A 57,671-nucleotide genomic window follows, 5' to 3' on the forward strand; every position below is an offset into this window, starting at 1 on the left:
GCTCAGACTTTCTAACGATCTGTAACTTCATCACTCATAGCAAATAAGCGCTCCAACCTCTCGATAGGAAAGCAGTGAAGGAACAAGGATTCTATATCCCAACTGCTCCTCCATCTACCGTACCTCCTAAGCTCTCTAGTAGAGCCTTATAAAGTAACCAAGTGGACTAGCTTTGACTCCGACAACTAACCTAACTCGCACATGTAGGCAGAAAAGTGTTACACACGACTCCCTAAACCCCAGCAAGTCCGATCAAAATGCAAAAGTACATGTTGATGAAGCAAAAAACGCCTTAAACAGCCTTCAAAATGTAAAAGTGCAGGTGAAAAGGACTAAAATCGCCGAAATGGGCTCTAGAAGGCGGATCAAACTGCACTTTTGCATGTTGATGGCCATTTCGACCGAATTTAAGCCAAACAAACTGCACTTTTACATTTTGTTCGCCCGATGAGCGTGAAAACGCTAGAGTAAGCTAGGCAACTCTCGAAAAAGAACTAGTTTGTTAGAGGCAGGAGAGGAGCGAAACGAGCCCAGGATGACTTTTTGAAGCTTCATTAATTGGTGGAGCCGGGTTAGCGGCGGAGAAATTGAAGCAAGAACGGCAGCATGGGCCGTTTCGCGCAGCGGAGGCTGGTTTTCGCACAGCGGAGGCTTGTTTTTCACCATCGAGTAATGGAATTGGTGCATGTGCTATTGTGACGACATAGCGCACTATGCCATAATCAGCTTACAAGAATGCTGAAGGAGGCTGTTTGGCGTGCCAATCGAAATTCGAGAGCTTGAAGCAGGTTATTTTGATGAGGGTATGGAGCTATCACAGTTTGCGTTCCAGTTTACGATGACGCCTGAGGAGAAAGAAAAGGCTCGCGAGCGCTACAAACATGAACCAGCAGTTCGGTGGGGCGCATTCGTCGACGGCAAGTATGCCGCACACTTGACGCTGCTTACCCTGCACACATATGTGAGCGGCAAACGCTTTGCAGTGGGCGGCGTAGCAGGAGTGGCCACATGGCCGGAGCACCGCAGACAAGGGCTGGTCGCAGAGCTGCTGCGTACTTCGCTTCTCCATATGAAAGAGCAAGGTCAAACGCTGTCGTATCTGGCGCCCTTTGCCATTGGCTTTTACCGGAAATTTGGCTGGGAGCTGTATACGGATAACAAGCGTTACAAAATAGAAGCGGCGCTGATGCCTAAACGTGAGGACTATGCTGGCCGAATCGAAAGGCTTAGCGATAATATTCTGCTGCTTAACGAGCTCTATAATACCTACGCCCGCCGATACAACGGAATGCTGGAGCGTACAGAAGCCTGGTGGACGGATCGCGTCAAACGCCGCAAGCAGGGTCAGACAGCCGTCTATTACGGAGGGGATCATACCCTGCAAGGCTACGTCCTCTATGATGTGAAACAGAAGGAATTGAAGATCCATGAAATTGTAGCTCTGACGGAGGAGGCTGCACGTGCGCTCTGGTCCTACTTGGGGCAGCATGACTCTATGATCGAACGTGCGGAGGCAGTTGTTCCTGTTGATGATCAACTCGCCTTTTTGCTGCCTAATCCGAGAATCAAGCAGGAGATTGAGCCGTATTTCATGGCCAGAATCGTAGACGCTGAAGCCTTTCTATCACAATATGCATTTACGGAGGCGCAAGAAAGCGAGCCTTCCTCGATATTAATCGAGCTTACGGATGAGCATGCACCATGGAATACAGGCGTCTATAGACTAGACCTTCAGACAGACGGAACGGCTAAGGCTGCCAAAATTCCGCAGGCTGAAACATCGATATCCGGCGAAAAAGAGCCGCTTCGAATCCGCACTGACATTGGAAGCTTGACGGCCATGCTGCACAGCTACATGCGGCCTAGCGAACTGAACCAGCATGGTAGAGTTGTTGGTGATGCGTTATCCATTCGTTTTCTGGAAGCGAGAATTCCGGTTAAAACGCCGTTTTTACTCGATTTTTTCTAATATCAGGATGGGGCTCCAATTCAGCTGTAGCGCTAAGCAAACTGCCTTCGTACAGCCTTGACAGCCCCTACCCCCTCTGCTAATATTGCAATAATATACGTAGAGGCAAGATATACAAAGGGAGGAACATACTCGTGTGGGAAACGAAATTCGCCAAAGAAGGCTTAACATTCGATGACGTACTGCTCATTCCAAGGAAGTCAGAAGTGCTGCCACGGGAATCAGATATTTCAACTCAGCTTAGCGGGAGCATTAAACTGAACATTCCACTTATCAGTGCAGGAATGGACACCGTAACCGAAGCAGCTTTGGCGATTGCAATCGCTCGTGAGGGCGGAATCGGCATTATTCATAAGAACATGTCTATTGCACAACAAGCAGAAGAAGTCGATCGCGTAAAACGTTCAGAAAGCGGCGTTATTACGAACCCGTTCTCGCTCACGCCAGAGCATCATGTCTATGATGCCGAAGAGCTGATGGGCAAATATCGTATCTCCGGTGTTCCGATTGTGGATGCTGCAGGGAAATTAGTCGGCATTTTGACAAACCGCGACTTGCGTTTTGTTCATGACTATTCCATTAAGATCAACGAAGTGATGACACGCAAGGATCTGGTAACGGCTCCTGTAGGTACGACACTTCAAGAAGCAGAAGTGCTGCTTCAAAAGCATAAAATCGAAAAACTTCCACTCGTAGACGAGTCCAACACGCTTAAAGGACTTATTACGATTAAAGATATCGAGAAAGCAATTCAATTTCCTAATGCGGCAAAAGACAAGCAAGGACGTCTGCTTTGCGGCGCTGCAGTAGGCATTGGCAAAGATACGACTGACCGCGCTGAAGCGCTTGTGCAAGCAGGCATCGACGTACTTGTCGTAGACTCCGCTCACGGCCATCATATTAACATTCTTGATGCAGTTCGCAAGCTGCGCGCGAAGTTCCCGGAACTGACGATTATTGCCGGTAACGTAGCAACTGGCGAAGCAACTCGTGATCTGATCGAAGCTGGCGCTTCCGTCGTTAAAGTCGGTATCGGTCCAGGCTCGATCTGTACAACTCGTGTTATCGCAGGTATCGGCGTTCCGCAAATTACAGCGATCTACGATTGCGCTTCGGTTGCACGTGAGTATAACGTTCCTGTCATCGCTGACGGCGGAATCAAATACTCCGGCGACATTACGAAAGCTATCGCAGCCGGCGCAAGTGCCATCATGATCGGCAGCCTGTTCGCAGGTACAGCTGAAAGCCCGGGCGAGACGGAAATTTTCCAAGGCCGCAGCTTTAAAGTGTACCGCGGTATGGGCTCGCTTGGCGCGATGAAAGAAGGCAGCAAAGACCGCTACTTCCAAGAGAACGAGAGCAAGCTTGTTCCGGAAGGCATCGAAGGCCGCGTTCCTTTCAAAGGTCCTCTCGCGGATACGGTTCACCAGCTTCTCGGCGGACTGCGTTCCGGCATGGGCTATTGCGGTACATCCAACCTCGAGCAACTGAAGAATGAGACACAATTCATTCGCATCACGGGCTCTGGGCTTCGCGAAAGCCACCCGCATGACGTGCAAATTACGAAAGAAGCTCCTAACTATTCGCTGTAATGGCCTGACAAACAGGAGTAACGGCAGATGATAGATGATATGGCTAAGCCATATTGCCTATTATCTGCTTTTTTCATGTCTAATTGGCAGCTTTCGCCAGCGCTATACTTCCAATATTCTCATCCTATTCAGGTTTCTCTCACCCTCTCGCATGTGATACAATTAACAACGACAAACTTGAGGAGAAAAGGGGAGAGGAATGTTGAAGGCAAAGATTAGCCCGCCCAAAATGAGGTCGGTTGCAGTCGCGTTTATGGCGGTCTGGTTAGCGGTGTTCTCAGTAGGAGGAGCTGTTAGTGCAGCAGGTACGCCTGGCGGCGAATGGGTAGACAATTCACTAGGTTTGGAAGTGAGCTCCGCTATTCTAATCGATGCGGATTCCGGACAAGCCATCTATGAAGTAAATGCAGACGCGCCCCGTCCTCCGGCAAGTATGACGAAGCTGATGACGGAGTACATCGTACTTGAGGAAATTACGCAGAAACATTTATCTTGGGACGACATCGTTACTGTAAGTGAGGAAGCAGCCAGCACGCCGCCCGACGGATCTCAAATCTATCTGGCGCAAGGCGACCAGCATACAGTAAAGGAACTATATATAGCAATGGCTATCCAATCGGCTAACGATGCTACGATTGCTCTTGCATCTCAAATCTCGGGCAGCGAGCAAGGTTTTGTCGATAAAATGAATGAAACGGCAAAAGAACTCGGATTAACGACAGCAAATTACACTAGTGCGACCGGCTTGTCGGATACGACGATCATTTCGGCTCGTGACATGGCAAAGCTGGCGCAGACGATTTTGAAAAAGCACCCTGAGTTTCTGGAATACTCCAGCCTGCAGGAGCACAAGTTCCGCCCGCGGGACAAAAAACCGATGTACAACCTAAACTGGATGCTCGGGACGAACAAGAACAACACCAACTTGAAAGCTTTCGCTTATGACGGCGTAGACGGCATGAAGACGGGTTATATTTCTGCAGCCGGCTATACGTTCACAGGTACAGTTAAACGCGGTGACACGCGTTATATCAGCGTCGTTATGAACACGAAATCGAAGGCTGCCCGTTTCAACGAAACGGCGAAGCTGTATAATTACGCGTTCAACACGTTCGAGAAGAAGTCGGTCGTTGCAGCGAAATCCGTGGTAGAATCGGTCAAAACGGTCAAGATTAAGAAAGGCGCAAGCAAGACTGTGCCGGTCGTAACCGAATCCGATATTAGCTTCACGGTGAAAAAAGGCACGCAGCCGAAGATTGAGCTGTCAGGCAGCCAGATTATGAGCGAGAACGAGCTTGTAGCACCAATTAAAGCGGGACAAAAGGTCGGTACCGTTACGTATAAGTATACGGATGATCAAGGCAAAGCTTTGGAGAAAACAATCAATTTGATCGCATCGGAAGATGTGAAAAAAGCCGGCTGGTTCAAATTAATGTTCCGCGGTATCGGCAGCTTCTTCTCCGGTCTGTTTAACGGGATCGTAAATCTGTTCTAATTCAAGGCAGGCAGGGAAATCTAGGGTTGTCGATTGCTGAGCCTTCCTGTAAAATTAATGGTTAGAATAAGTGGCGATACTTATACATTTTAATAAGCGCAAGCCTGCGAGCCGAGGCTGACGGGGCTGCGCCACATTTTGAGGAGGATTCATCAGCATGGAAACAGGAACTTCGCGCGTAAAACGCGGTATGGCAGAAATGCAAAAAGGCGGCGTTATCATGGACGTTATGAACGCCGAGCAAGCGAAAATTGCGGAAGCAGCAGGCGCAACAGCCGTTATGGCTCTTGAGCGCGTACCTTCCGACATCCGTGCAGCAGGCGGCGTAGCCCGTATGGCTGACCCTACGGTAACGGAAGAAGTAATGAAAGTCGTCTCCATTCCGGTTATGGCGAAGGCCCGTATCGGACATATTGTTGAAGCAAGAGTGCTTGAGGCAATGGGCGTTGACTATATCGACGAGAGCGAAGTTCTGACTCCTGCCGACGAAGTTTTCCATATCAGCAAGAACGAATTCACAGTACCGTTCGTATGTGGTGCTAAAGACCTTGGCGAAGCGCTTCGCCGTATTCAAGAAGGCGCGGCTATGCTTCGTACGAAGGGTGAGCCGGGAACAGGCAACATCGTTGAGGCTGTTCGCCACCTTCGCTTGATCAACGGTCAAATCCGCAAAGTACAAGCTTTGTCGAAGGACGAGCTTTACAACGAAGCGAAAGTTCTGGGCGTTCCTTACGAGCTGCTGCTGAACGTACACGAGAGCGGCAAGCTGCCAGTTGTTAACTTTGCAGCAGGCGGCGTAGCGACGCCATCTGATGCAGCATTGATGATGGAACTGGGCGCTGACGGTGTATTCGTTGGCTCGGGTATCTTCAAATCCGACAACCCGGAGAAATTCGCTCGCGCAATCGTAGAAGCAACTACGCATTACCAAGACTACAAGCTGATCGCGGAAGTGTCCAAAAACCTGGGCGCACCGATGAAAGGCATTGAAATCTCGAAGCTGGAAGCTTCGCAGCGTATGCAGGACCGCGGCATTTAATAGACGCGGCGATTAGAAAGGCGTGTAAGCATATGAAAATAGGGGTACTGGCGCTGCAAGGCGCGGTAGCAGAGCATATGCGAAGTTTGGAGGCGGCGGGCGCGGAAGCGGTCGCCGTTAAACGAATGGAGCAGCTCGACGAGTTAGACGGACTTGTCATTCCTGGCGGCGAAAGCACGACGATTGGCAAGCTGATTCGAAAATATAATTTCTTGGATGCTATTCAGTCGTTCTCCAAGCAAGGCAAGCCGTTGTTCGGTACTTGCGCAGGCTTGATTCTTCTCGCCGACCGCATCGAAGGACAAGAGGACGCGCATTTGCGGTTGATGGATATGATCGTTGCGCGTAACGCTTTTGGCCGTCAACGTGAAAGCTTCGAGACCGACCTGGATGTTAAAGGCATCGAGGAACCGGTAAGAGCGGTATTCATCCGCGCCCCTCTTATTAAAGAAGTTGGCAAAAACGTAGACGTACTGTCTACGTACAAGGGCGAGATCGTGACGGCTAGACAAGGGCATCTGCTGGCGTCTTCCTACCATCCGGAGCTTACGGACGATTTCCGCCTTCATGCTTATTTTGTCGACATGGTGAAAGAAGCGGCAGCGAGCCGCTAAGAGAGAGGGGGTCAAAGTTCATGTTGGATGTCAAATGGTTGCGCAACGAATATGAACAGGTGGAGCAGGCGCTGAAAAACCGCGGCGCTTCGCTGGACCTGATCACTGGATTTAACGAAATTGATGTGAAACGCCGCGATTTGCTGGTGGAGACGGATAATTTGAAAAACCGCCGCAATACGGTTTCTCAAGAAGTCGCCAAGCTGAAAAAGTCGGGCGGAGACGCGGACGCGCTAATCGTAGAAATGCGCGAGGTAGGCGACCGCATTAAAGAGCTGGATGATGCGATTCGCGAGCTGGAGGCTCAAATCGAGCATATCATGCTGGCGATTCCGAACTTGCCGCATAGCAGTGTGCCGGTAGGCGCTTCGGAAGAAGACAATGTAGAAATTCGCCGTCACGGCGAGCAGACGACATTCGACTTCGAGCCTAAAGCGCACTGGGACTTGGCGCAAGAGCTGGGCATTCTTGATTTCGAGCGTGCAGGCAAAGTAACAGGCTCGCGCTTTACGTTCTATCGTGGACTTGGAGCACGCCTGGAGCGCGCGCTCATCAGCTTCATGATGGATCTGCATAGCGATCAGCATGGCTATGAAGAGGTTCTGCCTCCATACCTCGTCAACCGCGATAGCTTAATCGGCACGGGCCAGCTTCCGAAGTTCGAGGAAGACTTGTTCAAAATCGCGGAATCCGACTTTTTCCTCATTCCTACGGCTGAGGTTCCGGTAACGAACCTTCACCGGGAAGAGATTTTGTCGGCGGACGAGCTGCCGAAGCATTTTGTAGCGTACAGCTCATGCTTCCGCTCGGAAGCAGGCGCTGCAGGCCGGGATACGCGCGGCTTGATCCGCCAGCATCAGTTCAACAAAGTGGAACTGATCAAGCTGGCGAAGCCTGAGGACTCCTATGAGGAGCTGGAGAAAATGACCGCGAATGCGGAAAAAGTACTTCAGCTGCTGGGACTGCCTTACCGCGTTCTGGCGCTCTGCACAGGCGATATGGGCTTCACAGCTGCAAAGACGTATGATCTTGAAGTATGGCTGCCTAGCGCAGGCACATACCGCGAGATATCGTCGTGTTCGAACGTAGAGGACTTCCAGGCACGCCGTGCGGCCATTCGTTTCCGCCGCGAGCCGAAGAGTAAGCCAGAGTTCGTGCACACGCTGAATGGCTCGGGACTGGCGGTAGGACGTACGTTTGCCGCTATTCTGGAGAACTACCAGCAAGCCGATGGAACGATTATCGTACCCGAAGTGCTTCGTCCATATATGGGCGGCCTGACTTCGATTCAACCACGCGGCTAAAAACAAATTTTGTTCACAGGCTAAATAAGAGTTGCTTCTCGAATTTAGCCTGTGGTACAATATGTTCTGTTACGGTTTCATTACGGAGAGGTACCGAAGCGGTCATAACGGGGCGGTCTTGAAAACCGTTAGGGTGCAAGCCCACAAGGGTTCGAATCCCTTCCTCTCCGCCATTTCATTTAATCATCCAAGCGTCTGGGGATAGTCCCGGATGCTTTTTTTATTTTTCCTCACAGGTTGGGGATAAAATATTTAAAAATGTGGATAAACTTAATAAAATGTGAGTAACTATGTGGATAACTTTGCGAAACGTATCGCATAAATCATTTCGGATTGCCGCATCTTAAATACGGGAGGTGCTAACAATGGCGAAACAAGATGAGCTTCGTATCGATCAGCAGCAATTGGTGGATGCGTGGCAGCGTACATTGCCCGAACGGGTGCAGCAATCAGATCGATGTGAGGTAAAAGCCGACGAGTCGGATTCATCCGCTCTGCGTGTAACGATTGAAATTGCAGGCCGGCAAGCGTATTCCCTTGATTTTAAGGTGCAATATGTGGATAGCCGCGAAGTTCGCGTCGAGCTAGTGGATGTGGAGAAGGATCATGTGTCGGTAGATGAACGTACCGAGACAATTCAACAGCTCATTCAGGACTATACGCGGCATGTGCATGAATGTGCGCAGGCGCTGCAGCAATTAACGCACGCATAAAGGAGCTGAACCAGGATGACGAAGGCAAAGGGTTCTGTGGATAAAAATTTATCTAACGTGGTGGACGATCTGGCTCAAACGCCGGTAAATAGCCATCATGCGCAGCAATTGCAGCAGGATGTCAATGACCGCCGCAACCAGGATGCGATTAATCACGACCAGCCAACGGATTTAAAGCATCAGCGCAATTAATTAATATCCTTCATTATTAGGAGGTAGTGCAGATGGGCAAGCCGAAAAGCGTTCCTGTTCCAGATTCCAATGGCAATGGCGGCGGAGGCGGAGAGAAGCATCGCGGGCATCAGCAACAGCCATTGTCAGGCTCCAAGAAAACGAAGCAGCGTAACCATGTCGATCATAACAACCCTCAAGGGTAATCGACGATTTCTATAAATAAGGTATCCTTCAATCCCGTTTCAGTTCGCTGAAGCGGGATTGTTCGATTTATATTGTAACTACAAAATCAAAATCAATTGTTATAGAATGGAGGTATTGGACAAGCGACAAGGAGGACATTACGAATATGAAAAATTGGCAACGGATGGCTGTGTTATGCCTAACAGCCGTTCTATTCCTAGTTGCAGGCTGCAGCTCGAATGGTTCACCGAAGCAAACGCTGCAGGATGCGATCAAAAAGACGGGAGAAGCTGATAGTTATACACAAGCGATAACGATCGGCATCGATGAGCTGCAATTGCCTGCCAGCACAGCCGATAAACCAAATATGGCTGTTGTATCGGGAATTGCGGGCATGTTGAAGGGTGCAACCTTGAAGATCAATACGGTGTATCAGAAAGATCCGCTGCGGACCGATATGGAACTGAATATCGTTCTGGCTGGCTTAACTATTAAAGTACCTATACTTATCAGCAACGAAAAAATGTATGTTCAAATTCCGGCCATTCCATTGCTTAAGCTTCCAAATACGATTTTGGGCAAATATATTGAAATTGATATGGAAGCCTTGGCTGCACAGCAGCAAAATGCAGCGGCCCTTGATTTGGGGGCGCAAATGAAGCTGATGGATGAGCTGAATGGACTGCTTTTGAAACATTTCGACGAGAAAAACTATTTTAGTAAAGTGAAAGCGGACGAAGCAGGACTCCCTGAAGGTGTGAAAGCCGATCAAGTTGTACGCTTCGCCATTGACGACAGCAATTATTCTTCTTCGATTGAGACGATTGTGGGCAAAGTGCTGCCGGAGCTCTACAGCATTCTAGCTTCTAACGAAGCTTATCTGGATACCTTCCAGCTGAAGAAAGAGGATGTGGAGAAGCGTAAGGCGGATCTGGAGACGAATAAGGCCCAGATTACGAATGCGCTTAAAGAGCAGCTGCAAGTGAAGGAAGTGTCTGTGACGGGTGCTATTACCGGTGATTATCTGGCTTACCAATCCCAGATTATTAATGCGGTATATACGGATAAAGAGACAGGGGAAGCGCTGAAGCTGAATCTGCATATCGATATTGAGTACTCCGACGTTGGCGAGACGCCGACATTTACACATGAGCTTCCAACCGATGCCATTAAGCTTGAGGAGCTGACAAAGCTGCTGAAAGCACAAACTGGTCTGTAAGTAAGGTAGCTTTAAAAAGTAAAGTATGTTACATTTAATTCATACTAAAAAGTAAAGGATGGTGCTGCATGAAAATCGAAGTATGGTCCGATTTTGCATGTCCCTTCTGTTATATAGGCAAACGCCGGCTGGAAGGCGCATTAGAGCAATTCGCTCACCGGGATGATGTAGAAGTAGAATTCCGCAGCTTTGAGCTGGATCCAAATGCAAAGCGTGATGTGGATTATGATGTGAATGATATGCTGTCCAAAAAATACGGTATGAGCCGCGAGCAAGCGGAGGCTAACAACCGCAATTTAACAGAACAAGCTCGTACGCTTGGTCTGGACTACCATATGGATAAAATGGTGCTGACGAATACATTCGACGCGCATCGTCTAACGTATTTGGCGGCGAAATCCGGCAAACGCGAGGAGATGGCCGAGCGGCTGTTCAAGGCTTATTTTGAAGAAGGAAAGCACTTGGGTGATCATGATACACTGGCTGATCTGGCAGTAGAAGTCGGTATTGAACGCGGCGAGGCACTGGAAGCGCTGAATAGCTCTACCTATACGCAAGAAGTTCGTGCAGATGAACAGGAAGCGAGCCAGATTGGTGTTCGCGGCGTTCCTTTCTTCGTTATTGACCGCAAGTATGCGGTATCCGGCGCACAGCCAAGCGAGGTCTTCCTCCAAGCCGTACAACAGGCTTATCAGGAGAGCAAGCCTCTAACGGTTATTGGCGGCGACGAAGGCGGCGATGACGTGACTTGTACAGACGGCGTATGCGCGCCTAAGCAATAATATATTGGCATGATGAAGCTGCAGGCATGTGGATGCAATCCATAGCCTGCGGCTTTTTATATTTTCAGAGGGACAAGGGTTGTCAGAAAATGGGGCGTTGCGTTATACTTATACCTAGATAATCGATACATAGATATACAATGTATGTAATGAGAGAAGAGATTGGAGGTTGAGGTTGTCGTGACGATCAACAAAGAGCTGATGAAAGGCAGTACAGTCATTCTTATTTTGACGCTGCTGGACCGCAAGGAAATGTACGGCTATGAGATGACGAAGGAAATCGAGCAAAGCTCTGATGGTGTTTTTACGTTCAAAGAGGGAACGCTGTATCCCATTCTCCATACGCTGGAAGTGGAAAAGCTTGTGGAGGCCTATTGGAATGAGGAAGGGGCGCGCAAACGCAAGTACTATCGTATTACCGATCATGGACGCAAACAGCTTGGGGAGAAGAAGCGGGAATGGGCGCTATTCCGGAGTACCGTTGACCGTGTGCTGGGGGAGGGGCAGGCATGAGCCGCAGCGAAGCGATTCAGGAGCATGAGGTTGTACGGTTGTATTTGAAGCGGGTATGCGGACATATTAAAGCAAAGTCCGTTCATGACGACATTCAGCAGGAATTGCTGGCGCACTTGGAGGAGCTCGTTGAAGAGAAGGAGCAGGAAGGCTTCGGGCGAAAGGAGGCAATTCGTCTGGCCGTTGCCCAAATGGGTGATCCTGATGATGTCGGCAGACAGTTTCACCAAGCGCATAAGCCGAGGATGAATTGGGGGCTGCTCGCTGTGGTCGCTGTTTTCATAGCAATCGCACTGACGGCGATGTATTCCGTGCAGTTGGGATGGAATAAACGTATACCTACCGATTTCTTAATGGACAAAATGGTATATATCGGAATTGGCCTCGGTATCATGGCAGGCTTATACTTTTTCTTCGATTATCGGAAGCTGCAAAAGTATTCTTGGCACCTCTATGGGCTGACCGTTTTCGTCATGATAATATTGATGTACTTTGGCAACCAGGTTAATGGCAAAAGAGGATGGATATCTATCCCCTACTTTAGCTTCGATGGTGTATGGATTTGTCTGCATTTCTTTATTCTTTCCATGGTTGGACTTTTAAACGTGTCTGGTCAAAAGGCGGCAGCGGCGGGCAAGCTGAGACAGATTGTTTACGGGTTCAGAGATATGCTGGTCTTTTTCGCTCTTCCCAGCATCCTCTTTCTATGGATGAAGACCCATACGTATCTGGTTATTTACTTGACCTGTCTTGTGATCGTGATGACCGTCTATGCACGCAAGTGGCTATTGGCGTCGGGAGTGATGGCTGCTGCCGGAATGTTCGGCTTATATCTATTGTTCAACAGGCCGTTTCAATACATCCTTTCCGAGCGACTAGGGAGTTTCTTCAAGCTAACGGAAAATCCGGATTCCATTTATATGACGAGAATGTCGGTGCAGGCCATTCATGACGGCGGATTATGGGGACAGGGTTTTGGCGTGTCCAACAGGACGCTGCCTTCTATTCATAGCGACATGATCTTTAGTTATCTTACCTACAGTATGGGCTGGGTCATGGCGGGTCTCATCCTTGCTGTCGTAATCACGTTTATGGCGCAGATCGGGATCATGATCAGCCGATTGCGTGATCGCTATGCGAAGGGATTGGTTATCGGCTTGTTCTCGATATTATGCCTGCAATTCATTTGGTGTATTGGCATGTCGTTTGGCTGGCTGCCGATGACAGGAATGAGGCTTCCTTTCATCAGCTATGGGGGAACTTCAACCCTTCTTGAATTGTCTGCTATAGGTTTGTTCCTCAGCGCGTATCGGCGAAAAGATATGATACCTAGTCCATCACAGCAACTGCAAACATAGCAAGGTTAATAGCGCTGCCGCAGCAGCGCTATTTTTTTGTGTTATTTGATAGGCCCACACAGGAAGTATTTGGGTTACAATGGTCAGAGATTAACGAAACGAAATGACGCATCAGGGGGAAATCTTTCAGGTGAAAAAGAAGACGAAGAAAAAGTTTTGGAATTTAATCATGCTGCTCGCTATCGTGTTCGTTGCGATGTACATTGTTCCTCAACTGGAACTGGATCAAGGTGCAGGTACACATTCGACGGGCAGCGAGGCTGGCGACGCGGATTATAAGCTGTATTTTCCAGCTGATCGATTCCCGGAAACCGCTAAGCACATCGAAGATGCCATTGAAAGCGGAGAGTCAAAGGTTTGTACGATTGACCGCGTTGGAGCTGAGGATAACCGTAAGGATTCTCTTAGGGGTGTGCCGACTAAAAAAGGCTATGACCGCGATGAATGGCCGATGGCCATGTGCTCGGAAGGCGGAGCGGGCGCAGATATCGAATACATATCGCCATCCGACAACCGGGGTGCGGGAGCTTGGGTTAGCAACCAGTTGGAGCAGTATCCGGACGGGACACGAGTGGAATTTATCGTTCGTTAGGCACGCTGTCCGGCGTACGCCACATATACTGCTCACAAACATGAATAGGCAGAGGTCCCGTCCCCTAGACGGATGACTCGAGCCTTGCCGATATTTTTCGTGAAAACGTGACGTGTATCCAGAATGAGCTTGCTATGGTCGGCGATGAACTGCACAGGCATGACGGTATGATCCGTGCCTATTAGAATGCAATCGGCTTGCTCCAGCTCTTCCTCGGTTAGGGCAATGCTATCTAGTTTAGTTCCGTCCGCAAGACGGACAGACGGGACGTAGGGATCATGGTAGCTGACGTTAGCGCCGCTTTGCTGCAAGACGTTCAATATCGCAATGGCCGCTGATTCCCGTGGGTCGGCAATATTTCTTTTATAAGTTACCCCATATACGATTATGCGCGCGTCAGCGAGCGCTTTTCCTTCAGGGAGAGCAAGCTGCAGCTTGGTGACGATTGAGGCTGGCATAGCGTCGTTGATTTGCTGCGAAAGCTGAATGAACTTGCTCGTTATGCCGAACTGCTCCGCCTTCCACTGCAAATATAGCGGATCGATCGGAATACAGTGGCCGCCGATTCCCGGACCGGGATAGAAGGGGCTATAGCCGTAAGGCTTGGATGCCGCTGCTTCGATGACCTCCCAGATATTCACATTCAGCTTTTCGCATATGTCGGCAAATTCATTCATGAATGAAATGTTGATAAAACGGAAGGTGTTCTCCAGCAGCTTGGTCGTCTCTGCGGCCTCTGTTGTAGACACTGGAATGACATGATCGAATAATTGGCTGTACAGCTTCTCGATACGGGCAAGGCATTGCGGGGTTACGCCGCTTACCACTTTTGGAATGCCGGTCAGCGTATTGTCCCGATTGCCAGGATCGATTCGTTCGGGGGAATAAGCGATGAACAGACTTTGCCCCGTGTGCAGTCCGCCTTTCTCCAGCAGCGGCTTTACGACTTCTTTTGTAGTGCCCGGATACGTTGAGCTCTCCACGATAATAAGCTGACCATGCCGCAGCAGCGGATAAAGCCGTGTGCATGCATCCGTCAGATAGGACAGATCGGGTCCGTGAGCAGGTGACAGCGGGGTTGGCACGCATAAGATGATCGTATCCGCACCCATGACTGCGGTATATTCCGTAGAGACAAACCAGCGGCTGGTAGCCATCGCGGCATCCAGCTCTTCATTCTCAATATCTTGCACGTAGCTTCTGCCCTCATTAATTGCATTGATTTTCAACGGATCAAGGTCGATTCCGATAACGGTGAAGCCTTTCTTAATAAAGGCCATAGCCAGCGGCAGGCCGACAAATCCGAGACCGATAATGCCAACCTTCCCCTTAGCCACATTACTAGCAGCATTTTCTATTATCATTTCGTTCCAACTCCTCCGGAGCACATCTATCTACTATTCTGTTAAAATATTAAAATTCAGTGCGGGATGCTCACGATACCTGTCTATTGCGGTGTATTTATTTTTTAGAAATGCGACCGGGCAAGAGAGGAGAACACCGTTGAAAAATAAGACCGCCCCTGGCGTTACGATTATTACGTCTACCATTCGTCCGCAATTTATCCATCAAATCTTCCAAAACTATGTGCGTCAAAAATGGGCGCCAAAGGAATTAATTATTGTAATAAACAAAAACAAGATAGCAATTGCGCCTTATTTGCAGATGGCCCAGCAATATCCGGGCGTCACTGTATTGCGGCAGCCACAGTCCAAAAAGCTGGGGGCTTGTCTCAATTACGCAGCGTCGCGGGCCAAATATCCGTATATAGCCAAATTTGACGATGATGATTACTATGCGCCAAGCTATATACCCGAAGCGATGGGATTATTCGCGAAAAAGAAAGCAGATGTTGTCGGCAAGCGTACCTGCTTCTTCTATATGCCGCATCGTTCATTGCTATTATTAAGACAAATGCCTGTGCGTCCGTACAGCAGGTGCCGGAAAATCGCCGGAGCAACAATCATGTTCCATAGACGTGTATTCAAGAAAGTAAAGTTCTCAACGGTGGTAAGGCAGGGCTCTGATGTTCGGTTTGTAAGGGCCTCAATTCGCAGGGGATTTAGAGTGTTCACGACCTCCCCTTATAATTTTGCAGCCTTACGCCGGGCCAATCGGAACTCCCATACATGGAAAATAAGTGATAGACGGCTACTGGCTGCTAAAAAATCGCTGCTGCTCCGTACTCGCAACTACAAACGTCATGTGAATCGATCGTTGGATCAATTGAAAGGAATTCAACCGTATCCTTTGCCGATGGGTGTGCAGGATGATTTGGTGTACAGCAGGGATTAATAGCTTGCAATAGAAAGAACGATGGTTAGAAACGTGCTATAGAGAATATTTGGATAACAGCGTGCACGATGCTGTTATTTTTTTATATGTGCTGGGCGTATACCGTGTTTGCTTCCATACGAAAACCATAAATTGTATCGAATAGGCAAGTGTTTACGTGTTAGGGCAAGATTATATTTTGTAAGAGGTGACGAGGCATGAATAGTCGTCGTGGGAAGTCTTTTCGTCGTTTAAATATTAGCTCGGCAACCCGGCGGCTGGCCAGTCGACGGAAACGCAAAAAAGTGTATTTGGATATAGCAGATGCTGCGATCGTAGTGGTTGATGATGGCTGCCGCTTTAAAAAGGTGCATAAAAAATGCAAGCCAGCTAAGCATGGCCGGAAAAAGAAAAAATGCCGTAAGAGGCATCGCGTCGCTACCGGAGCAACGGGCGCAACTGGAGCGACAGGTGTAACGGGGGTAACAGGTACAACGGGAGCAGGTGATCCTGGCGCAAGAGGGGCTACAGGTGCGACCGGGGCAACTGGAGTGACAGGCCCAACTGGTGCCACTGTAGGTGCGACAGGCGGAACAGGGGTTACCGGTGCAACAGGCATTGCGGGTGCAACAGGGCCAACTGGCGTCACAGGAGCGGGTACTACTGGAGCAACGGGTGCGATCGGGGCAACTGGAGTGACGGGCCCAACTGGCGCCACTTTGGGTGCCACGGGTGCAACAGGTGTGACCGGAGCGACTGGTTTAACGGGATCTACTGGAGCGACGGGATCCACAGGTGTAACAGGAAGTACTGGAGCAACCGGAGTAACAGGTGTAACGGGAATGACAGGTGTAACAGGAGCGACCGGTGCCACCGGAGCAACGGGTATCACGGGAGCAACAGGAGTAACAGGTGCGACAGGTCTGACAGGAGCCACCGGAGCAACCGGGGTAACAGGCGTCACGGGTGCCACCGGAACAACAGGTGAAACAGGGGCAACGGGGCCAACAGGAGCAACTGGGTTAACGGGAGTAACAGGTGTCACGGGATCAACGGGTGCCACCGGGGCTACAGGAGCAACTGGGCTAACAGGCGTCACGGGTGTCACGGGAGCGACCGGAGCCACCGGAATTACAGGTGAAACAGGAGCGACGGGGTCAACAGGGGTAACTGGATTAACAGGTGTTACGGGATCAACTGGTGTGTCCGGGGCAACGGGCACGACGGGGCCAACAGGAGCGACCGGTGCAACAGGAGTAACTGGAGTAACTGGATTAACAGGTGTTACGGGGTCAACAGGAGCGACAGGAGCAACGGGCACGACGGGGTCAACAGGAGCGACAGGTGCAACTGGACTAACAGGAGTAACAGGCGTCACAGGAGCGACCGGTGCCACCGGAACTACAGGTGAAACAGGAGCGACGGGGCCAACAGGAGTAACTGGATTAACAGGTGTTACGGGAGCAACTGGTGTGACAGGAGCAACGGGCGCGACGGGGCCAACAGGATTAACAGGGGCAACAGGATTAACAGGTGTTACGGGAGCAACGGGCATGACGGGGCCAACAGGGGCCACCGGTGCAACTGGATTAACAGGAGTAACAGGAGTAACAGGCGTCACGGGAGCGACCGGAGCCACCGGAGCAACTGGGCTAACCGGAGCAACAGGTGTCACGGGCCCGACAGGCCCGACAGGAACCACGGGGGCAACTGGAATAACAGGTACTACGGGAGCTACGGGTGAGACAGGAGCCACAGGTACGAGCACAACGAGTGTATCGGCCTTTGCAGCAAATACGACAGGGGCCATCATTGCAGTTGTCCTTGTAGGAACGCTGGTACCGTTGCCAAGCTCACAAAATATAGGGGCGGGCATTACTATAAACGGGGCTAACAACACGTTTACCGTAGCACCAGCCGGTCGCTATTACATCACTTATCAGGTCAACCTGACTGCGGGTTTATTGCTCGGCTCACGTCTTATTATCAATGGCGCAGCAAACCTGGCATCGACCATAACACCGGTGTTGACACTCTCCAGCTTTAACAATGACGTGATTGTCACACTGCCCGCGAACTCTACCGTGTCCCTTCAGCTATTTGGCCTGCTTGGTGCAGCCACCTTAATCAATAACGGTGCTGGTGCGGCAGTCACAATTATTCAGTTAAGTTAATGCATGTGGGCCGAACATGGACAATAGCACAGGAATAGGATGAAGCAACGTTATGGCTCCAGGAGAGTGATGATAAATGCCGAGTGTTAGCCTGTGCATGATTGTCCGAAACGAAGAAAATAATTTAGGCCGCTGCTTGTCATCCGTCGCCGAGGCCGTCGATGAGATCATCATCGTCGATACGGGGTCGACGGACCGCACGATAGAGATTGCGAAATCTTACACAGATCGTGTCGAAGTATTCGAATGGATCGATGATTTTGCAGCGGCTCGCAACTATGCATTTTCCCATGCAACGAAGGACTATATATTATGGCTTGATGCGGATGATACATTGACCTCGCTTGATTTGCGTGCCTTGCTGTCCCTGAAAAGAACGCTCGATCCTAGTGTAGATTCCGTGTCGATGTACTATGATCTCGCCTTCGACGAGTATGGGAAGGTAACCTCCAGATTAAGGCGCAATCGATTGGTCAAAAGAGAACGGAATTATCGCTGGATCGGTGCGGTTCACGAATATCTCGAGGTTTACGGGAACATTATGGCTTCGGATATAGCCGTTACCCATCAGCCGGATGAGCAGGATTCGAACAGCAACCGCAATATATCGATTTATGAGAAAAGACTGGCTAAAGGAGAACGGTTCTCCCCTCGTGACCTGTATTATTACGCCAATGAACTGAAGGATCATGGCAGATATGAGGCCGCCATCCGATACTATGAGCAATTTCTGGGTACGGGAAAAGGATGGCTGGAGGACAATGTTGCCGCCTGTGCTAAATTAGCCGACTGCTATTCAGAGCTGGAAGAGCCTAGGCTGATGGTCGATTCGATATTGCGTTCCTTTTATTATGATCATCCGCGCCCGGAATTCTGCTGCCGCTTAGGCTTTTATTTCCTCCAGCAAAATGAACCAAAGACGGCAGCCTACTGGTACCGTTTGGCGACGGAAGCAGATGAGCCCGAGCAAGACTGGGGCATCGCCAGCATGACATGCACGACATGGCTGCCGCATTTGCAGCTTTGCGTATGTTACGACCGCTTGGGCAAATACGACGAAGCTAATCTGCATAACGAACTGGCGGCCGGCTATCGTCCTGAAGATCCGCGAATAATCTCCAACCGGGAATATTTGAAGAATCGTATAAGCCGCATAGGTGAGGGGGGCGTGCTGCTTGTCTGATCATGCGAACAGACGGGTGCTCATCGGCTGTCCGGTACATCAGCAAGCCAATGTGCTTGCCCTGTTTCTAGCCTCATTAACCCGTTTGCGGTCGGAGGGGCTGGACCTCCATTATTATTTTGTAGACGATAACCGGGAAGAGGCAAGCAGCGAACTGCTGAAGCAATTTGCCGATGAGCAGGGGAGCGGGAAGGTTACCATTCGATACTCAGGCATGACGGATGTATATAACCGGTCGGGCGTAACGCATTGCTGGAATGAGCATCTCGTGTGGAAGGTCGCTGATTTCAAAAACGAAATGATTGACTATGCTCTGGCAGAGCGATTCGATTATCTATTTTTAATTGATTCCGATCTTTTACTAGAGGAACAAACCTTGCACCAGCTCATCTTTGCCGAAAAGGACATCATATCCGAGATCTTCTGGACCAGATGGCAGCAAGAAGCGAGGCCGCAGCCGCAGGTGTGGCTTCGTGATGAGTATAAGCAATGGGAGCAGCAGCGAGGCGAACAACTGAACAGTGATCAAATCGCAGAACGTATGGAGCAGTTTCTAAACCGCATGCAGAGGCCTGGTATTTATGAGGTTGGCGGGCTTGGCGCATGTACATTAATTAGCCGGCAGGCATTGGGGAAGGGGATACACTTCGGCCCGATCAGCAACGTATCGTTCTGGGGTGAGGACCGTCATTTTTGTATTCGGGCAGCTGCCTTGGGTTTGTCTTTGTTCGTGGATACTCACTGCCCGGCCTATCATATTTATCGTGATGAGGACTTGCCGGGTGCAGAAATTTTTCTTAAGAAAAGCCATGTCCCCAAATTCTCCTCGTCATCGTCGGTTACGTTTACGGAGTTTTCCGATCCTCTCCCGTCGTCAATTAAGCCAAGGCTTACGTTATCGATGGTCGTTCGCAACGAAGCCGATCGTTACCTGAGGGAGGCGCTCGGGAGGCACCGCCGCTATATTCAGGACGCTGTCATTATTGATGACGGTAGTACGGATGGTACGGTCGAAGTCATTCAGGAAATGCTTCAGGGGCTGCCGGTTCGATTAATCCGCAATGAAACATCGAAGTTCAGCAATGAAATCACATTGCGCAAGCAGCAATGGGAAGAGACGCTAGCCGTGAAGCCGGATTGGATACTTAATTTGGATGCGGATGAATGGTTTGAGGACCGGTTCGAACGCGAGCTTGAGTCGCTGTTGTCGCAAAAGGATGTAAGGGTCTATTGCTTTCGGCTGTATGATTTCTGGTCGCCAACGGCTTACCGGGACGATCAATACTGGAGTGCTCATCATCATTTTCGCCCTTTCCTGCTGCGATACGAGCCGGAGTTGGCGTATAGATGGAGGGAAACTCCGCAGCACTGCGGACGGTTTCCGGAAAATATTTTTGAGCTGCCGAACGGGTTGTCGGAGCTGCGCCTGAAGCATTTCGGCTGGGCGAGCGCCGTGCACCGGCAAGAAAAGCTGGACCGTTATATGCAGCTCGACCCTGAAGCCAAATACGGGTGGAAGGAGCAATATATGTCCATTCTCGACCCCTCACCCGGGCTTGTTGAATGGCAGGAGCAGCAATAAAAAAAAGAAACTGCGTTGTACAGTTTCTTTAATCGCGAATCTTAATGATCATCCTCATCCACAAGGACGCCAAGCTGCCGGTTCTTTTCTTTGAACCTCGTGTTGTGGGAGGATACATAGGCCACTTTATCCGCGGCTGGATCGATATATATTTTGGCGCTGTTGAGCGCATTGACGGCATCGGTAAACGTACCGGCGATCAGATGAACCTTGCTGTCATGCTTCACGAAGTCGCCAGCAGCAAATATGCCAGGGATATTCGTCTCCATCTTGCTCGATACATTCGCATTCCAATCGCCCATATCCAGACCCCATTCCTTAATCGGGCCAAAATTGTAGCGCAGACCGTGATTGACGATGACGGCATCGACTTCAATACGCTGTTGTTCGCCAGTATCGACGTGGCTAATCGTTACTTCATCAATTTCTGCGCCGTTCTTGCTGTGAAGGGAGTCGACGGCGTAAGGCGTAAGAATAGTTGCAGAAGATGCCTTCATCTGCGATACATTTCGTTCATGCCCGCCAAACTGATCGCGGCGGTGAACAACGGTTAAGCTGGATGCAATCGGCACCAAAGCGTTGGCCCAATCGACAGCGGAATCGCCGCCTCCGGAGATAAGTACGCGTTTGCCGCGGAAAACCTCCAGTTCTTGAACTGTATAATGCAGATTACTGACTTCAAAACGATCGGCGCCTTCTATATCCAGCTTAGCTAATTGAAGAATGCCGTAGCCGATAGCCAAAACGACAGTTTTCGTCCAGTGGCGTTCTCCGCTCGCTGCCGTCAGAATGATCGTGTCATCGGCCTGGCGCTCGAAATTCGTAATATGCTGACCCAGCACAATTGTGGGATCGAAGGTTTTGGCCTGCTGAATTAATTGATCAATCAGCTTCTCGCCCAGTGTTGGCGTAAGGCCGCCCACATCCCAAATCATCTTCTCCGGATAGATGAGCACCCTGCCGCCCAGCTCATCTCTCGCTTCGATTAGCTTCGTCTTCAAATCCCTCATGCCGCTATAAAAGGCGGTATACATGCCCGCAGGCCCTCCGCCAATTATAGTCACATCATACAATTCCAATGCCTCGCTCATGCTCAGGTCCCTCTTTCTATATCAACTGCACACAATACAGCGATGGTTATAGTCGTTATTTCCATTATATTGATAACGATTATCATCGTCAATTTTTATTTGCCCTTTGAAGAAAATAACAAACGGCAAAAAAGCGTTGGAAGAGGAAATTTACGCAAGTTTTAAAAATGCGAAATCAGTCCTTTCACGTTATGCTTCAATCGCTGCGCATACCCTGGATTCTCTGCCTTATAAGCGGCTGCTTAACATTAACTTAAAATGCGAATGCATATACCAGTGATATAATGTCGCTGTATGAAACGATTGCACGATATCATACTAGCAAGGGATGGGCTATTGCGATGATGGAAAAACAGCAGATTCCGATTGCAGGAAGCAAACTGTTGAATGTCAGAATTGCCGACAATGTTAAAGCCTTAATCGAGGAGCTGGGACTGCGTCCTCATGAGCCGGTTCCCTCGGAAGGTGCGCTGGCCAAGCTGTTCGGCGTCAGTAAGATGACGACGAAGCTTGCACTGGAGCGGCTGGCAAGCGAGGGTATTGTTTACCGGATGCCGCGCCGGGGAACCTTTCTATCCCCTTATAAGAATGAGAGCCCTCTGGCTGAGGAGGAGGCTTCACAGGCTACAGCGGCTGAGCCTAACATTGGACTCCCCGCCAGGCAGACCGCATCTGCCCGAGCAGATATGATCGCAATTGTAGTACCGAACTTGGACGATTATGTGTCCCAGATCGTTGTAGCGGTTGAAGCGGAAGCCAGAGCGGGCGGCAAGGGGCTGCAGCTTGTCGTCGCAGGGGCACGGGAGGATGAATGTCTGGCGGAGCTTGCGAAGAGCGGCGTCGAGGGCATTATTTTCTACCCTCGCGATCCGAAGACATGCAGCGATCAAGTGCTGCGGTTAAAGCTGCAAGCGTATCCGATCATCATTATCGACCGGATTTTCCGCGATATCCAGATTGACAGCGTCTATCACGACCATTACAAGGGGACGTATAATCTCGTCGAGTACTTGCTGAACAAGGGGCATCGGAATATCGGCTACATTTCGAGTCCAATCGATGGCATTACGAGCCGCGAGGAGCGCTATCACGGATATATCCAAGCGATGCTGTACAACGGCTTGTCCGTTAACCAGTCATACATTATGCTGGACTTCAACCGCGAGCATGAGATGCGGTTTCTTGAGCGCAACGAGCAGCACGCTGCCTACTTGAAGCTAAATCCTGAGATTACGGCAGTTGTGTGCGCGAATGATTATTTTGCCGCTTCTCTCATCCATACTGCGCTCCTGGAAGGCATAGCCGTACCGAAGGATTTATCAGTCGTGGGCTTTACCGATCTAGCCTTGTCGGCGCTGTTGTCTGTGCCGCTTACGACGGCCCGGCAGCCGACAGACCAGCTTGGTGTACGCGCCGTCCGGCTGCTGCTGAAGCGAATTAGTAACGGCAGCGCCCATCCGACGTCGGTACAAATTCCTATTGATATTGTCGAACGGGAATCTGTGCTGGACATTACGCTGGGGCGCTGACGATTATTAATAAGTTCGAAATGAAGAGCTTGTATTTCTGCCTAATGAGGCGGAAATACAGGCTTTTTTGGCATTTACATATCCTTCAACTCGAATTTACATATTCTTCAATTCGTAGACCATTGAATATACCAGTGGTCTAAAATACCATATTAGCTGTCGACTGGGAGCGTCTGGTCGAAAAGGAAGTATCAAATCGATTGTGGGGAGAGAAGTTTCGAATGGCAAAGAAATGGGTCTTGTGCTTCATGGTTGTTTTGATGGCCGCATCCTTGTTGGCAGCCTGCACGAGCAACAATTCAGGAAGCAATGGGAACAAGGGCAATAACGGTGCCAATGCCGAGCAGTCGCCGTCACCTGCAGCGACCGTTAAGGCGGAAATCGCTCCAGAGGCGCCAATGCTGGCCGAGCTGGTGAAAGCTGGCACATTGAAGCCGGTTGAAGAGCGTATGCCTGTCAAAGAAGACATTATGATTGAGCCTGTCTTCGAAGAAATCGGCCAATACGGCGGCGAGTGGAATTTTCCTTGGAATGGTCCAGACGACAAATGGGGAATCTCCATGGCAACGGAAGAAGCGATGTTCCGCTTCAAGGAAGACGGAACAAGCGTAGAGCCTAATGTAGCCAAAGGATATGATGTCAACGCGGATGCGACAGAATACAAAATTTATCTTCGTCAAGGTATGAAATGGTCCGACGGCGTTCCATTTACAGCTGACGACGTCATCTTCTACTGGGAGCACATGCTCATCCCGGAGACATTCGGTAAAGCTCTGTACGACTGTTACTACTCCGTAAATCCGGTAACAGGTGAAAAAACCCGTGCCGAAATCGTCAAAGTAGATGATTACACGGTTAAAGTTACGTTCAAGGACCCGAGCGTTTTGTTCCTGGAGCGTCTTGCCATCGACAACAAATGGTTCTTCGCACCGGCTCATTACTACAAAACGATTCTTCCTGAGTTTATCGGCGAAGAAGCAGCTCTTGCGAAAGCGAAAGAGTACGGCTTCGAAGATTTGAAAAACTTCGGTATCTGGACTGGTTACTACTACTGGCTGTACCCGCAGCGTCCGACTTTGCGCGCTTGGGTTGCCAAAAACGATATGAACAGCGACCGTTTCATCATGGAACGGAACCCTTACTACTTCAAAACTGATTCCGAAGGCCAACAGCTGCCTTACATGGATCGTATCGTATTGACCAAAATGCAAGACAAGAGCCACAAGCTGCTTGAGACGATGGCTGGTCATGTAGAAGTTGGCTCGTTTGACTTTACGGATTACACCGTACTGAAGGAAAACGAAGCGAAAGGCAACTACCGCGTTATTCCTTGGTCGACGCCGAACTGGTCCAGCACAGGCGTGCAGCTGAATCAGACGACAGAAGATCCGAAGCTGCGTGCACTGTTCCAAGACATCCGCTTCCGTGAAGCGTTGTCGCTTGCGGCGGACCGCAAAGAGATTTCGGAAATCATCACGAACGGTCTCGGCGAAGCAAGCCAAGCGTCGATTCAAAAAGGATTGCCGAACTATCAAGAGGGCTGGTCAAATCAATGGACTGCTTATGATACAGACGGCGCTGCCAAGCTGCTTGATGAAATCGGCTTGAAGTGGGATGCTGCGCATAAATACCGGACGTTTGCTGACGGCTCTGACCTGACGCTGACGATCTACCGCGAAGACCCGTCTGACAATGAGAAATTTATCGAGCTGATCCGCAAGTATTATGAAGGCGTTGGTCTGAAAACGGATGTTAAAATCGTGGACCAAGGCAGCTTCTTCGACCTGAAATATGCAAATAAAATTCCGGTTACGGTGAAGACGGTCAGCGTTCTGAACGTTGCGTTCCGTCCGGACGAGTTGGTTCCGCTTCGCGTGATTACACCGTGGTTCGGCCACTATGGCCTGTACACTTCCTCGCAAGGCAAAGAAGGCGTGAAGCCTGAAGGCGACGTTGCGAAAATTCTGGAGGATTGGGACAAGCTGAAGGCTGCCAAGACGAAGGAAGAAGTACAGAAGTGGACTGACGATATCATTAAGCTCCACCAGAAAAACCAATGGGTAATCGGCTACACGGCTCCAACGCCAGGCCTCGTGGTTGCCAGAAACGATGTAAGAAACGTGCCTTCGCTCATCGCCAGCGATGAAACTCGTTATATCGGTCATGCGCACCCGGCTCAGTTCTTTATTAAAAAATAAGTGATTTGATAAGCGGCCGGCCTTATGGATTTCATCCTCAGGCCGGTATGATCGCCGCCGCGTGTTATATAATTGCAGCGGCGGTTTCCGCTTGTTTTAAGCCGGGAGGAGTTATCTGCTAATGCTTCGATATATGCTGCGAAGAACGTTGATCATGGTTCCGGTCACCTTATTCGTATCGATGATCGTATTTATTATTATTCAATTGCCGCCTGGAGACTTCGTCAGCGGTTATGCAGCCAAGATGGCGACGAGCGGTGAAATTATGGACGAGCAGGCGATGGCGCTGCTTCGTGAATCTTACGGCTTGGACAAGCCGTGGTATGTGCAGTATTTTACATGGATTATCGGTATTCTTACGGAGGGCGACTTCGGCTATTCGCTTAGCTACAACCGTCCTGTATCGGATATTATCGGGCAGTACATGGGCATTACGATTATCGTCTCGCTGGTCTCCATGGTCTTCACTTACGTGGTGGCGATTCCGATCGGTATTTTGAGTGCAGTCAAGCAATATTCATTCTTTGACTATCTGGCTACCGGGTTCGGATTTCTCGGTATGGCAACGCCTAACTTCCTGCTGGCGATTATTCTCATGTTCATCTCCTTCCAGTGGTGGGGCGATCCGATGCTTGGCTTATTCTCGGCGGAGTTTACGGATGCGCCTTGGACTGCGGCTAAATGGATGGACCTGTTTAAGCATATGATTATTCCGGTTATCGTAATCGGAACCTCCAATACATGCGAATTGATTCGTGTCATGCGCGGTCAAATGCTCGACGAGATGACGAAGCCGCATATCTTGACGGCCCGGGCCAAAGGGCTGCCGGAGTGGCGCATCCTGCTGAAATACTCGGCCAGAGCGGCGATTAATCCGATTGTGAGTACGATCGGCTGGTCACTGACGACAATCTTTACGGGTTCGACAATTACGGCGATTGTACTTAATCTGCCAACTCAAGGACCGGTTATGCACAAGGCGCTGCTTAGCCAGGATATGTATCTGGCCGGAAGCTGGCTATTGCTGATGGCTGTGTTTACGCTGCTCGGCACCTTGATTTCCGATATTTTGCTGGCATGGCTGGATCCGCGGATTCGCATGACACGGAAGGGGACTTAGCGGTTTATGGTCACACAAGCGAAAGCGCTCATGCAGCGGTTCGTCCAGCGGCGCGCCAAGAAGGGCGCAGGACAGGATTATGCAACGTCCCACTGGAAGCTCATGTACCGTGAGCTGAAACGGCATAAGCTGGCTCGAATTAGTCTTTATATTCTTGGATTTTTTTACCTTGTTGCTTTGCTGGGCGGGTTTATCGCACCGCAAGGACTTGAAAGCTATAGCGGCGAGTATATGAACAGCGCGCCAACCAAGCTGCGTATGATCGATGCCAATGGCAAGTTTCATATTCAGCCATTCGTATATGGGCTGAAGTCCGAGCGTGATCCCGAGACGCTGCGCAAACGGTTCGTTGAGGACCCGGAGCAGCTCTTCCCGGTGAAGCTGTTCGTTCACGGATCGAGCTATTCTTTTCTAGGTCTCTTCAAGACGGATATTCATCTGTTTGGCGTGGATGAGCCGGGCCGGATTTTTCTATTCGGTACGGACAGCATGGGCCGGGATATGTTCTCCCGCGTCGTGCTTGGCAGTCAAGTATCGTTGACGCTGCCGCTTGTCGGCGTATCGATCAGCTTCTTGCTGGGGCTGCTTATCGGCGGCATATCTGGATATGCCGGCGGCAGAGTGGATGCGGTTATTCAGCGATTCATCGATATTGTTCGTTCATTCCCGACGCTGCCGCTCTGGATGGCACTCGCGGCAGCTATACCGCCAAGAGTTGGAGTCGTGGAAATGTTCTTCTACATTACGATTATTATGGCATTCATCGAGTGGACCGGGCTTGCCCGTGTCGTCCGAAGTAAATTTATTTCTTTGCGTTCTGAGGATTATGTGACAGCGGCGAAGATTGCAGGCGTAAGCGATTTGCGCATCATTTTTGCCCATCTCGTGCCGGGCTTTATCAGTTATCTGGTCGTAGCGGCAACGCTGGCGATTCCGGGCATGATCATTGGCGAGACGGCGATGAGCTTCCTTGGCCTCGGCATTCGATCACCGGCTACAAGCTGGGGAGTGCTCATGCAGGAAGCGCAGCAGATTGAGAACGTAGCGCTGTATCCGTGGAAGCTTATTCCTCTTTTATTCGTTATTGTCACGGTACTGGCATTTAATTTCCTCGGGGACGGTCTTCGCGACGCAGCGGACCCTTACAGTCATGGCAATGGGGCTAAATCGGCGAAAAGAAAGGGGAAGCGCAAGTGGGTGAGCTTAAAGTCGAAGAAAAAACAGCTGGAGGCCTAACGTCATCGGCTGCGCCGGTCGTTGAGGTCAACGGTCTTCGCGTCGGTTTTCGGACGCAAGCCGGTGTAGTACAGGCAGTAGACGGCATCGATATGAAGATCGGGCCGGGCCGGACGCTGGCTCTCGTAGGCGAATCGGGCTGCGGTAAAAGCGTAACCGGCAAAGCGCTGCTGGCGCTTCAACCTAAGCATGCTGAGGTAACCGGCGAAATTCTGCTGTCGACTGCGGATACGAAGGGCAAAGGGCGTCTTGATCTGGTGAAGCTGAAACCAGACAGCAAAGAGATGAGAGCGGTACGCGGCGGTTCTGTATCGATGATTTTCCAAGAGCCGATGACGGCTTTGTCACCCCTCCATACGGTAGGGGATCAAATTATGGAGAACGTCCTGCTGCACCGGACGCGCAATCGCAAGGAAGCGAAGCGGATTGCGCTGGATATGATGAAGCGCGTAGGTATCGGCAATGCCGAGCAGCGGCTGGATCAATATCCGCATGAATTTTCCGGCGGGATGAGGCAGCGGGTTATGATTGCGATGGCTTTGTCATGCAATCCGACGCTGCTCATTGCTGATGAGCCAACGACCGCGCTGGACGTGACCATTCAGGCGCAAGTGCTGGAATTGATGAGAAAGCTGCAGCGGGAGCTGGGTATGGCGACGTTATTCATTACGCATGACCTTGGCGTTGTTGCCGAGACGGCTGATGACGTTGCGGTCATGTACTTGGGACGGATCGTGGAGACGGCGCCGGTAAGGGAGCTGTTCAGCAATCCGAAGCATCCGTATACGAAAGGACTTATGAAGTCCATTCCAAGAATCGGGAGCCAGACGGGGCGTCTTGCTTCAATTGAAGGGACGGTGCCGCTGCCGCTCAACCGTCCGCCGATGTGCGGCTTCTATGAGCGCTGCCCGGAGCGGATTGAAGGGGTGTGCAATGCAATGGACGTTCCGGAGACGCAAATCGGTCCGGATCACCGGGTACGTTGTTTCCTTTACAACGATGAAGGCTCTAAAGCGAAGGAGGCGAAGATGCATGGCTGAACCGCTGTTGAAAGTAGAAGAGTTGACGAAGCTTTATCCGGGCGAGCGTAAAGATTCCCCTGTACAAGCTGTTGGCGGAGTATCGTTTGAAGTGCAGCGCGGTGAAGTGTTCAGTATCGTAGGCGAATCGGGCTGCGGCAAAACGACGCTGGGCCGCTGCATTGTACGAGGGCTTGAGGCAAGCTCAGGCAGAGTGCTGTATACGTCAACCGATGGCGGAACGGTTGATTTTCTCCGCGCGGAAAAGCGTGATTTCAAACGGCTGCGCAAGGATATTCAATTGATTTTCCAAGATCCGTATTCCTCGCTGAATCCGAGAATGACGGTATTCGATATTATCAGCGAGCCGTTGAAAGCCAATTTCAAGCTGAGCAAGCAAGAGCTGGAGGAGCGGGTAACCGCCATCGCAGAGAAAACCGGACTTAACCCGCAATATTTGCGGCGTTATCCACATGCTTTCTCCGGCGGACAGCGCCAGCGGATCGGTATCGCCCGTGCACTCGTGACGGAGCCGCAACTCGTCGTATGCGACGAAGCGGTATCGGCGCTCGACGTTTCCATTCAAGCGCAAATTATTAATTTGCTGAAGGATTTGCAGGAGCAGTTGAAGATGACCTACATTTTCATCTCTCATGACCTGTCGGTCGTCGAGCATGTGTCCGACCGGGTTGCGGTGATGTACTTGGGACGGATCGTCGAGTTGTCACCCAAGAAGGAATTGTTTGCGCGGCCGCTTCATCCGTATACGGAGTCGCTGCTTTCCGCGGCACCTGTGCCGGACCCTGACGGCAAACGCGAGCGCATTCTATTGGAGGGCGAAGTGCCGAATCCGGCCGACCCGCCAACCGGCTGCCACTTCCATCCGCGCTGCCGCTTCCGCACTTCATTATGCGAGACTACGGTGCCGGAGCTTCGCGAGGTTTTACCAGGCCGGATGGCGGCTTGTCATTATGGAGAGGAGTTGATGCTCAAAGGAATCGATAAAGGCTAGGACAAGTATAAGAGCTCTACGCTCCCGGAGTGCGAATACACCACGAGCCCTATAACTTCTGATGCCGGGTGAACGGTAAAACGCTTAGAAACAGCAGCTTGCATTCATTATCGGTTATAACAGGAGAGGGAGTGGATTAAATAATGAAGTTGAAATCGGATATGACGAAAAGATGGGCTAGCGTAATGGCGGCTGTCCTCTTTGTCACCTTATTAGCAGCAGTCGGCAGTACAGCGAAGGTTAGCGCAGCAGGGCCGGTCACCATTTATCGCGACGGCAATTTTTCGGGCGTGTCCCAAGAACTGACCGCGGGCTTCTACAATGTCAACGAGCTTAAAGCTGTCGTAGGCAATGATCAGATTTCCTCTGTCCGGGTTGCGCCAGGATACCGGGTAACGCTGTATAAGGATTATAACTTCTCCGGCGGTTCCAAGGTTATCACTGCCGATACCGAATGGCTTGACGATTTCAATGATGAAGTATCCAGCTTAAAGGTTGAAGTCATCGGCGGACCGCATAAGCCGGTCACTGTATATGCCAATGCGCCTTACGGCGGGTTGGAGCAGGAGTTTGATGTCGGCAGCTACAACGTAGAAGCGCTCAATGTTGTCGGCAATGATCAAATCTCTGCTATGCGGGTTGCTCCGGGTTATAAAGTAACGCTGTATAAAAATTCGAATTTCTCCGGCGACTCGAAAGTCTATACATCCGACGCGATTTACCTCGATGGCTTCAATGATGCGACCTCCAGCTTGAAGGTCGAGGCGATCTCGCCGCTTGACGCTACTGCCGTTGCCGTTCCGGGCAATGCTTATTCGGAGAGCTCAAAGCGTGAGCTGCTGCAAACCTTTGCACCGAGAATCTGGTTTGCGCAAGGCGAAGTGTACTTCCCGTCTTCGGTAGAATACACATTCCCCTATGTCGATCGGTACTTAAATCCAAGCTCCGGCAAATACGAGCTGAAGACGAAAACCGAGTTGAATCCTTACGACAAGAAGCTGCCTTACTTCCAAGGCGATCTGGCGAATGCGCCAATCTATTCGTTCTGGGTAGAGAAAGAATATGGCAATGTTGACTTGGTTTACTTCCAGTTCAGCGCTTATGATCTTGGTAAAACCGTTGTTGGTCAGGAGTTCGGCAACCATGTTGGCGACTTCGAGCGCGTCACTGTCCGGTTGGCCAAATTCGAGCATGAAGGCACGAAGTACCTGAAGCCGGTTCAAGTGTACTACGGTGCACACTCCTTCGGAACGACTTACAATTGGAATGAAGTCGATAAAATCAGCGGGACGCACCCCGTTGCCTATTCCGCATTTGGCTCACACGGCATGTGGAAGGATCAAGGCAGTCATGTGTATCAGAACATCGTCGTTGCGCAGTTAACCGACGTTACGAATCAAGGAACGGCATGGGATACGTGGAACCGCGTGCAGGCGTTTGAATATTTCCCGCTGCAGTCAACAGGAGTTGGCTTAGGCAACCCATGGCCGACTTGGCTGGACAAGGATTATACGAACCCGAATAGCGGTGCGATCTACCGTTTCGGCAACCCGTCGCAAGGCTCGTTGTTCGGCCAGCCGTTGCTGGCAGGCGGACCTTCCGGCCCGCAAGAAAAAACGTCCCTCACGAGCGACGTTATACTCGATTAGCATATAACAGAAGAAAGGCTGTCCAAAACGCGGTATGCGCTTGGACAGCCTTTTTCTATGATTGATCCGTCTGACTAGAGTTAGGTCTGTCGAGGTGTGGTAGGTTCGAGCAGATTCAGCGCAATGAGTTTGTCGATGACCTGCTTCGCCATTTCGTCCGTCGATTGAAGCCCGTCCAGCAAAATATCGCAGTCCGGTGAAACGGCTTCAAACATTTTCAGATAGGAGATACGTCCGCCGCGAAGATATTCCTCCAGAAAATCTTCTACATATTGAACGCGTTCGTCTAATGGGAGATGGGTGAAATCATGGCGTAAATTTCGCAGCAGCCTGCGGGCTAAGGCAGTGTCTAAGGGAAGCTCGATGCATCCGACAAAATCGGTCAGATCCGCCATGCCTATTCGGTTCCTCCCGAACGGCTCTTCGAGAATAATATATTTGGCCGGCTGCAGCTTGCGGTTCCAGGCATCGGTAACCTCGGCCCCGTAGGCTAGTGCTTTTAAATCGCGAAAGAAGACGGGGCTTTCAATTTGCTGGACATCGACTTCTTTACCGTCCGCAAGATCCTGATAGAGATTAGGAGGATATACCGTCGTATCCTGATAAGCGTCGAAGAAAAAGGTCACCGAATCCGGTATGAGTTCACCTAACCGGGTAACGAGCGTGCTTTTGCCGACAGCGGATGCCGAGCCGCAGATTGTAATAATAGTGCTTCTTGTTTTAATAAGGGCCATTTAGGTCGGATCTCCTCTCAAGAATAAATCTAGCTTCGAATTCACTTCATCCGGCTTCTCCAAATTCATCATATGTCCGACGCCGGAGACCATCTCGACCTGCAGGTCGAGCCCCAAGCCATTGGCTCGTGCGAATGCCGAGGGAGCATCGCTGATCACTTCCTGGTCGCCAAGCAGAAGCAGAACAGGCATCGTTAACCGGTGCAGCTCCTCATCGCTATATACGCTGGGTGCAACTCGCAAGGATAGCGTTCCATACTTGAAAGCGGCATAGAATTGCTCAGCCAGCAGCTTATTCAGACGATGGCGGGACAGCCATCTGAGGAACAGGTTTACATTCCATTTGACCGGCAGCGCAGCCATCAGAATAATGCGGTTAATAAAGGCTTTATGCAGCGGTACGAAGGAGGCGGCTGGGCTTAACAGAAACAGCTTCTTCACGCGCTGCGGCGCATGGCCTGCGTAATTGATGGCCTGAAAGGCCCCGTAGGATATGCCCCCGAGCGTGAAGTCCTTAATTTGCAGAGCGGTCAGCGTCTCCTCCAGCCATTGCGCACATTGCTCCAGACTGGCAGGGAGGTTGCTCGGCCTGCTGTTATTCAGATCACCGATGAAATCAAGGGCATAGACGCGATGCTGCTCAGCCAGCGTTGCGATGTTAGGGTGCCAGACCGTTGAACTAAACCCCATTGCGTGCAGCAGCACCAACGGTTCTCCATTCTCAGGACCGCAAGCGACCACATGAGTGTCGCCAAAGCTCGTCTGTACATAGAAGGTGGAATGCGTGACATCCCACTGGGCAAGACTTTTTGAATAATGATCTTTGTAACGAGTTTCTTTCTGTAAGGTCTTGAAATGAAGCGGGTTCTCTGATGTGGTCGTGGCGGTCTGCGGCATCACATAATCCCTCCTCGCGGTATTTGGAAGCTTCCGACTGACAGGATGGTGGTCTGATGATAGTTTCTAAGACGCCTTGCGAAGCTTTAATTTGTCCTTGGCTACATTATCGTTAAGGATAGATTTAAGCGCAGCCACACCTGGAGGCAACTGGTTCGTAATAGTAGCTTTCGGCAATAGGAGTGCGCGATTGCTTCCGACATAGATACAAATTAAAAATTTAGATTCCGTAACTTTAAAAATTTCCTTCCAATTAATATGGTAGGCCCCGGAGTCAGACGCTGTGGATATCCCGGTATCGGAAAACGTGTAGGAATGATTATGTTGAAGCAGCGCATCCGACTGATACATCCGATTGGAGCGGAAAGCGACGAACAGATACATTAGACCACTGATAAGTGCGCTTATACCTGCTCCGCCTAGTACAGCAACCGTCACGGTAAGCTCATCCAAGGGCGTGCTTCTTGCCATGACTATTACCGCAAATAGTAACCAATAGACGAAGAAACTAATGACTAATGATTTTTTTTGATGCTGCAGGTTAAGATGTTGAATGTCTTTCCGGGTGAGACGGATATCAAATGATAGTTGTTGCGAGTCTTTCATGCTGCGGTTCCTCCTGAATGTAGTAAATCGTTAATTAATAGAAGAAAATAATAGATATATAGGCAGAATCTCCTTATTTTAACCTAACTCTTGCAGATGCAGCAATACATGACCGTATTGACTTTGCCGTAACGTCATCGTTTATCCTCCGGTTATCCAATATCTTAGGAGGTATATGATGAGAATACGCATTAAAGACGTCTTTATCCTGACCATGGCAGAGTGCGATAATTCTCCTGTACGGGGCGATATTCTAATAGAAGACGATACGATTACGAAGCTGGGCCCGGATATTGTGGAGGAAGCGGATGAGGTGATTGAAGGCAAGGGCAGGTTTGTTGCCATGCCCGGTCTGATCAATGCGCATCAGCATACACCAATGAGCCTGTTGAAGGGGTTCTCGGATGATCTGAAGCTGATGGATTGGCTTGAACGTAAAATGCTGCCTGCAGAGGCTAGAATGACGCCCGAGGACATCTACTGGGGATCAAAGCTTTCGATGGCGGAGATGATTAAGTCGGGAACGACGGCTTTTGCCGATATGTACATCCATATGAATGAAATTGCTGTGGCAGTAGAGGAAGTCGGAATGCGCGCTTCTTTAACCCGGGGGCTTGTGTTTCTAGAGGATGATGGGGGCAAAAGATTAGCAGAGGCGCTTGAGCTCGTGGAGCGCTGGCATGGAAAAGCTGACGGAAGAATCACGACGATGCTCGGTCCGCATGCTCCTTATACCTGTCCGCCTGAGCCGCTATCCAGAGTCATTCGAATGGCTGAAGAGATGACGCTTCCTGTGCATATTCATTTGGCGGAAACGAAAGAGGAGATCGTCAAGATTAGAGAACAATACAATCAGACGCCTACAGAGTATTTGTACAATCTCGGGCTCTTTGATCAAGCGCATGTCCTATTGGCTCACAGTGTGCATGTGAATCGCCGGGATATTGGTTATTTGAAGGGAATGCGAGGGGGCGTGTCGCATAACCCGGTCAGCAACTTGAAGCTGGGATGCGGCATTGCGCCTGTTACTGAAATGATAAAGCAAGGGATTACAGTAGGTCTGGGTACTGATGGGTCGGGGAGTGCCACGACGGTCGATATGTTTGAGGAGATTAAGGCCGCGACATGGCTGCAAAAGCTGGATTACGGCGATCCGACCGTGCTTCCCGCAGGCCAAGCACTTCGTATGGCAACAAGCGAAGGGGCGAAGCTGCTGAATATCGCTCATCAAGCGGGGACCCTTGAAGTTGGGAAGAAGGCCGATCTGATTCTGATCGATTTGAACAAACCGCATCTGCAGCCGATGCATAACATCGAGTCTCTGCTGGCCTATAGCGTAAATGGTGCCGATGTCGATACAACAATCGTCAACGGGAAGGTACTGATGCGCAACCGGAAGCTAACGACAATCGATGAAGAGGAGTTGTTGAAGCAGGTAGCTGTTCGTTCAAAAAGAATTGTAGCGGGTATCTAGAGCTGCAGCAGAAAGCGTGGATTTTAACCATACAAAAAGGGAAGACGGAGCATCCGGCAGGAGTCTTCCCTTTTTTATAATACCAGTCAGCTATTCGTTCGGATACACCATGACTTTAAGGCTGCCGGCCTTATTCGTCCGGGCTCTCTCCATCGCTTCCTGCGTTTGAGCAAGCGGATAGCGGTCGGTAATAAGCGATCCGACATCAGAAATACCGGAAGCAAGGGCGGCTATACCGCTTGGATAAGTATTGGCGTAACGGAATACGCCATATAGATCAAATTCATTGTCAGCAATAGAAGGAATGTTGAGCGGAATTTCGGCCTGGGCCGGCAGCCCGACAATAGCCAGCTTACCGCCGCGGCGGAGCGAACCGAGAGCTGCCTGCAAGGCGTGGGGACTGCCCGCCGTTTCCCAAGCGACGTCCACGCCGATACCGCCTGTCAGCCTGCGAATTTCCTCTACTGCATTATGGTCGCGTACGTTGATTGCATGGGTTGCGCCAAGCCGGATCGCAGCCTCCAGACGGATTGGCTCCAGATCCGTAACGAAGATTTGACTTACGCCGTAGGCTTTAGCCGCTACAACCGCCATCAGGCCGACGGGGCCCATGCCCATAATGGCAACTGTCGAACCTGGCTTGAGCTGCGTGCGTGCAGCCGCATGAAGGCCAACGGAGAAGGGCTCGTTCAACGACGCTTCCTCAAAGCTCAGGTGGTCTGGAATGTGGAATAAGTTGTCCTCACGCATGACGATGTACTGAACAAAAGCGCCATCAACGGGCGGAGTAGCCAGGAATTGTACCTCCGGGCACAGATTATATCTTCCTTGCTTGCAGTATTCGCAGCGGCCGCATACGATGCCGGGCTCCACCGCCACCCGGTCGCCATTCCGGAAGCGGGAGACCTTTTCGCCGGTTGCAGCAACGATACCCGCGCATTCGTGTCCGAGTATGATCGGCTTCTCGACGACATACGGACCGATCTTGCCATGCTCGTAGTAGTGAATGTCTGACCCGCATATGCCCACAGCCATTACTTTAACTAGCACCTCATCGGGGCCAGGCTGTGGAACGGGAAGCTCCTGAATGACGATTTCTCCCGGTTTCAACATGACGGCTGCCTTCATAACGGCAGGAATTTCTGATTGTACCATAGCGTTGTTCGCTCCTTATGTCGGAATGGGACGGATAGCTGCCTCAATAAAAAACTATACAGCCGCTGCAGCTTCTTGTGCGATCAGCGAGTCGATGATCATTTTGAAGATGGCCAGGTCATTTTTATAATCCTCGGGAGTTGTCTTTATTTCCGTGCCCTTCGTAATCGCGTCATAGAAGTACCGAAGCTCTCGCGTATAGGGGTCGGTAAGTGTTGGACGAACGACGGATTGCTTGAATGTTTCACCTGCAGTCTCGACGATATGCAATTCGGTCGGCAGATGACGGATATAAGGCGAGTTGTATTGAATCCGAACGGACTTGGTGCTGGAATACAGCTCAATATGGGCGTCAAACCGGCCCTGTGCATCAACGCCAGTCTCGAAGGTGACACCGAAATGGCCATAGTCGAGAATGGAGCTCAGGAAGTTGCCCCCCGAAGCGGTTGGAATCTCGGACAGCTTGGAGCCGATGACCCGTTTCGGCATGCCGATCAATTCCCTCATGGCGGAGAGGTCATGGCTGGATAAGCCGCACAGTAGGCGATATAGCGAGCTGTACGGGGAAGAGGCGTCGAGTCCAGTCGCTTCTTTGACGAGCCGTTCTGCACGGACTCGCTTGTCTTCCTTCAATTCATCCGGAATATCGTGGAAGGTCAAGACGTTGCTGGATTGTTGAACGAAAAAGCTGTTTGGCCCAATAATGTCACGTACGCGAATATAGTGGATGTTGTCGAAGCCGCCAATTTCCTTTACCGCCTCTTCGAACGCTGCCGCATAGCGTCTCATATAGCCGACCATCACTTTGACGTTGTTCCGGTCACGGGCTTCAATAATAGCGTCCGCTTCGGATTGCGTCAGCGTCATTGGCTTTTCGACAAGCACATGCTTGCCCTCGTTGGCTGCCGCAATCACGCATTCAGCATGATATTCATCGCTGTTCAATACAAATACAGCATCGATATCGGCTTGCTTAACAAGCTCAGAGGCTTCCGTATATAGATTCGTTACCCGATACTTCTCTCCCATGGCTGCGACCAGCTGAGGTGAAATATCGCAGAGGGCGACGATTTTGTATTGACCAGGCAAAGAGTCCAATACGGGCAGGTGAATGACTTGTGCGACTTCTCCGAGTCCTATTATGCCGACATTAATGATGGTTGTGTTCATCGAGTTTCTCTCCTTATATGTTTCAAGTATTAGCCTTTGACTGAGCCGGAGGCCGCGCCATAAGCGATATATTTTTGTACGAATAACAGGAAGATCAATATAGGCAATGCCGACAGTGTTGCTGCAGCCGTCAGTCCGCCCCACTGCGTGGCGTTCTGCTGCATGAACATTTGCAGTCCAAGCGGCAAGGTCATCAGGCTTTCTTTCTTAATGAAGATGTTCGGAATGATATAGTCGTTCCAGGACAGCAGAATCGTAAAGATCGATACGGCCGCAATGCCCGGACCTGAGATCGGGAGCACAATTCGGGTGAAGGTACTCCAGCGGTTGCAGCCGTCCATCCAGGCCGCTTCCTCAATTTCGCCCGGGATGGAGTCGAAGAATCCTCTGAACATGAGGACGGACACCGGCAGACTAATCGAAGTTTGGATCAGGATGACCCCCGTCAGAGTATCGATCAGATGCAGCGAACGGAACGCCAGGAACAGCGGCAGCATGACCAGCACGAACGGAAACATTTGAAGCAGCAGCAGTACGACAGAGAAGGAGCCCGTCAGCCTTGTACGGAAGCGTGAGATCGCATACCCGGCCAGAGCGCCAATCAGGATAGTTGCCACAACGGTAAGAGAAGTAACTATAATGCTATTGATAAACTGCTGCCAGAAGGCAGATTTGTCATTGACAAACAGATAATTTTCCATGGTCCATTGCTGCGGCATCACCTGTGTCGAGGTCATAATTTCTGTATTCGATTTGAAGGAATTCAGCACCATTGTGATGACGGGCAGGTTCACGACAATGGATATGACCAGCAAAAAGAGGAATACAAGAGCAATTAGCGGTTTTTTAATCATCGTCTAATCCTCCTTCTTCTGGACTCTCATTAGAATCAGTGCAAGAGCCAGCAGAACGATCAAGCTCAGAATGCCGAGTGCGGAGCCGATGCCGGTTGAGCTTTTGATAAAGGCATATTTATAGCTCATAATAATCAGGTTTTGAGTAGCATCAAGCGGTCCGCCAGATGTCAGCAGCCACAGGACGTCAAAGTCATTGAAGCTCCAAATGCTCATCAGAATCCAGCTTACGAAGGTTGCAGTCTTGAGCTGCGGCAGCGTAATGCTGACAAAAGTCCGCCATTTGCCGGCCCCGTCAATGCTCGCCGCTTCGTACATATCGTTGTTAATCGTCTGTAAGGTTGCCAGCAGGGAGACCATCATGAACGGGAAGCTTCTCCAGATTTTGACCATGATAACGGAGAATACGGCCCATTTTTCCGAGCTAAGGAATAGAATCGGTTCGAAGCCAAACGCTTGAATGACAGTATTAACTAGTGCGGTCTGATCTCCAATCATCGAGCGCCAGCCGACCATCGAGACGATGGAGGATACGACCCAAGGCACGAGCAAGGCTACCCGGAAAATGCCTCTGCCGGGAATGTTCATATTGAGCAGCATGGCGAGGAACAGTCCGACCACATAGCTGCCGAGAACGGAGCAGATCGTAAATCCGATGCTGAAGGTGAAGGCTTTCCAAAATTCACTCATCCGGAATATCTCCGCAAAATTCGCGAAGCCGACGAAGGAGCCGGAATCCAGCAAGGAGCCGTCTTTCAGACTATAGATAATACCGGAGATGAAAGGATACAGACTGACAAGGGATATAAATAGGATTGCCGGGCCGAGCATGCGAAGCTGCAGCCACTTCACGCCTTGTTCTTTCATGGATGTCACTCACTTTCCCGAATGCGGGAGGAGGCGCCGTATGGCGCTCCCCGCATCCAAGTCATCATTTTTTGTTGCCCATGATTGTCTCGTATTTCTTGGCGGTTTCTTCCATCGATTCTTTGACAGGTTTACCGGACATCAGCTTCTGAATCATCGTCAGCGTTGTTCCGTCGCCCTCAATTTCGTTCAGCTCAGGGAATCCGCCAGGAGCTTGGAAGCCCGTTGTTTTCATAATGCCAAGGTATTTGTCGGCAATCAGCTTGAGAATCGGATTGTTCTGCCAGTAAGGATCTTGAGTGAAGGATTGTTTAACCGGGAATCCGCCTTGCTTACCTACTGTCCAGAGTGTCTTGTTGTTCTCGGACCACCACTTAAGGAAGGTTTTCGCTTCATCCGGGTGCTTGGTCGCTTTATAGATCATGATGTTGTTAACCCAGCCGAGCGTAGCTTTATCGCCATGCGGTCCAGCGAGCGGCTCCAACACGCCGATTTTATCCGCAAGTTCCGGGAAGCTGTCCGGCAAGCTTGGGGTGTGAATGAACACACCGCCGCGTCCGGCGCCGAATTCCTTGACGCCGCTGTCGCCGTTGAAGCCCAGCATAGCTGGATTGACAGAGCCGTCACTAACGATATCGGCCAAGAATTGAGCCGCCTCAACGTTACGTTCATTCAACAGATCAACTTTCTTGTCTGGTGTGAAGATGCCGCCGCCGTTGTTCAGCATAAGGGAGAAGAGCGCTTGAAGGCCCAAGTTCGGGTCATTGCCCGGCAGTACAAGGCCGTATTTGCCGTTGCCGTTGATTTTCTTCAAGTCAGCTCTCAGCTCGTCCCATGTCTTCGGAAGCTCGGTAATGCCAGCCTCTTGGAAAACATCCTTGCGGTAAAAAGGAACCCGGATGTCGATCATCCACGGGAAAGCGACATAATGTCCGTTATACTTAAGCGCCTCGACACTGCCTGGCACGAAATCATCCAGCTTGCCTTCACTTCTCAGCTCTTCAACGACATCATCAATGGGAAGGATGGCATCATTGTCCGTGAACTGGAACGCTTGATAGCCTGCGCCTGTGCTAATATCCGGCGGAGCACCTGCTGCGATGGCGGTCGTGAAGGTCTGGTACCAGTTGTTCCATGGCGTAGACTGGTAGGTCACTTTAATCGTCGGATGCTCGCTGTTGAATTGTTCAACCAGCTTTTGCGCTTCCTCCACATAGGATGGAGGACCCCAGACCATATCCCAAAAATTAATTTCAACGGGCTTCTCTGCAGTGCCGCTTCCCGGCTTGGAGCCGTTTGTCTGCGGTTCACTGTTACCACCCTTGCTGCAAGCGGTTACAGAAAAAGCAATTACGATAATGAACAAAACCGTCAACCATTTCTTCGACATTCTTTTAGACATTTACATTCACCCCTATTTATGTTCGTAGTAGCCTCTTGCCGATTTCGTAGCCGTAAGACGGGTCTGTCATCACCACCTTCAAATAATATAAAACGTTTAATTATAATTAGAATAACATGTTAAAACGCTTACAACTATAAATAAAATTGAAACGTTTATATTTTGAAGAATAGCTTATCGGCACCCATCTGTCAATATTAGATTTGGGCGCCGCTGCTTTCTCGAATAATCAGCTTCATAGGGAATGTGACTGTTTTCGCAAAATGATCGGTATCCGGCTTCTCGATTTGCTCAATTAGAATGGTAACGGCAGAGCTCGCCATCTCGGTAATCGGCTGTCTGACGGTCGTTAGAGCAGGACGGTACAGGCTGGCCATATTAATGTCATCGAATCCAACAACAGCTTTGTCTGATGGAACATGCATGCCCATATCCTCAAAGGCTTTGATCGCGCCGATCGCAATCAGATCGTTGGAGCAAAAAATCGCAGTGAATTCTACCTTATCCTTGCACAGCTTCTTGGCGCAGTCATAGCCGTATTGGCTGAAGAACTCAAATTTCTCTTCCTGGCCGCTGATCATAAGCCGTTCATCAACAGGGATTCTATTCAGCATCAGCGAATTACGGTAGCCAAGCTCCCGTTCAATGCCGCTCAAATAAGACCCGATATAAGCGATCTTCGTATGGCCCAGCGAAATCAGATGATCGACTACCTCCATGGAGCTAGCCATGTAGTCTCCCCATACAGTCGTCAGCTTCTTCTCGTAAGGGTGGAAGGAAACGAGCGGAATCCCCCACTCCAGCAGCGCCTCAACATAGCGTTTGTCCGCTTTGCTTCCAAGGCCAAGAGAGGCGATAATAACGCCGTCGACATTGCGCTCCTTGAGCGTATTCAACGAAATTTGTTCCACCTTAGGATCGGATTCAGTCGTTAAAATAAGCAGGGTGTAGCCGAAGTTAAGCAACTGTCTTTGTATGTTGCCGGCGAGAGAACCCCAGAATTCATTGGAAAGGGAAGGGACGACCATACCGATTGTGTTGGTCTTCTTCCGGATCATCGTTCTGGCGGCTTGATCCGGAACGTAGTTCAGCTTTTCAATGACCCGAGCAACCTTTTCCTTCGTCTCTTTCTTTACGATATCCTTGCCGTTAATGACGTTGGAGACAGTAGCGATAGATACTTTGGCTTCTCTAGCGACATCCTTAATGGTAGCCTTCATGATTGTCCCCCTTGAAAAATTTAAACGTTTAATATTATCTTTAAATATTCACAGGGGATTGTCAACCTAATTGTTGAGATGAGGCTTTTCCTCTATCCAAGAATGAGTTTCATACCCTCATGGCTGGCGACAAACCCAAGGCGGTCGTAGAAACGATGAGCGTCCCCACGCTGTTTGTCCGTTGTCAGTTGTACAAGCCCGCATCCGGCAGACTTGGCAATGGCGATTGCTTCTTTGAACAAAGCTTCGCCTACCCCTTTTCCCCGGTAGCTGCCGTCGACCCGCACTCCTTCGATTTGAGCACGCAGCATGCCTTGCCGGGCTAGGCCGGGTATAATCACTAGTTGGAGGCATCCAATAATAGCTTCTTCGTCGATGGCTAGAATGATCTGATTGCCGGTCTGCGCCTCCATGGCGGCAAAGGCTTCGTGGTAAATAGCGGGAAGCGGGTCTTCAAAGCGCTCGCGCTGCGAGCCGAGCTCGTCGTCCGCAAGCATGCGGACAATAGCGGGCAGGTCGGTTTCCTGTGCTTTTCGGAAATGCATGGTGGTTCACTCCTTGATTGCGCATGTTCTGTTGCTCTTGAATGTTATTTTATAAGGTTCGTATAACTAAGCCTTTTATTGAAAAGGTGTAAGATGGGGGTTAAAGATCATTTTTGTATTAAGTTTGCTATGTCTGACTGCTATTAGAATTATAAATCAATTCAATTCATATTGTTTAACTAATCAATTTACCTATTACCAAAAAATAATGGCAATTATTACATCTTTAATAATTGACCTATAGTCAGTCTTTATATAAGTCTTTATACCATTAAGTTTTTCATTATTCTTTAATCTCAGTGTTGGCACGGCTGAATGATATAATGACATTCCAAGTAGTAGGGGAATAATTGCAACTGTTATTGCATCGAAGAAAAATGAGGAGTTAAATTTAAATTCACTATTAAGGTTGTCGACCGTAAAAAATTGAAGGAACATTGATATAAAAATACTAACAGATAGAAAAATAGATATGACTTTAAAAACTAAAGTCCGTACATCATTTTTATATTTCTTTAATTCGTTAATAGTCACCGCTTCTAGAAGATCGAGGCTACTTATAGTGTTCGAATGAATTTTTATTCGGCAATTATTCTTTATAACCTTTAGCGTGGAATATTCAAATTCAATACATGAATCTTCGTCACATAATAAAAAGTTGAGATTTATTAGAGATTTCGATGATCGAAGTTCACTAATAAATGATTCAATATCAGTAGTGTTATAATTAAACTTATCATTATCTATTTCAGAATATATCAGGACTCTGTTACTTTTGAAGAACAAAATAAGTGATATTAGCTCTTCTTTTGTTAACTCATATTTTAACAACTTAAGGGATTTATTATAACGATAATCAACTTCCGATTTCATGAAATCACCCTTTCAATAAATGAATCTGAAGATTAGCATTTAATTTTATATTAATTAGTGCATATTTTATCATTAAAAAGAAAAGATATTTCAAGCTAACTCTTCGATGTATTAATTAGATGTCAGGATTATCGGCTTCTTCATTTTTTTTATTTATTGCAAAAGGTGATTGTATCTTGAATCGATCTTTAAAAACAGTAAATGAAGATATTGCATATACTACTGTAATATAGCTTAATGCAATTTGTAGAAGAACCGTTAATCGGGCACTATTAGAAATTGGGTTGATATCTCCATACCCTACCGTAGTAAATGTAACCACACTAAAATAAATAAAAGAAACCAATTGACTCAAAAGATCATTTCCTACATCCCCTTTAAAAGCTTGATGGTCAATCTCATAAAGCATAAGGTATACCAAAGAAAAATAGAGGCAACTTGAAAAAATCATTGTTGCAATTTTTATTAATGCAGAAACGGTATCGTTATTTTCGGAGGACTCGGCAATTTTTTCAAACAAGAATCCAACATAAACTGTGGAAACCAATAAACTAAAGAAAAGAAGAATATAGTCCAAGTTTCCATTGGTTAATATCGAAAAAACATGACTAATGCGCTCTATTAAATAAATCATTAAAAGCATGACTACTGGTGAAAAAACGATTGCTCTACTACTAATAAATTTACTAATCAGTTTAAATAAATACAGTATTGCAAAAATACCTATAATTGAAAGCAAACCAATTATTTTATCTTGCATATATATTAATCTCCCTAAAATTGTAGTATTTATGAAGCTTACATCTTCTATTGGATAAGATTTCAAGTTATTCAAATCGACTATATCACGCTATCTGTCTTATGTATAGGATAATAGACTTAGAGTAACGCCTACTTTCCATAACATTACAAGTTTCTGCTATCCTCCAGTGTACAATACGAGCCATGAACGCTCCCATTGTATGGCGCGGTGGGAATCGAAGGAAATCACTCCTGCCAAACTTCACCATCAATTCACCGAAATCTAGCATGTCACGAGGAAGCAAGCCCTCGGTCGCTGCCACTAGATCCATACCTACACTTTCCAATGCTTTGATTCCCCGAGTTCCCCATCCGATGCCCTCCTGTCACTGTTGCTTCTTTATAATATTGCGATAGTACGCACCCTGGCAGAGCTAACGAGTTTCCGAAGAATAACTGCCTTTCTAGATTGTGAGGAGGAAGAACTCGCCTTTAAGTACAAGCGTTCACGGCCGATCGTGTTGCACTTGGGACTTGCTGGAGCATTTGAATGTAATTTGGGCTGACATTGAGGAGGAGACTGCAAAGGGGGTTTGATTTGGCCGTGCTTCGGCAGGAATCGTCGAGCTGGGGCGAATGGCGGGCGTATATGTAGTAATTGATTTCCCAGTAAAGAAAGCTATACAAGATCAACACAGAGCGCTAACCGATGGTCAATTTGAAATAGATCATCTTTAGATACATCATGGTCTATTTCAACAGGCGGCGGATTTACACCTAAATTCCAGGGGGCTGACCCCCAGCTATTTAATCCCACGAACACAACAACAAAAAACAAAAGAACCGCACAATTATTGTACGGTTCTGAAATGTTTGAAAATGGCGGCCCCGGCCAGAATCGAACTGACATCTACCCTTTAGGAGAGGGTTGCTCTATCCGTTGAGCTACGGAGCCGTGAAAGTAAAAATATGACAAAAGTTGAATGAGGCCTAAAAATTTGCATCCACCAATCTCTGCTCACAGAGCTGTTCGAGCCCAATTGTTGTTTCAATGCTGTCGCTCAATCCTGCTGAGCTACGGGCGCGCAGCAAGTATTATTTTAACATGGGAGCTTTTAGGGTGCAACTCAACTGTAGCGAGCTAGCGCAGCTTTCTGTTCAACTTTCATCCGTCCGCTTCTAGTGTTCTTAAAGGTCTCAAAGGGCGTTAAGTATAGAAGGGGAGTACGTGAAAGATACATTAAAGGCCCTGCCGGGCCTTAACTAACCAGAGAATGGCCAAAATCCTCGATTTAAATGGCTATCGGCTTTAGTTAAGGTATTTCCAGGGTCTTAAGTAAGAGGGGAACGTGCCATATAGTCGTGATAAGGCCTTTTGAAGGTCTTATCGGAAACGGATAGCCCCGAAGAGTTGGCCGTGAGTTTGAGTAAGCACATTTAAGGGGCTGCACCCTTTAGAATCCCATTGGTTAACCCAATGATCATTCTACAGGGTGCATTTCCTTCCTCAATAGAGGATTGTAACTCTAGCTTTACTTCCCAAAAAGCTCATTATACCGCTGCGCAGGCGCAACGCGGTAAGATGATCGCCCGTCAGCATCGGCCACAGCGCCGCCCTCAGCTTCCAATCCCCAGCCGAACGAAAGCACAGACGCGAGCTGAGATGCCTCAGCTTCCGTCAGCGATGCGATAACGATTTCCGAGTCCGGTTCGAGGACGAGCTCCGCATCTTGCTGAAGTGCGACCAAGATCCAGCTATGAATGCCGCGAATCGTATTGTATTTGATCTGATAGCCGTTCTCCACGGCATCTTTCAACACTGCTGGCTCCTCAGACGCCAAAGTCTTCAGACCGGCATAGTCGAACTTGAACTTGCTGTCATCTTGCGGCAGATCGCCGCTGTTCACGCGTTCAATGATTTGCTCTCCTGTCCAGCCCAGCGATTTGAGCGACTCCAGCTGCAGGGCATCCCATTGCGACAGTTTAGCTTTGTTTTCATTCGTATGAGACATGATGATCACTCCTTATTTTCGAATAAAATAATAGGTTCCCCTATGTGAAAGAGACGCTCCCGGCCAATCGACTCGGCCGGGGGGCGTCTCTTATCTATGCCTAGCTGCTTATTTGCTTGCTTTGTAAGCGTTCAGGAATTCATTCGCTTTCGCTGCATCAGCTTTCAGTTCAAGACCTGTATTTACCATAGGGGTAAGCGTAGATGTCGCTTTGAATTTGTTGCCGCCATAGTAAGTGATGAAGTCTTCTTGGTTCAGGGAGTACAGCACAGCTTTGCGCAGATCCGCGCTTTCTGCAACTGGACGGTTCTTCGTGTTGAACAGCAGGTACGTTACCGCGTTGCTCGGAAGCGTCTGGAGCGAAAGCTTAGCATCGCCCTTTACGATATCGAACTTCGTCTCGGAAACGCCGTAGTACAGGTGAATCTCGCCGCTGCGAAGTGCGGACAACGAGCTGTCTGCATCTTTGATGAAGCGGATTTTGATGTTGTTGATTTTAGGCTCATGCTCCGTGCCTTTCATGTAGGCCGGGTTTTTGTAGAAGATGGCATCGTAATCGTTTTTGTACGACAGGATGTAAGGACCGCTTGTATACAGCGTGTTGTTGTACGCGCTGCCTTCCGTTACGGTGTTTTGGTCGCCGTAAGGAATATCTTTGTTCGGATCGAATTTTGCAACGTCATAAGTGTTGATTTTTTCAACTTGTTTCTTGGATACGATACCAGCCGATTGATGTGCCAGGTAGTTCAGCACTTGCGGGAAAGGTGTCGTTGTCGTCAGCTTCACAACTTGATATTTGCCCGATGCGTTGTTTGCTTGCGTCTTGTCGGATACAAGCTCGGAAATTTTCGAATCCAGACCTTTTTCCAGAGCAGCTTTAACTGTGGAATCACCGCCGGATACTTTGATTGCATCAAGTGCGGCAAGGTCCGTTACGACTTCAGCAGATTTAATGTGCTCGTGCAAAGTAAATGTACGGTGGTCAGGTACGGAGTTTTTGTCCTTCGCACGGTCCAGCGAGAAGATAACGTCGTCTGCGCCTACGCGTTCGCCTGTATCGACAGCCAGCTTGTCCTTGATTTGGGCAAAGTTGATGTCATCTCTCAGGACGAAGTAGTAGTCGGAGTTGCCTTCCGCAATCGCATGGTTGCGCGACAGGGAACCGGCAGATGTGATTTTATCATCATCTGTAAGATTAACCAGACGAACGTATTGGTTCGTATTAATGATGTTGATGGAACCGTCGTTGCCTTTGATCGGGTCAAGCGACGTCAGTGTAGGCATGGTGGATTGAAGCACCAGTGCGTCTTTGCTGCGTTTCGATACGTCGTTGAAGTCCAGCTCTTCCCAAGGGAGCGAACGGGATTTGGAGAGGCGTACGGAAGCCGGATTCAGCACGTCTTTGTTGAAAGCTTGTGCTTTGAGCGAGCTGTACAGCGGAACGATATAGGCTTTGTCGAAAACAAGCTTTTGCTCGAAATCTTTGTACGTAGCTGCAAATTGCTCAGGCGTCTGGGAAGCTGCTTGGTCAATAAGCGCATCGATTTCCGAGTCGGACATGATGCTGTAGTCGCCGCCAGTTTTAAAGAGTGAGCGAACTGCGTAGTCCGGGTTGCCTGTTACAGTAGTCCAGCCGGACAGCGAGACGTCGAAGTTGCCTGCATCCTGCTGTGCTTTGTAGCTGCTGTAGTCAGCTTGTACGTTCAGCTTAACGTTGAAGCCGTTTTTGGACAGCTGATCGCGGATAATATTAAGATCGGCCTCGTTGGCGCTCATGCCGAGCACCTCGATGTCTACGGGATTGCTGTCAACGACGGCAGTGCCTTCAGTTGGTTTCGGGGATTCCGAAACGTCTTTCTTGGTTGTAAGCGAGCAGCCGCTGATCATAATGGTCAAGCTGAGCAGAATGGCTGCGAATTTACCTTTGTTTTTCATGATGTTCCCCTCCTGAAAAGATGTTTATTTATAGTTAACTCACATTCATTCATCGTCCATTCATGGTTTCGAAACGTAGATGTAGATAGAATATGAATGAGGTTACTTAAGGTAGATGCTGCTTTTGGGTAAAAGCTAATCCAGCTTCGGATCAAGCGCATCGCGCAAGCCGTCGCCAAGGAAGTTGAATGACAGCACCAGGCCGATAATGGCTAGACCCGGATAGATAGCGGTATAGGAGTGGGTCTCCAAATACGCGCTGCCTAGCTTCAATATATTGCCCCACTCCGGAATATGCGGCTCCACGCCCAGTCCGAGGAAGCTTAAGCTGCTCGTTGAGATGACGGCCGTTCCGATTGTAAGGGTGGATTTGACGATCATCGGCGCCAAGGAATTCGGCACGATATGCTTGAACAAGATTTTCATATCGCCGGAACCAAAGGCACGCGCGGCTTGCACATATTCGAGCGTGGATACCAGCATGACGTTCGCCCTCATCGTACGGGCGTATGTCGGAATGGCGCCAACACTGAGTGCAATAATCAGGTTGGTTGTGCTGGCACCGAAGGCAGCGATAATAGCGATGGCCAGCAGAATACCAGGAATCGAGTACAAGATATCGAGCGCACGCATAATGATGTTGTCCGCTTGACGGCCGTAATAACCGGATATCGCGCCAAGCGCGCCGCCGATCAGTACCGGAATCAAGGTAGACAATAAGCCTACGACAAGCGAGATGCGCGCTCCGAATACGATTCTTGAGAACAAGTCACGGCCGAAGTTGTCCGTGCCGAGCGGGTATTCGAGGCTCGGCGGCTGGAAGATCGCGCTGTAATTGTTGTCGATGGCCATTCCGTAATCGAAGGTCAAATAGCTTGTGACAGATACGGTAAGCAGGAACAGAATAAACAGCAAACCCAGCATGGAGGTTGAGCTTCTGGATAACCGGTCGACGATGTCATTAAGCTTGGACCCGGCCGTGTAGCCTTTGTCCCGAAGCTTGCCGATTAGCAGCAGGCCAAGGAACAAGGCAAACAGGTTGCCGGATACGGAGGTTACAATTAATAACAAAGCGACGGGCCACATCCATGCTGGCAGCAGGGTTCCATTTGCGAATTTACCGACGAGCAGCAGGGAGATTAATTGTACCGCTGCTGATAAAAGCAACAGAACCATGCCAATCAGGAAATTGTCCGATACGTAAGGCTTAAACAGGTTAAGCGCCGAGACCGCGAATACGAGTAAGGTTGTCATCAGCGTATAGACGGCTAACGTATAAGCGGCGGTTTTCTTCCGCTTGATGAGCTGGAAAGCTACAGCGGCTATGAAAATATTGGCGGTCAACAAGCTCAACAGGAGTACATATCCCAGACCTCTCGTTGCGGCAGTGATTTCGCCCTTTCGGATCAGGTTGCTGCGAATGAGCGCCCATACTGCAAGCTGCAAGCCGGCAAAGACAAAGTAGGCGATGCTGAAGGCCAGCACAGCCGGCTTGAACGCGCCTGCCGCTGCCGAGTAGCTATTAAGAAGGAACACTAGGGCCAGCCCCAGCGATACGATGCCTGCAAAGCTGGCTTGTCCATATTCAGAGGCTGATTTCAGCCGAAAGTTTATTTCTTGTTTTGTACTAGCTGGATTCGTCACGAGTTGCACCTGCTTTAGTATTGTTTCATCTTGGAACGAATTCGCGGATCAAAGAATGCGTACATCAAGTCAACGATAACGTTGATGATCGAGATGGTAATGGCTGTATAGACGACGCCGCCCATAATACTCGGGATGTCGGGTATAAATTGCTTGTCTACAATAAAGCTGCCGATACCGCTAATGTTGAATACCTTCTCCGTAACCGCAGCTCCGCCGAGCATGGCTCCGAATTGAAGGCCGATCACGGTAATAATCGGAATAAGTGCGTTGCCTACTGCATGCTTCCACAGCACAGTTCTGCGAGCAAGTCCCTTTGCCCGGGCAGTAATAATGTAATCCTCATGAATAACTTCAAGCGTCGAAGATCTTGTCATCCGGGCTACGGCAGCGGTTAATCCCGTGCCAAGCACGATGATCGGCATGATCGCTGACAGCCAGTTGTTCGGGCTATACGTAGCCGGGAGCAAGGACCATTTTATCGAGAAATTCAGGATAAAGATAAGACCTTGCCAAAAGTTCGGAATCGATAATCCGAGCAGTGCGATGAACATAAAGGTATAGTCGAAAAACGAGTTCGGCCTAGTGGCCGAAATAATGCCAATCGGCAGCGCGATCAATACGGCGATCAAGGTGGAGATAACCGTGAGCGTCAACGTAACCGGGAATTTATTTGCGATGGACACGGTCACGTTCTCGTTGCCGGAGAAAGAGCGCCCCAGATCGAATGTGAAAATGCCCTTAAGTGTATTCCATAACTGCACCAGGTAAGGCTGGTCCAGTCCGTATAGATGATTGAAGGCCGCGATTTGCTCATCCGTCGCCGTCTCGCCGAGAATATTGGCGGCAGGACTCATGGGTGAAATGTACAGAATCGTGAAAACAACGAACGCGACGCCCAAAATAACGAACAGCGTCATGAACAGCCGTTCTGCGATGTATTTGGCATAAGCGCTGGCATACACCGCCATTAGTACGTACATCGGCAATCCGAGCAGCCACGAGAGGGCGAAGAATAATGGATTGCCTATCAGAGAGTGGAACGTTTCGGCAAAATTCAGGTTTTGCTTGTAGTCGCCGCTCAAGGCTCCATCATGAAGTCGTTCTTGAACATGAGCCTCGAACTTGGCCGAAGCCAATCGTTCCGCTTCGCGGTTCAGTTGCTCCGCTGAGACCGTCTGTCCGAAGAAAGCATGCTTGCGTCTCAGTTGATCCTTCGCTTCCTCTAATAGCCGTTCTTTGCTGCCGGAGGCAATCAGGCTGGCTCTCAGTTCTTCCGCTTGTCTGCGAGAGCCGTCTGCAGATTTGCGATATTGATAAACCCCGAATACAATTAGTGTAATTGGTGCCCCAAGCAGAAGTAACAGCAGCCGGTAGGCGGGGTTGATATACATTTTACGATAGATGGCGGCAATACGATCTGTGAAGCCGTATCCCGTTGCAGCAGCATCGCCAGTCAATCTATATTCGCTCCTTTTTTAATTGCATTATTCCGATAGATATAGTAGATTTTATTTTAAGGGTAGATAAAAGTCAAGTTTCATTCTATTTTCTCATATATATTTTCATTCTGACCGCGAAGAGTTGAACAAATTCGTAAAAATATATAAAAAAAGGTGACATCATGAATGCATTGCTTCAGGTTAATCAATTATCGGTTTCATTTTTTTGCGAGAGACAAGGAAGTAGAGGCCGTTCGAAATGTAAGCTTCGAGGTTCGCAAGGGAGAGACGCTTGGCATCGTCGGCGAATCCGGCAGCGGCAAGAGCGTAACGGCGCGTACGATTATGCGTCTATTGCCGTCTCCGCCTTCTATGGTGAAGGGCGGGGAAGTGCTGTTCCAAGGCAAAAAATCTGGCGGACAAAAGCGACGCGGAAATGGAGGCGATCCGCGGCAAGGAGATCGGCATGATCTTCCAGGACCCGATGTCTTCGCTTAATCCGACGATGCGAATCGGTAAGCAGATTGAGGAGAGCCTCATTAAGCACCGCAAAATGGGCAGATCGGAGGCGAGGGGCGAGGCCATTGAGATGTTGAGGATGGTCGGTATCCCGAACGCCGAGACGCGTTATTCCCAGTATCCGCATGAGTTCTCCGGAGGGATGCGCCAGCGTGTTATGATCGCAATTGCGTTAGCATGCCGGCCGTCGCTGCTTATTGCAGATGAACCTACAACAGCACTCGACGTGACGATCCAAGCGCAAATTTTGAACCAAATGAAGGTGCTTCAGAAGGAACTGGGCACTTCTATTATATTAATTACGCATGACCTGGGCGTTGTAGCCGGGATGTGCGACCGTGTCGTCGTCATGAAGGACGGGGAGATTGTAGAGACGGGAACGACGGAGGAGCTGTTCGCGAATCCGCAGCACCCGTATACCGTCAAGCTGCTGAACGCTTTGCCTCGGCTGGATGAGAAGAAGAAGCCGAAACCGGTGCCGCTTGTGAAACGCGCTGAAGGCGATGTGCCGCTGCTGCAGGTCAAGTCGCTAAGACAGCATTTTGATCTGGGCAAGGGTCAAATCTTGAAGGCAGTCAACAATATTAGCTTCGATATTCGCGCAGGAGAGACACTGGGTATTGTAGGCGAATCGGGAAGCGGCAAGTCGACGACAGGCCGCTCCATCCTCCGCTTGAATGAAGTGACGGGAGGAGAGGTGCTCTATCGCGGCATTCCGCTCCAGCAATTGAACCGCGGGGAAATGAAGCGGATGCGCCGTCATATGGGGATGATCTTCCAGGATCCATACGCGTCGCTGAATCCGAGGCTGCGTGTGGCGGACATTATCGGCGAGGCGTTGGACGTGCACGGCATGTCCTCCGGTAAGGAGGTACGCCAGAAGCGGATCGAGGAGCTGCTCGACATGGTTGGGCTTAACGCATCTCACGCCATGCGATACCCGCATGAGTTCTCGGGCGGGCAGAGACAGCGGATCGGGATTGCGCGGACGCTTGCCGTTGAGCCGGAGTTTATCGTCTGTGATGAACCGTTGTCGGCTTTGGACGTGTCCATACAGGCGCAGATCGTGAAGCTGCTTGAAGAGCTGCAGCAGCGCCTTGGTTTGACCTACATGTTCATTGCCCATGACTTGTCCATGGTGAAGCATATTAGCGACCGTGTGGCCGTCATGTACAAAGGCAAGATCGTAGAGCTGGCGGAGAGCGAGGAGCTGTATGCGAATCCGCTCCATGACTATACGAAGACGCTGCTCGCGGCGATTCCGGTTCCAGATCCGAAGATCGAGTCACGCAAGAAGCTCATTGTAAGTACAGAAGCATCGAAGGCCGATCCATATGGGCTTGAGCAGTCGAGTTTCTTGGAAGTATCGAAGGGGCACTGGGTAGCGGTAGCCGGAGGAGCTTAACCGGAAACAGAAGAGCGAGGTGCGACGGAACGAAAAAATGCACCATCATCGAATAAAATAGGGGATGTCCCGAAAGGTCTGAATGGACCTCGGGACATCCCCTATTTTATTTGAGAATCTGCGCTGGAGATTTCCAGCTTATAGACGGGCATCCTAGAAACAGCAAGTTTTATTTTTGCAGCGCTTCCAATTCCGTTACGCCTTCTTGCTATAGGTAATGCGGCTGGCAGTTGCCATTACTACACCCAAATACAGGGGAAAATCAGCTAGACAAAAGCTGGAGAAGATAGTATTTTTGAACTATAACATTGGAAATTGAACCAGTGATTGTCGAAAAATGCCTAAAAATTGTATTCATCTGTCGACACGTTTTTACAAACTCTTGAAATAAGAAAGCGTATAATACATTTATTACGACAAGTGTGCTAATAAGGAGCGTGCCCCAAAGCGAGCTATGGACAAAACGATATTGCTTAATCAATTGCAATCGCTGCGGATGAAGCTTCATGAAATTGCAGAGGCACGCGGCAGCTTAACCGACCCGGAAGTTCTTGCTATTAGTGAAGAGGCCGATCAATTAATCGTAGTACTGCAGCAACTGCAGCGCGATCAAATCGCTTATACACTGCCGCGCCGTAATGAGAAAAATTGCAATTCCCAATAAGGTTACCAACTCAAATCTTATATCTTATTTCTGCTTGCGCAGATTTCTGAAGAACTGGGTCAGCAGCGTTGCACATTCCATTTGGAGGACGCCGCTGGTCAGTTCCGTTTCGTGATTGAACCGGGGCTCCTGCAACAGGTTCATTAACGTGCCTGCGCACCCTGCTTTCGGATCATCGGTGCCGTATACGACGCGCTTGATGCGGGATTGCACGATAGCGCCTGCGCACATTGGACAAGGCTCCAGCGTGACATACAGAGTGCAATCGAGCAGCCGCCAAGCGCCTATTTTTTCGCAAGCTTCTCTAATCGCTACCATCTCGGCATGTGCGGTAGGGTCATGCTTGGTCTCCCTTAAGTTGTACCCTCTGCCTATAATCTCGCCGTCTTTAACGACGATAGCGCCAATCGGCACCTCGCCAATCTGCTCGGCCTTTCGTGCTTCTTCAATGGCATATTGCATCCATGCTTGATCTTCTTGCTCTCTTATCATGATTGAACCTGTACCTCCGTATCGTTATAAAATGTTCGTATTTATTCCTCGAACAAATATTCTGTTGTTAACATGTGGTGGATAAAACTGTGGATAACTATAGTGTTGTCCACAAAAATACGCACAACTTATTCGACAGCTATGTGGATGAATTGTAGATAATGTGAATAACTTGTGGACAATGAGGCCGGAATCCATTCTATGCAAAGGAAGTGTCGCATTCTTGTCGTTCAAAATCAAGTTTTCATTATTGATTACGCTAATCATTTTGACCGCATTCCTTTTCATAGTTATTGTGGAGGAAATTACGACGATACGCAATATGGAGCAATCGGCAAAAGAGCAGATGCAAGCCATTTCGAAGCACCTTGCACAAATGATAATGGAGGATCAGGAGCAATCGATTTCAAGTACGGATGGAGGGAATTTGTATAGTCATTCAGCTGAGCGCCTGAACAGCATGGTCGACATGCTGCAAGTTTTGGACGATCAATTGCTGGAAGTCACTCTGTTTGCCAAGAAACCTGCTGAAGCTGCTGCTGCCGCTCATTCGATTGCCGACTGGGGCGTTGCTTATGGCGCTTATTCTTATGTGGAAGAAAGCGGGGACGCACTATATTTGGCGAAAGCTTCAAACGATTCATTCCATTTCCGTGAGATAGATATTTCCGGCACCGAGTATATGAAAAGCTATTATAGCGTGGAAGGTTTTCCGTACATAATTGGCCTGGTCTATGATTGCGATACCTTTCATCAAATGGTCAGCCTTAATCGGATATCGGCTCTTCAATACGGTATTTTTATATTGATATTTGTGCTGTTCAGCAGCAATTTGCTGGCAGGCTGGCTGCTTCGGCCGTTGCGCAAAATTTTGTGGAAAGTGAATGAGGTTTCCCAAGGCAGGTTCGATTCCGTCATTAAGGTGGTCGGGAAGGATGAGTTTAGTCTGCTCTCCTTGAAGATCAACGCCATGTCGCAAAATCTTACGATCTACATGGACAAGCTGCGCAAGGCTTTTGAGGATAACCGCCGAATGAAAGATTATTTGCAATCTTTTATTAATCATACAAGTGATGCCATCCACGTAGTCGATTTGGATGATCGGATTATTCAGGTAAATCAGGCGTTTGAACAGCTCTTTGGCTATGAAAGTGAAGAAGCGATTGGGTATAGTCTGACACTGGCGCCCGAATCGCATCGTTCTGAGATGCGGCTCATTCAGAATTCGCTGCTCTCGGGCAAGGTGCTGCCAGCGCAGGAGACGGTTCGAATGACCAAGAGCGGTGAGATTATTCCGGTCAGCGTCACAGTGTCGCCTATAAGGGATGAGAAGGGCAACGTACAGGCCTTTGCAAGCATCACCCGAGATATGAGGAGCCGTAATCGGATGGAGGATCTGCTGCGCCGTTCAGAGAAGCTGACGACGGTCGGCCAGCTTGCTGCTGGAGTGGCTCATGAAATTCGCAACCCGCTGACGACGCTGAGAGGTTTTCTGCAGCTTCAGCAGCAGAGCAAGAGGTTGAATCCGGAGCATACTAGCTTAATGTTGTCGGAGCTCGATCGAATCAATTTAATTGTCGGGGAGTTTCTTATTCTGGCAAAGCCGCAAGCGACACGTTTTACAACCAAAGACGTGCGTACCGTGCTCAAGGAAGTGATGTCGCTGCTGGACAGCGAAGCGCATATGTACAATGTCGTATTCAGCCATTCTTTGACGGATGCCTCCTGCCTCGTCTCTTGCGAGGAGAATCAGCTTAAGCAGGTATTCATTAATCTGTTGAAAAACGGCATTGAAGCGATGCCAAGCGGCGGGCGTATTCATGCCCATGTAGCGCGTAAACAGGATCAGATTACGATTTCGATAACGGACGAGGGGATCGGTATTCCTGAGGATATGATTGCGAAGATCGGCAGTCCGTTTTTCACTGGAAAGGAAAGCGGAACGGGCCTTGGGATGATGATTAGCCAGCGTATTATTCACAGTCACCAAGGACTGATGGAAATTCAAAGTCAGGTTAACGTAGGAACGACGGTTACAATTATGCTTCCGGCTTTGAATACGCAATCGAATGAAGGTATACTGAAGGAATCGGAGCAATAGAATTTGGATAGTGTGCGGACAGAATTATTCGGGATGGCGGTGGGCTTACGATGGTTGATCGGGAACGGCGGGGCTCTGAATCCGGAACTTATAGCTGCTTGGTGGCAGGAGCCACAGGATTGGTCGGTTCGGCAATCGTGAAGCAATTGCTGGCTGATTCATCTTGTCATGCCGTTACGGTGCTGGCCCGCAGACCGTTGGATTTGCCCGGAGCGGCCGGGGACCGTTCGAAGCTGCGTGTCATTGTGGCGGACTTTGAACAGCTCGGGGAAGCGCTTGGAGATGTGTCAGCCGATGTTGTGTACTGTGCTTTAGGCACGACAATTAAAGCGGCTGGTTCTCAGGAGGCATTCCGCCGGGTGGATTACGATTATCCGGCGTCGCTTGCCGATTGGGCGGAGCAGACAGGCGTGAAGCATTTTCTCGTGATTACGGCGATAGGCTCATCCGCCAGTTCACCTTTCTTTTATAGCAGGGTAAAGGGGCTGCTGCAGGATAGGCTGGCAACGGTGCCGATTGAGACGATACATTTCTTCCAGCCTTCCTTGCTGCTTGGCCGCCGGCAGACCGTCAGGTTTGGGGAGACGGCAGCAGCCGCGCTGTCCAAATCATTGGGCTGGCTCATGGTCGGTCCGCTGCGGCCCTACCGTGCTATAGAGGGTGAAGCTGTTGCCCAGGCCATGCGAACTGTAGCAAAGCAGGCTGTGGAGGGTCAACTTAGCTTGGAAGCGGGTCATGCGAAACCAGCCATATTTATCTATCCTTCAATAAAAATCGCGCAGTTGGCGGCACATACACATGAGGTGAACAGAAGTGCGTATTAACAAGTTTATTAGCGAGACGGGCTATTGCTCGCGACGCGAGGCAGATAAGCTGGTGGACAGCGGCCGTGTAACCATTAATGGAGCGAAGGCGCAGCTTGGAAGCCAAGCGGAGCCCAGCGATGATGTACGGGTGGATGGCAAGCGAATCGGCGAGCAGAAGCGCCATGTCTACATTGCATTAAACAAGCCTGTAGGGATTACGAGTACAACGGAGCTTCATATTCCGGGCAACATTGTCGACTTTATCGGTCATGAGGAACGAATCTTTCCGATTGGACGTCTGGACAAGGACTCTGAAGGGCTGATTCTGTTAACGAATGACGGCGACGTCGTGAATCCGATTTTACGTTCGGAGGGCCGGCATGAGAAGGAATATATCGTGACGGTAGACCGTCCGGTTACCGCCGAGTTCATTAAGGGAATGTCGGAGGGTGTGAGGATACTAGGCAGCATGACGCTGCCTTGCGTTGTTACCCGGATA

The 57,671-nt window shown here is 49.6% G+C and carries 48 protein-coding genes, 2 tRNA genes and 1 pseudogene (1 of these 51 running past the window's edge); 32 read left to right on the top strand and 19 right to left on the bottom strand.

Features of this window, described 5'->3' with window-relative positions:
- Positions 1-757: 757 nt before the first annotated feature.
- The 15 genes from TY10_RS26975 to TY10_RS27040 all read left to right on the top strand — a co-directional run bounded on the left by TY10_RS26975 (position 758) and on the right by TY10_RS27040 (position 13,547).
- The gene (locus TY10_RS26975) at positions 758-1,969 is read left to right on the top strand and encodes a GNAT family N-acetyltransferase (protein WP_052350801.1); all 1,212 of its coding nucleotides are present in this window, start codon (positions 758-760) and stop codon (positions 1,967-1,969) included.
- Positions 1,970-2,103: 134 nt separating this feature from the next.
- Positions 2,104-3,561, top strand: a complete 1,458-nt coding sequence (gene guaB, locus TY10_RS26980; RefSeq protein ID WP_042170901.1) for an IMP dehydrogenase — start codon at positions 2,104-2,106, stop codon at positions 3,559-3,561.
- A 199-nt stretch (positions 3,562-3,760) separates the two neighbouring features.
- Positions 3,761-5,056 carry a D-alanyl-D-alanine carboxypeptidase family protein gene (locus tag TY10_RS26985; protein ID WP_042170903.1) on the top strand — a complete coding sequence of 432 codons (1,296 nt, stop codon included), beginning with the start codon at positions 3,761-3,763 and terminating at the stop codon, positions 5,054-5,056.
- A gap of 157 nt (positions 5,057-5,213) precedes the next feature.
- Entirely contained in the window at positions 5,214-6,095 is an 882-nt protein-coding gene (pdxS, locus tag TY10_RS26990; RefSeq protein ID WP_042170906.1) for a pyridoxal 5'-phosphate synthase lyase subunit PdxS, read from the top strand.
- A gap of 32 nt (positions 6,096-6,127) precedes the next feature.
- Positions 6,128-6,709, top strand: coding sequence for a pyridoxal 5'-phosphate synthase glutaminase subunit PdxT (gene pdxT, locus TY10_RS26995; protein ID WP_042170910.1), 582 nt, complete (start codon positions 6,128-6,130; stop codon positions 6,707-6,709).
- A gap of 20 nt (positions 6,710-6,729) precedes the next feature.
- Complete coding sequence (gene serS, locus TY10_RS27000; RefSeq protein ID WP_042170913.1) at positions 6,730-8,013, top strand: serine--tRNA ligase; 1,284 nt, start codon at positions 6,730-6,732, stop codon at positions 8,011-8,013.
- Positions 8,014-8,097: 84 nt separating this feature from the next.
- A tRNA-Ser gene (locus tag TY10_RS27005) sits at positions 8,098-8,186 on the top strand.
- Positions 8,187-8,378: 192 nt separating this feature from the next.
- A complete protein-coding gene (locus tag TY10_RS27010; RefSeq protein WP_042170917.1) occupies positions 8,379-8,726 on the top strand; it encodes a hypothetical protein in 348 nt (115 codons plus the stop codon).
- Between the two features lie 15 nt (positions 8,727-8,741).
- Positions 8,742-8,918, top strand: a complete 177-nt coding sequence (locus TY10_RS31150; RefSeq protein WP_202903246.1) for a hypothetical protein — start codon at positions 8,742-8,744, stop codon at positions 8,916-8,918.
- 32 nt (positions 8,919-8,950) lie between these two features.
- The gene (locus TY10_RS27015) at positions 8,951-9,103 is read left to right on the top strand and encodes a hypothetical protein (RefSeq protein WP_042170919.1); all 153 of its coding nucleotides are present in this window, start codon (positions 8,951-8,953) and stop codon (positions 9,101-9,103) included.
- A 146-nt stretch (positions 9,104-9,249) separates the two neighbouring features.
- Entirely contained in the window at positions 9,250-10,302 is a 1,053-nt protein-coding gene (locus TY10_RS27020) for a hypothetical protein (RefSeq protein ID WP_042170921.1), read from the top strand.
- A 68-nt stretch (positions 10,303-10,370) separates the two neighbouring features.
- Entirely contained in the window at positions 10,371-11,084 is a 714-nt protein-coding gene (locus tag TY10_RS27025) for a DsbA family oxidoreductase (protein WP_042170923.1), read from the top strand.
- Between the two features lie 180 nt (positions 11,085-11,264).
- Complete coding sequence (locus TY10_RS27030) at positions 11,265-11,597, top strand: PadR family transcriptional regulator (RefSeq protein ID WP_042170926.1); 333 nt, start codon at positions 11,265-11,267, stop codon at positions 11,595-11,597.
- The gene (locus TY10_RS27035) at positions 11,594-12,955 is read left to right on the top strand and encodes an FtsW/RodA/SpoVE family cell cycle protein (protein ID WP_042170929.1); all 1,362 of its coding nucleotides are present in this window, start codon (positions 11,594-11,596) and stop codon (positions 12,953-12,955) included. The genes TY10_RS27030 and TY10_RS27035 overlap by 4 nt, the downstream gene beginning before the upstream one ends.
- Positions 12,956-13,085: 130 nt before the next feature.
- Entirely contained in the window at positions 13,086-13,547 is a 462-nt protein-coding gene (locus TY10_RS27040) for a NucA/NucB deoxyribonuclease domain-containing protein (RefSeq protein ID WP_420329431.1), read from the top strand.
- A gap of 32 nt (positions 13,548-13,579) precedes the next feature.
- On the opposite strand, the gene TY10_RS27045 is transcribed toward TY10_RS27040, so the two are convergent.
- Positions 13,580-14,911 carry a nucleotide sugar dehydrogenase gene (locus tag TY10_RS27045; RefSeq protein ID WP_042170931.1) on the bottom strand — a complete coding sequence of 444 codons (1,332 nt, stop codon included), beginning with the start codon at positions 14,909-14,911 and terminating at the stop codon, positions 13,580-13,582.
- Positions 14,912-15,050: 139 nt separating this feature from the next.
- Between TY10_RS27045 and TY10_RS27050 the strand changes: the two genes are divergently transcribed.
- The 4 genes from TY10_RS27050 (at position 15,051) to TY10_RS27065 (ending at position 20,760) form a co-directional block, all read left to right on the top strand.
- Positions 15,051-15,842 (top strand): glycosyltransferase family 2 protein, encoded by a 792-nt coding sequence (locus tag TY10_RS27050; RefSeq protein ID WP_042170934.1) that lies wholly within the window; start codon positions 15,051-15,053, stop codon positions 15,840-15,842.
- A gap of 197 nt (positions 15,843-16,039) precedes the next feature.
- Positions 16,040-17,995: a BclA C-terminal domain-containing protein gene (locus TY10_RS27055; RefSeq protein ID WP_052350802.1), complete on the top strand. Its 1,956-nt coding sequence runs from the start codon at positions 16,040-16,042 to the stop codon at positions 17,993-17,995.
- A gap of 76 nt (positions 17,996-18,071) precedes the next feature.
- A complete protein-coding gene (locus tag TY10_RS27060) occupies positions 18,072-19,178 on the top strand; it encodes a tetratricopeptide repeat-containing glycosyltransferase family 2 protein (RefSeq protein ID WP_042170937.1) in 1,107 nt (368 codons plus the stop codon).
- A complete protein-coding gene (locus TY10_RS27065) occupies positions 19,171-20,760 on the top strand; it encodes a glycosyltransferase (RefSeq protein ID WP_042170939.1) in 1,590 nt (529 codons plus the stop codon). Before TY10_RS27060 ends, TY10_RS27065 begins: the two co-directional genes overlap by 8 nt.
- Before the next feature lie 41 nt (positions 20,761-20,801).
- On the opposite strand, the gene TY10_RS27070 is transcribed toward TY10_RS27065, so the two are convergent.
- On the bottom strand, positions 20,802-21,851 hold the full coding sequence (locus TY10_RS27070; protein ID WP_042170941.1) for an NAD(P)/FAD-dependent oxidoreductase: 1,050 nt from the start codon (positions 21,849-21,851) through the stop codon (positions 20,802-20,804).
- Positions 21,852-22,192: 341 nt separating this feature from the next.
- Here TY10_RS27070 and TY10_RS27075 point away from each other — a divergent pair, with 341 nt between their 5' ends.
- The 7 genes from TY10_RS27075 (at position 22,193) to TY10_RS29280 (ending at position 31,614) form a co-directional block, all read left to right on the top strand.
- Positions 22,193-23,380: a GntR family transcriptional regulator gene (locus TY10_RS27075; RefSeq protein WP_052350803.1), complete on the top strand. Its 1,188-nt coding sequence runs from the start codon at positions 22,193-22,195 to the stop codon at positions 23,378-23,380.
- 221 nt (positions 23,381-23,601) lie between these two features.
- Entirely contained in the window at positions 23,602-25,578 is a 1,977-nt protein-coding gene (locus TY10_RS27080; protein WP_042170944.1) for an ABC transporter substrate-binding protein, read from the top strand.
- Between the two features lie 121 nt (positions 25,579-25,699).
- On the top strand, positions 25,700-26,698 hold the full coding sequence (locus tag TY10_RS27085) for an ABC transporter permease (RefSeq protein WP_042170947.1): 999 nt from the start codon (positions 25,700-25,702) through the stop codon (positions 26,696-26,698).
- Positions 26,699-26,704: 6 nt separating this feature from the next.
- Positions 26,705-27,934, top strand: a complete 1,230-nt coding sequence (locus TY10_RS27090; protein ID WP_042170949.1) for an ABC transporter permease — start codon at positions 26,705-26,707, stop codon at positions 27,932-27,934.
- A complete protein-coding gene (locus tag TY10_RS27095; RefSeq protein WP_042171029.1) occupies positions 27,892-28,974 on the top strand; it encodes an ABC transporter ATP-binding protein in 1,083 nt (360 codons plus the stop codon). Before TY10_RS27090 ends, TY10_RS27095 begins: the two co-directional genes overlap by 43 nt.
- Entirely contained in the window at positions 28,967-29,965 is a 999-nt protein-coding gene (locus TY10_RS27100) for an ABC transporter ATP-binding protein (RefSeq protein ID WP_042170952.1), read from the top strand. Before TY10_RS27095 ends, TY10_RS27100 begins: the two co-directional genes overlap by 8 nt.
- 143 nt (positions 29,966-30,108) lie before the next feature.
- Positions 30,109-31,614 (top strand): Vps62-related protein, encoded by a 1,506-nt coding sequence (locus tag TY10_RS29280; RefSeq protein WP_052350804.1) that lies wholly within the window; start codon positions 30,109-30,111, stop codon positions 31,612-31,614.
- An 80-nt stretch (positions 31,615-31,694) separates the two neighbouring features.
- Here the strand turns inward: TY10_RS29280 and TY10_RS27110 are convergent, their stop codons facing one another.
- The 3 genes from TY10_RS27110 to TY10_RS27120 all read right to left on the bottom strand — a co-directional run bounded on the left by TY10_RS27110 (position 31,695) and on the right by TY10_RS27120 (position 33,851).
- Entirely contained in the window at positions 31,695-32,348 is a 654-nt protein-coding gene (locus TY10_RS27110) for a nucleoside/nucleotide kinase family protein (RefSeq protein WP_042170954.1), read from the bottom strand.
- Entirely contained in the window at positions 32,349-33,245 is an 897-nt protein-coding gene (locus TY10_RS27115) for an alpha/beta fold hydrolase (protein ID WP_042170957.1), read from the bottom strand.
- Positions 33,246-33,311: 66 nt separating this feature from the next.
- On the bottom strand, positions 33,312-33,851 hold the full coding sequence (locus TY10_RS27120; protein WP_042170960.1) for a YcxB family protein: 540 nt from the start codon (positions 33,849-33,851) through the stop codon (positions 33,312-33,314).
- Positions 33,852-34,026: 175 nt separating this feature from the next.
- On the opposite strand from TY10_RS27120, the gene TY10_RS27125 reads away from it, so the two are divergent.
- The gene (locus TY10_RS27125) at positions 34,027-35,325 is read left to right on the top strand and encodes an amidohydrolase (RefSeq protein WP_042170963.1); all 1,299 of its coding nucleotides are present in this window, start codon (positions 34,027-34,029) and stop codon (positions 35,323-35,325) included.
- Positions 35,326-35,415: 90 nt separating this feature from the next.
- Here TY10_RS27125 and TY10_RS27130 read toward each other — a convergent pair whose 3' ends face one another.
- From TY10_RS27130 to TY10_RS27200, 13 genes are all read right to left on the bottom strand, one after another.
- A complete protein-coding gene (locus TY10_RS27130) occupies positions 35,416-36,480 on the bottom strand; it encodes an NAD(P)-dependent alcohol dehydrogenase (protein WP_042170966.1) in 1,065 nt (354 codons plus the stop codon).
- 54 nt (positions 36,481-36,534) lie between these two features.
- The gene (locus TY10_RS27135) at positions 36,535-37,650 is read right to left on the bottom strand and encodes a Gfo/Idh/MocA family protein (protein ID WP_042170969.1); all 1,116 of its coding nucleotides are present in this window, start codon (positions 37,648-37,650) and stop codon (positions 36,535-36,537) included.
- Positions 37,651-37,679: 29 nt separating this feature from the next.
- On the bottom strand, positions 37,680-38,504 hold the full coding sequence (locus TY10_RS27140) for a carbohydrate ABC transporter permease (protein ID WP_042170972.1): 825 nt from the start codon (positions 38,502-38,504) through the stop codon (positions 37,680-37,682).
- A gap of 3 nt (positions 38,505-38,507) precedes the next feature.
- Positions 38,508-39,371: a carbohydrate ABC transporter permease gene (locus TY10_RS27145; protein WP_042170975.1), complete on the bottom strand. Its 864-nt coding sequence runs from the start codon at positions 39,369-39,371 to the stop codon at positions 38,508-38,510.
- Between the two features lie 64 nt (positions 39,372-39,435).
- Positions 39,436-40,773: an ABC transporter substrate-binding protein gene (locus TY10_RS27150; RefSeq protein ID WP_155986067.1), complete on the bottom strand. Its 1,338-nt coding sequence runs from the start codon at positions 40,771-40,773 to the stop codon at positions 39,436-39,438.
- A 197-nt stretch (positions 40,774-40,970) separates the two neighbouring features.
- Complete coding sequence (locus tag TY10_RS27155; RefSeq protein ID WP_042170978.1) at positions 40,971-41,993, bottom strand: LacI family DNA-binding transcriptional regulator; 1,023 nt, start codon at positions 41,991-41,993, stop codon at positions 40,971-40,973.
- A 92-nt stretch (positions 41,994-42,085) separates the two neighbouring features.
- Positions 42,086-42,538 (bottom strand): GNAT family N-acetyltransferase, encoded by a 453-nt coding sequence (locus TY10_RS27160; RefSeq protein ID WP_042170980.1) that lies wholly within the window; start codon positions 42,536-42,538, stop codon positions 42,086-42,088.
- Between the two features lie 988 nt (positions 42,539-43,526).
- Positions 43,527-44,171: an ion channel gene (locus tag TY10_RS29285; protein WP_052350805.1), complete on the bottom strand. Its 645-nt coding sequence runs from the start codon at positions 44,169-44,171 to the stop codon at positions 43,527-43,529.
- 861 nt (positions 44,172-45,032) lie between these two features.
- Positions 45,033-45,107: transfer RNA gene (locus tag TY10_RS27180), tRNA-Arg, on the bottom strand.
- A 577-nt stretch (positions 45,108-45,684) separates the two neighbouring features.
- The gene (locus tag TY10_RS27185; RefSeq protein WP_042170987.1) at positions 45,685-46,164 is read right to left on the bottom strand and encodes a hypothetical protein; all 480 of its coding nucleotides are present in this window, start codon (positions 46,162-46,164) and stop codon (positions 45,685-45,687) included.
- Positions 46,165-46,272: 108 nt separating this feature from the next.
- Positions 46,273-48,099 (bottom strand): ABC transporter substrate-binding protein, encoded by a 1,827-nt coding sequence (locus TY10_RS27190; RefSeq protein ID WP_042170990.1) that lies wholly within the window; start codon positions 48,097-48,099, stop codon positions 46,273-46,275.
- A gap of 135 nt (positions 48,100-48,234) precedes the next feature.
- Positions 48,235-49,743, bottom strand: a complete 1,509-nt coding sequence (locus TY10_RS27195; protein ID WP_052350806.1) for an ABC transporter permease — start codon at positions 49,741-49,743, stop codon at positions 48,235-48,237.
- A 14-nt stretch (positions 49,744-49,757) separates the two neighbouring features.
- On the bottom strand, positions 49,758-51,203 hold the full coding sequence (locus TY10_RS27200; RefSeq protein WP_042170993.1) for an ABC transporter permease: 1,446 nt from the start codon (positions 51,201-51,203) through the stop codon (positions 49,758-49,760).
- A gap of 164 nt (positions 51,204-51,367) precedes the next feature.
- Here TY10_RS27200 and TY10_RS32170 point away from each other — a divergent pair.
- Together TY10_RS32170 and TY10_RS27210 are read left to right on the top strand one after the other, a co-directional pair.
- Positions 51,368-53,109 (top strand): annotated as a pseudogene (locus TY10_RS32170) (ABC transporter ATP-binding protein).
- A gap of 454 nt (positions 53,110-53,563) precedes the next feature.
- A complete protein-coding gene (locus TY10_RS27210) occupies positions 53,564-53,773 on the top strand; it encodes an aspartyl-phosphate phosphatase Spo0E family protein (protein WP_042170997.1) in 210 nt (69 codons plus the stop codon).
- A gap of 24 nt (positions 53,774-53,797) precedes the next feature.
- On the opposite strand, the gene tadA is transcribed toward TY10_RS27210, so the two are convergent.
- Entirely contained in the window at positions 53,798-54,265 is a 468-nt protein-coding gene (gene tadA / locus TY10_RS27215; protein ID WP_042171000.1) for a tRNA adenosine(34) deaminase TadA, read from the bottom strand.
- Positions 54,266-54,488: 223 nt separating this feature from the next.
- On the opposite strand from tadA, the gene TY10_RS27220 reads away from it, so the two are divergent.
- The 3 genes in view from TY10_RS27220 to rluF are tightly spaced (at most 50 nt apart) and all read left to right on the top strand, a layout consistent with a single transcriptional unit that may run on beyond the window.
- Positions 54,489-56,366 carry an ATP-binding protein gene (locus TY10_RS27220; RefSeq protein WP_042171003.1) on the top strand — a complete coding sequence of 626 codons (1,878 nt, stop codon included), beginning with the start codon at positions 54,489-54,491 and terminating at the stop codon, positions 56,364-56,366.
- Positions 56,367-56,416: 50 nt separating this feature from the next.
- Positions 56,417-57,190, top strand: coding sequence for an NAD(P)H-binding protein (locus TY10_RS27225; RefSeq protein WP_042171005.1), 774 nt, complete (start codon positions 56,417-56,419; stop codon positions 57,188-57,190).
- On the top strand, positions 57,180-57,671 hold the 5' portion of the coding sequence (gene rluF / locus TY10_RS27230) for a 23S rRNA pseudouridine(2604) synthase RluF (protein WP_042171007.1). The gene runs 219 nt beyond the window's last position; 492 of the gene's 711 nt are visible here — the first part of the coding sequence; its start codon is at positions 57,180-57,182; the stop codon falls past the right edge of the window. Before TY10_RS27225 ends, rluF begins: the two co-directional genes overlap by 11 nt.

Origin of the sequence: Paenibacillus gorillae, assembly GCF_000513275.1 — a bacterium.
Taxonomy (GTDB): Bacteria; Bacillota; Bacilli; order Paenibacillales; family Paenibacillaceae; genus Pristimantibacillus; species Pristimantibacillus gorillae.

What these genes read in the sequence shown, in the direction of transcription:
- TY10_RS27035 (WP_042170929.1), top strand. Translation starts at nt 11,594, where the DNA reads ATGAGCCGCAGCGAAGCGATTCAGGAGCATGAGGTTGTACGGTTGTAT.
- pdxS (WP_042170906.1), top strand. Translation starts at nt 5,214, where the DNA reads ATGGAAACAGGAACTTCGCGCGTAAAACGCGGTATGGCAGAAATGCAA.
- serS (WP_042170913.1), top strand. Translation starts at nt 6,730, where the DNA reads ATGTTGGATGTCAAATGGTTGCGCAACGAATATGAACAGGTGGAGCAG.
- TY10_RS27085 (WP_042170947.1), top strand. Translation starts at nt 25,700, where the DNA reads ATGCTTCGATATATGCTGCGAAGAACGTTGATCATGGTTCCGGTCACC.
- TY10_RS27075 (WP_052350803.1), top strand. Translation starts at nt 22,193, where the DNA reads ATGATGGAAAAACAGCAGATTCCGATTGCAGGAAGCAAACTGTTGAAT.
- TY10_RS27155 (WP_042170978.1), bottom strand. Translation starts at nt 41,993, where the DNA reads ATGAAGGCTACCATTAAGGATGTCGCTAGAGAAGCCAAAGTATCTATC.
- TY10_RS27130 (WP_042170966.1), bottom strand. Translation starts at nt 36,480, where the DNA reads ATGGTACAATCAGAAATTCCTGCCGTTATGAAGGCAGCCGTCATGTTG.
- TY10_RS27160 (WP_042170980.1), bottom strand. Translation starts at nt 42,538, where the DNA reads ATGCATTTCCGAAAAGCACAGGAAACCGACCTGCCCGCTATTGTCCGC.
- TY10_RS27060 (WP_042170937.1), top strand. Translation starts at nt 18,072, where the DNA reads ATGCCGAGTGTTAGCCTGTGCATGATTGTCCGAAACGAAGAAAATAAT.
- TY10_RS27225 (WP_042171005.1), top strand. Translation starts at nt 56,417, where the DNA reads ATGGTTGATCGGGAACGGCGGGGCTCTGAATCCGGAACTTATAGCTGC.
- TY10_RS27080 (WP_042170944.1), top strand. Translation starts at nt 23,602, where the DNA reads ATGGCAAAGAAATGGGTCTTGTGCTTCATGGTTGTTTTGATGGCCGCA.
- TY10_RS27115 (WP_042170957.1), bottom strand. Translation starts at nt 33,245, where the DNA reads ATGCCGCAGACCGCCACGACCACATCAGAGAACCCGCTTCATTTCAAG.
- TY10_RS27100 (WP_042170952.1), top strand. Translation starts at nt 28,967, where the DNA reads ATGGCTGAACCGCTGTTGAAAGTAGAAGAGTTGACGAAGCTTTATCCG.
- TY10_RS27140 (WP_042170972.1), bottom strand. Translation starts at nt 38,504, where the DNA reads ATGATTAAAAAACCGCTAATTGCTCTTGTATTCCTCTTTTTGCTGGTC.
- TY10_RS27110 (WP_042170954.1), bottom strand. Translation starts at nt 32,348, where the DNA reads ATGGCCCTTATTAAAACAAGAAGCACTATTATTACAATCTGCGGCTCG.
- TY10_RS27070 (WP_042170941.1), bottom strand. Translation starts at nt 21,851, where the DNA reads ATGAGCGAGGCATTGGAATTGTATGATGTGACTATAATTGGCGGAGGG.
- TY10_RS27045 (WP_042170931.1), bottom strand. Translation starts at nt 14,911, where the DNA reads ATGATAATAGAAAATGCTGCTAGTAATGTGGCTAAGGGGAAGGTTGGC.
- TY10_RS27025 (WP_042170923.1), top strand. Translation starts at nt 10,371, where the DNA reads ATGAAAATCGAAGTATGGTCCGATTTTGCATGTCCCTTCTGTTATATA.
- TY10_RS27145 (WP_042170975.1), bottom strand. Translation starts at nt 39,371, where the DNA reads ATGAAAGAACAAGGCGTGAAGTGGCTGCAGCTTCGCATGCTCGGCCCG.
- TY10_RS27185 (WP_042170987.1), bottom strand. Translation starts at nt 46,164, where the DNA reads ATGTCTCATACGAATGAAAACAAAGCTAAACTGTCGCAATGGGATGCC.
- TY10_RS27055 (WP_052350802.1), top strand. Translation starts at nt 16,040, where the DNA reads ATGAATAGTCGTCGTGGGAAGTCTTTTCGTCGTTTAAATATTAGCTCG.
- TY10_RS27125 (WP_042170963.1), top strand. Translation starts at nt 34,027, where the DNA reads ATGATGAGAATACGCATTAAAGACGTCTTTATCCTGACCATGGCAGAG.
- TY10_RS27210 (WP_042170997.1), top strand. Translation starts at nt 53,564, where the DNA reads ATGGACAAAACGATATTGCTTAATCAATTGCAATCGCTGCGGATGAAG.
- pdxT (WP_042170910.1), top strand. Translation starts at nt 6,128, where the DNA reads ATGAAAATAGGGGTACTGGCGCTGCAAGGCGCGGTAGCAGAGCATATG.
- TY10_RS31150 (WP_202903246.1), top strand. Translation starts at nt 8,742, where the DNA reads ATGACGAAGGCAAAGGGTTCTGTGGATAAAAATTTATCTAACGTGGTG.
- TY10_RS27120 (WP_042170960.1), bottom strand. Translation starts at nt 33,851, where the DNA reads ATGAAAGACTCGCAACAACTATCATTTGATATCCGTCTCACCCGGAAA.
- TY10_RS29280 (WP_052350804.1), top strand. Translation starts at nt 30,109, where the DNA reads ATGAAGTTGAAATCGGATATGACGAAAAGATGGGCTAGCGTAATGGCG.
- tadA (WP_042171000.1), bottom strand. Translation starts at nt 54,265, where the DNA reads ATGATAAGAGAGCAAGAAGATCAAGCATGGATGCAATATGCCATTGAA.
- TY10_RS27020 (WP_042170921.1), top strand. Translation starts at nt 9,250, where the DNA reads ATGAAAAATTGGCAACGGATGGCTGTGTTATGCCTAACAGCCGTTCTA.
- TY10_RS27010 (WP_042170917.1), top strand. Translation starts at nt 8,379, where the DNA reads ATGGCGAAACAAGATGAGCTTCGTATCGATCAGCAGCAATTGGTGGAT.
- TY10_RS27135 (WP_042170969.1), bottom strand. Translation starts at nt 37,650, where the DNA reads ATGAACACAACCATCATTAATGTCGGCATAATAGGACTCGGAGAAGTC.
- TY10_RS29285 (WP_052350805.1), bottom strand. Translation starts at nt 44,171, where the DNA reads ATGCAAGATAAAATAATTGGTTTGCTTTCAATTATAGGTATTTTTGCA.
- TY10_RS27150 (WP_155986067.1), bottom strand. Translation starts at nt 40,773, where the DNA reads ATGTCTAAAAGAATGTCGAAGAAATGGTTGACGGTTTTGTTCATTATC.
- TY10_RS26985 (WP_042170903.1), top strand. Translation starts at nt 3,761, where the DNA reads ATGTTGAAGGCAAAGATTAGCCCGCCCAAAATGAGGTCGGTTGCAGTC.
- TY10_RS27015 (WP_042170919.1), top strand. Translation starts at nt 8,951, where the DNA reads ATGGGCAAGCCGAAAAGCGTTCCTGTTCCAGATTCCAATGGCAATGGC.
- TY10_RS27090 (WP_042170949.1), top strand. Translation starts at nt 26,705, where the DNA reads ATGGTCACACAAGCGAAAGCGCTCATGCAGCGGTTCGTCCAGCGGCGC.
- TY10_RS27190 (WP_042170990.1), bottom strand. Translation starts at nt 48,099, where the DNA reads ATGAAAAACAAAGGTAAATTCGCAGCCATTCTGCTCAGCTTGACCATT.